Source organism: Mycobacterium sp. 050272 (genome assembly GCF_039023525.1).
GTDB lineage: Bacteria > Actinomycetota > Actinomycetes > Mycobacteriales > Mycobacteriaceae > Mycobacterium.
Genome location: NZ_JBCHKV010000002.1, coordinates 512,880 through 569,229 on the forward strand (window position 1 = coordinate 512,880; position 56,350 = coordinate 569,229).

Consider the following 56,350-nt stretch of genomic DNA (forward strand, 5'->3'; position numbering starts at 1 on the left):
GCCTGCCATCCGGGCGGTCGCCAGCGCATCGCCCTTGGGCAGGCCGCCGCTGGAGATCAGCGCGACGACGTGCGCGGTGGTGCGTAAAGCGCCCGCGGCAACGGCGGTGCGCTTGGTGACTCCCTTTTCGCTGACATCGACCATGTGTGCCGCGCCGCGCTCATCGAGGTGCGACAGTGCGTCCGAGCGGGATCGCTGCGCCTGCCAGGCCTGTTCAGGTCTGGAAGCCCCGGATGCCCCAGCCATCGGTGGCAGTACCTACCGGTTGATGACCGTAACCGGGTGGACGTAGGGCAGGTGGTCGGATTCCACCGGGAACACCAGGTCACCGAACGGCGACAGTGCACCCGTGCGATCGGTCACCAGCTCGCTTACCGCATGGTCGTCGGGGTCCGTCGTCGGCCAGCCGTTGTCGACGTACCTGGTTTTGCCCGCCTTGCCCTCAGCAATGTCAGCCACGCCGTACATTCTGACAGGTCCTGCCCGCGCGCGTGGCGCTAGTCGGCCTTGGAGAGTTCTTCCCCACAGCCGGCAGCAGGCCCTGGTGCATAGTCGTCGTCGCCGGACCACCCGCAAGCTGCTTTACGCTGGTCAGCAATGACCGACAACACCCCGGATATCCCGCTGGGGTCCTGGCTGGCCGACTTGCCCGACGAGCGGCTGATCCAACTACTGGAACTACGGCCGGACCTTGCCCAGCCGCCACCCGGCAACATCGCGGCCCTGGCCGCGCGCGCCGGGGCGCGGCAGTCGGTCAAGGCTGCCACCGACGAGCTCGACTTCCTTCGGCTGGCGGTACTCGACGCCCTGCTGGTGCTGCATGCGGACAGCACGCCGGTGCCGACGGCCAAGCTGTTGGCGCTCATCGACGACCGTGCTCCCGAGGCCGATGTGATCGACGCGCTGGACGACCTGCGGCGGCGTGCCCTGGTGTGGGGTGACGTCGCGACGCGGATGGCCGCCGACGCCGGCATGGCGTTGCCCTGGCATCCGGGGCAGGTGACGCTCGAGGACGCCTCACGCACCGGCGAACAGATTGCGGAGCTGATCAACGGACTCAACCAGGCGCAGCAGGAGGTGCTGGACAAGCTGCTCGAAGGCTCTCCGATGGGACGCACCCGCGACGCCGCGCCCGGCGCCCCGGCGGATCGGCCGGTGCCGCAGCTGCTGGCCATGGGGCTGCTGCGCCGCGTCGACGCCGAGACGGTCATCCTGCCCCGCCACGTCGCGCAGGTGCTGCGCGGCGAGCAACCCGGACCGATGCAGCTGACCGAACCCGACCCGGTGGTGTCCACGACGACATCCGATGATGTCGACGCCTCGGCCGCCGGCGCCGTCATCGACCTGCTGCGTGAGTTCGATGTGCTGCTGGAAAGCCTTGGCACCACACCGGTTTCCGAGCTGCGCAGCGGCGGTTTGGGAATACGCGAGGTCAAGCGACTGGCCAAGGCCACCGGCATCGACGAGCCGCGGCTCGGCCTGGTGCTCGAGGTGGCGGCCGCGGCCGGGCTGATCGCCAATGGCACGCCCGATCCGGAGCCCGAGAACGCCGACGGCTTGTACTGGGCGCCGACGGTGGCCGCCGACCGCTTCGCCGCGATGTCCGCCGCCGAGCGTTGGCACCTGCTGGCCAGCGCCTGGCTCGATCTTCCGGGCCGACCGGCGCTGATCGGCGGTCGCGGCCCGGACGGCAAACCCTATGCTGCCCTGTCGGATTCGCTGTACTCGACGGCGGCTCCACTGGACCGGCGGTTGCTGCTGGGCATGCTCGCCGACCTGCCCGCCGGCGCCGGCGTCGATGCGACCTCGGCGTCGGCTTCGCTGATCTGGCGGCGCCCACGCTGGACCCGGCGGCTGCAGCCCGGGCCGCTGGCCGATCTGCTGGCCGAGAGCCACGCGCTGGGCCTGGTGGGCCGCGGGGCGATCAGCACGCCCGGCCGCGCGCTGCTGGCCGAAACCATCGACTTCTCCGCCACGGTCGACGCCATGGCGCGGGCCCTGCCCAAACCGATCGACCACTTCCTGATGCAGGCCGACCTGACCGTCGTGGTGCCCGGGCCGCTGCAACGCGACCTCGCCGAGGAACTGGCTACCGTGGCCAACGTCGAATCGGCCGGGGCGGCGATGGTGTACCGCATCAGCGAACAGTCGATCCGCCATGCGCTCGACGTCGGCAAAACCCGCGACTGGATGCACGCATTTTTCGCCGAGCACTCTAAAACACCGGTGCCGCAAGGACTTACGTATCTCATCGATGACGTGGCGCGGCGCCACGGCCAGCTTCGCATCGGCGTGGCCGCCTCGTTCGTGCGCTGCGAAGACCCGGCGTTGCTGGCCCAGGCGGTCGCGGCGGGCGAGGACCTGCAACTGCGGGCGCTGGCCCCGACCGTTGCCGTCTCCCCCGCGCCGATCGCCGAGATGCTGGCCACCCTGCGGGCCGCCGGATTCGCGCCGGCCGCCGAAGATTCCACCGGCGCCATCGTCGACGTCCGTCCGCTGCGGGCTCGGGTGCCCACGCCGCAGCAGCGCCGGCCCTACCGCCCGGCACCGCGGCCCAACACCGAGACGCTGAACGCGGTGGTCTCGGTGCTGCGCAAGGTGACCACCGCGCCGTTCGGCAGCAACCGCGTCGACCCGGCGGCCGCGATTTCGCTACTGGCGGATGCGGCGAGGAATCAGGACACGCTGGTGATCGGCTACCTCGATGCCGCGGGTGTGGCCAGCCAGCGGATGGTGTCGCCGATCGCCGTTCGAGGCGGGCAGCTGGTGGCGTTCGATTCGGCGTTGGGAAGGTTGCGCGACTTCGCGATTCACCGCATCACGTCGGTGGTGTCGGCGGACAACGGATAATGGAGCTATGACCCGCGCCGACGACGAGCGCGGAGCACCCCCAACCGCGCAGCGGCGAGGGGACGCGCAGCGCGATGAGGAGGAGCGGCGCCATTGACTGACGGACCATTGATCGTGCAGTCCGACAAGACGGTGCTGCTGGAAGTGGACCACGAGCTGGCCGACGCGGCGCGTGCCGCCATCGCGCCGTTCGCCGAGCTCGAGCGCGCACCCGAACACGTGCACACCTATCGCATCACGCCCCTGGCGCTGTGGAACGCCCGCGCCGCCGGGCATGACGCCGAGCAGGTCGTCGACGCGCTGGTCAGTTTCTCGCGCTACGCGGTGCCGCAGCCGCTGCTGGTCGACATCGTCGACACCATGGCCCGCTACGGGCGGCTGCAACTGGTCAAGAACCCGGCGCATGGGCTGACCCTGGTGAGCCTGGACCGCGCGGTGCTCGAAGAGGTGCTGCGCAACAAGAAGATTGCGCCGATGCTGGGTGCCCGCATCGACGACGACACCGTCATCGTCCACGGCAGCGAACGCGGCCGGGTCAAGCAGATGCTGCTCAAGATCGGTTGGCCCGCAGAGGACCTGGCCGGGTACGTCGACGGCGAGGCACATCCGATCAGCCTGGACCTGCAGGGCTGGGAGCTACGCGATTACCAGCGGCTGGCCACGGACTCGTTCTGGGCCGGCGGCTCCGGGGTGGTGGTGCTACCGTGCGGCGCCGGCAAGACGCTGGTCGGCGCGGCCGCGATGGCCAAGGCCAGTGCGACGACGCTCATCCTGGTCACCAACATCGTCGCGGCCCGGCAATGGAAACGCGAACTCATCGCGCGCACCTCGCTGACCGAGGACGAGATCGGCGAATACTCGGGCGAGCGCAAGGAAATCCGGCCGGTCACCATCTCGACCTACCAAATGATCACCCGCCGCAGTAAAGGCGAATACACGCATCTGGAACTCTTCGACAGTCGCGACTGGGGGCTGATCGTCTACGACGAGGTCCACCTGTTGCCCGCGCCCGTGTTCCGGATGACCGCCGACCTGCAGTCCAAACGGCGCCTCGGCCTGACGGCAACGCTGATCCGCGAGGACGGCCGCGAGGGTGACGTGTTCTCCCTGATCGGCCCGAAGCGCTACGACGCCCCGTGGAAGGACATCGAGGCGCAGGGCTGGATCGCGCCGGCGGAGTGCGTCGAAGTCCGGGTCACGATGACCGACAGCGAGCGGATGAACTATGCCACCGCCGAACCCGAAGAGCGTTACAAGCTGTGCTCGACGGTGCACACCAAAATCGCTGTGGTCAAGTCGATTCTGGCGAAACACCCCAACGAGCAGACCCTGGTGATCGGCGCCTACCTCGACCAACTCGACGAGCTCGGTGCCGAGCTGAACGCCCCGGTGATCCAGGGCTCCACCAAGACCAAGGAACGCGAGGCGCTGTTCGATGCCTTCCGCACCGGCGAAATTTCGACGCTGGTGGTGTCCAAGGTGGCCAACTTCTCCATCGACCTACCGGAAGCCTCAGTGGCGGTGCAGGTTTCGGGAACGTTCGGCTCGCGACAGGAGGAGGCTCAACGGCTGGGCCGACTGCTGCGCCCCAAGGCCGACGGCGGTGGCGCCATTTTCTACTCCGTGGTCGCCCGCGACAGCCTGGACGCCGAATACGCCGCGCACCGACAACGCTTCCTGGCCGAGCAGGGCTACGGCTACATCATCCGCGACGCGGACGACCTTCTGGGACCGGCGATTTAACAGCGATTTCAGCGCCGAGCGTGAACTGACTGCGAGATTTTCGGCGATTTCTCGCAGTGGCTGCACGCTCGGCGACACGTGAGGCGAAGTTTGGACACTCCACGGTGCGGGCGGAGAGATCGAGGTGTGCGGCACCAATCTGTATCTTTATGCAACTATTGCATAGTGCCATAGTTGAGCCAACTCGTCCGCTACCGAGGTAGGCGCATGAAGATCGCCGTTGTCGGTGCCGGCATCGCCGGCCCAACGCTTGCGTACTGGCTGTCGCGTTACGGCCACGAACCAACCCTCATCGAGAAGGCTCCGCGACTGCGCACCGGTGGCTATGCCGTCGACTTCTGGGGCGGCGGATACGCGGTTGCCGAACGCATGGGGCTTACTGCCGAATTGCATGCCGCAGGCTATGCGGTGCGCGAAATGCGACTCGTGGACGAGAATTCGCGACGGGTGGGGGGATTTTCGGCCCAGCTGTTCCGGCAAGGCCTCGACGGCAGGTTCGTCACCGTTCCCCGTGGCGATCTGGCGACCATGATCTACCGCTCTATCGACGGTCGCGCCGAAACCCTTTTCGGTGAAAGCGTCTCGGCCATCGTGCAACATGACTCAGGCGTGCGGGTCACACTCGAGCGGGGCGGATCCCGGCAATTCGACCTGCTCATCGGCGCGGGTGGCGTCCATTCACCGGTGCGGCACTTGGTATTTGGACCGGAAGCCAGATTTGCGACCGATCTCGGCTACCGAGTCGCGGCATTCGAAGTCGAGGGCTATCAGCCGCGTGACGAACTCGTCTACCTCGCCTACACCATGGCCGGGCGCATGGTCGCACGATTCGCGATGCGTGGCGAGAAGACGATGTTTCTCTTCGTCTTCACGACCGATCGCATGAGCGGCCCGGACCCACAGGATGTGCCGGAGGTGAAGACAACCCTGCACCAGGTTTTCGGCAACGCGGGCTGGGAGTGCCCGGAGATCCTGCGCAAGCTCGACGAAGCCTCCGAGGTGTACTTCGACCGGGTCAGCCAAATCATCATGGACCGCTGGTCGCACGGACGGGTCGCGCTAATCGGTGACGCCGCGGCCGCCGTCTCCCTGCTAGCGGGTGAGGGAACCGGCCTGGCGATGGTGCAGGCCTACATCCTGGCGGGCGAACTCAATCGCGCGGGGGTCGATCACCAGGATGCGTTTCGCAGCTACGAAAGGCAGCTGCGCCCGATCGTCGAGGCCAGACAGCGGTCAGCGCGGGGATTCGCCACGACCTTCGCACCCAAGACGGCGTTGGGTGTGTGGACCCGCAATCTGGCGTCCAGACTGCTCAACATTCCGGGGCTGGCCAAGTGGGTCGTTCGGAGCGAATTCCGCGACAGCATCGCACTACCGGAATATGTTGGCTAGCCGGACCGGCGATTTAGCGGCGACTTCGCGCCGAGCGTGAACTAACTGCGAGATTTTCGGCGATTTCTCGCAGTGGCTGCACGCTCGGCGAAGACGATTAGAGCGACAGGATCGTCGCTGAGGCGGTTCCGGGTGCGCCGTACACCTGCGCCAGACCGACCCGGGGGTTGCCCGGCACCTGACGGTCGCCGGCCTCGCCACGCAGCTGACGCACCAGCTCATGCACCTGCCGCAGCCCCGACGCACCGATCGGCTCGCCGTTGGCGATCAGCCCGCCATCGGTGTTCACCGGCATCGAGCCGTGAATCTCGGTGGCGCCGTCGGCCAGCAGCTTCTCCTGCTCACCGTCGACGCACAGGCCCGTCTCGGCCATGTGGATGACCTCGTTGCCGGCGTCGGTGTCCTGGAGCTGGGCGACGTCGATGTCCTCGGGCCCGATGCCCGCGGCTTCGTAGGCCGCCTTGGACGCATACACCGTCGGCGAGACGTCCTCATCCAAGGGCGCGAACGTGGCGTGCACCTCATAAGCACCGAACGTGCGGGTGCGGATTTCGCAAGCGCGCACGTACACCGGCTTGTCGGTGTACTTGTGCGCGATGTCGGCACGACACATGATGACCGCTGCCGCACCCTCGTCGGGCGCGCAGAACATGTACTGGGTCAACGGGTAGTTGAGCACGTTCGAGTTGAGGATCTCTTCGACCGAGATCTCCTTGCGCCGGAAGGCATTCGGATTCAGTGCGCCATTGCGGAAGTTCTTGTTGGCCACCCGAGCCAGGGTTTCCTGCGAGATGTTGTGGTCGTGCAGGTACTTGTTGGCCTTCATGCCGAAGAACTTGGTGGTGACGAACTGCCCGTTCTGCGCGTACCACTGCGGCAGCGCCAGCTTCGCCGGGTCGTCGGTGAACGCCCCGCGCGGGTGCTTGTCCAAACCGATGGCGATGCCGATGTCGTACTTGCCCAGCCGAATGGTGTCGGCGGTCTGCTGGATGGCGCTGGCCGCGGTGGCACACGCGTTGAAGACATTGGTGAAGGTGATGCCGGTCAGCCCGACCAGGCGGGTCACCGCGTCGGGGTTGGACACCTCGTGGCTGCCGCCGAATCCGAACTGGATGTCCTTCCACCCCACACCCGCGTCGGTCAGCGCGGCCTGGATGGCATCGGCGCCCATCTGCATCGCGGTCTTCTCGAACCGGCCGAAGGGGTGCAAGCCCACGCCGATGATGGCGACGTCGTTAGTCATCTCGGATTCTCCTGCTCTAGACCGGCCGGAAGGCGAACGTGATGATCTCGTTGTCATCGGCGTCGGTGGTCAACGGCACCATCGCGAGCTCGACCTGCTGGCCGAACTGCAGTTTGGCCGGGTCGTTCTCGGTCAGCCGACCCTCGACCCGGATCACGTCCCCAAGCTGCACCAGACCGACGCCGAACGGCACGAAGTCCTTGCCGGTCGGACCGGCGTAGGGGGCCCCGGGCGGGAAACCCTGGGTCGTCCAGGCGACCACGGTTCCGGTCCGCGGCAACAGCACGTCGCTCATCGAGCCGCCACTGCAGCGCGGGCACCGCTCCTGCACCGGGAAGGTGGTGGCACTGCAATCCCCGCACCGACTGCCGATCAGCTGTGGGTTCTCGTCGGGCCAGGTCGAGATCTCGGGAGCGAGTGCCTTCTGCATCGAGGGGTCCTCCAGGAACGTGCGCGGGTGCACCAAAAGAACAATTCTGACTGAACCGTATAACAGCTTTCCGAAAAGTGGAAACCGCATTCTCATACCTTGCAGGGGTGAGTACGCCAAGGCGGTGGGCCTGGACATCAAGATCGCCGAGCTTGCCCAGAGTCACCTGCTGCGGCTGCCCGTCCCGCTCGACGACAAGGTGGTGGCCGCCGAACAACGCCTTGCCGATCTTTTCGCGGCCTCCGACCAGATTCCGGAGGCGCCCGATTTCGCCAAGTGGGTCGACCGTAGGTTCAACGGTGTGCTCGCGGCGAGCGGCACACAGTGACGATGCGAGGAGACGACGATGACGGTGATAGTGCTGCTGGAACTGAGGTTCAAGCCCGACGAGGTCGGTGCCGGGCGTGAGCTGATGGGGCGCACGCTGGAAACCACTCGGGCATTCGAGGGAAATCTCCGTACTGACGTCTGGGTCGATGAGGCCGACGAAGCCCACTGGATCATCTACGAAGAGTGGGAGTCGGTCGACGCCGACGAGGCCTACCGCGCGTTTCGCGCCGGCGAAGGCAAGGTGACCCAGCTGCCGCCGCTGCTGGCCGCACCTCCGGTCAAGACCAGGTACACCACCAGCGACGTCTGAGCGCGCTAGCTCAGGGCGGGGATGACTTCCCGCTCGAACAACTCGATGCCGGAGCGGTCGTAGGCGGCCTCGGGGAAGTAGACGATCGCGTATTCGCAGCCGAGATCGCGGACCTTGGCCAGCCGCTCGATCACCTGTTCCGTGGTGCCCATCGCCGAGTCGGGAAGGCTACTGGTCATCGAATCCGCCAGGGACTCAGGCACATAGTCGACCAGCCGGTCGCGCACCCGCTGCTGGCGGTCTTTGACCTCGGCCTCGGATGTGCCGACGATGGCGGTGAAGTTGGCCGAACGCACGATCGCGTCGAAGTCGGTGCCCACGTCGCGGCAATGCCCAGCGAGCACCTCCGACTTCTGGGCAAACGCCTCGGGCTCTGCCGTGAAGTTGGTGTACTGCGCGTACTGCGCCGCGATGCGCAGCGTCACCTTCTCGCCACCACCGGCGACCCATAGCGGAATACCGTTGTCCTGCAACGGCTTCGGCTCGACAATCGCGCCGTCGACCTGGTAGTGCTTGCCGTCGAAGCTGACTTTGCCCGCACGCCAGGCGTCGCGCATGATCTGCACACCCTCGTCGAGGCGGCCCAGTCGAACGCCGGCCGACGGGAACCCGTAACCGTAAGCGCGCCACTCGTGTTCGTACCAGCCGCCGCCGATACCCATCTGGATGCGACCGCCGGAGATGATATCGGCGGTGGCCGCCACCTTGGCGAGGTAGACCGGATTGCGGTAGCTCATCGCCGTGCACATTTGGCCGAGCTTGACCCGTGACGTCGTCGCGGCGTAGGCCGACATCAACGACCATGCCTCGTGCGTCGCTTCGGCGCTCGGCATCGGGACGGTGTGGAAGTGGTCGTAGACCCACACCGAGTCCCAGGCGCTGCCGTCGGCGTAGGAGGCCAAGTCCCGCATTACCGCCCAGTGTTTCGCCGGGTCGATGCCTACCAGATCCATCCGCCAGCCCTGCGGAATGAAGAAACCAAAGCGCATGGTTAGGGACTCTAGCTCTCGTCGGGGCGAGTCGGAATGGGTTGGGATGTCACATTCGCTCACAGCTGATCGATACCAGCGGCCCGGCCGGTGCCTGGCAGACAGCACTCGATGAACGCCTGGCAAACAAGGCGATACACGTGATGTACGACTCGATGACCCAAGGACGTTTGACGCAGTGGCGACCGCGAAAAGCCCCCGAAACCACGTTGTTTCGAGGGCTTTCGCGAAATACCCGAACGGAACTCAGCCCAGCGAATCCGGCGGCAGGAAGCGGTCGCCGTACTTGGCGGCCAGCTCACGGGCCCGGGCCACGAAAGCCTCCTTGCCCGTACCGCCCGCTCCGGAGTAGCCGACGATGAACTGCGCGCTACCACCGGTGTACGGCGGGAACCCGATACCCATGATCGATCCGATGTTGGCGTCGGCAGTCGACGTCAACACGTTCTCGTCAAGGCACTTCTGGGTTTCCAGCGCCTCGGCGAACAGCATCCGATCGACCATGTCCTGCAACGGAATCTCCGCGCTGCCCGACTTGAACGTCTCGCGCAGGCCCGGCCACAGGCGGGTGCGCTTGCCGTCGACGTACTCGTAGAAGCCCGCGCCCTTCAACCGCGACGGACGGCCGAGCTCGATCATCTTCTCGACGACGGCCTCGGCGGGGTGCGGCTCGTAGGTGCCGCCGGCGTCCTCGACACCCTTACGAGTGGCGGTGGCGATCTTGTGCATCAGCTCCAGGTTGAGCTCGTCGGACAGCTGCAGCGGCGGCGCCGGGTAGCCGGCCTGCGAACCGGCGTGCTCGATACTGGCGGGCTCTACGCCCTCGCCCAGCATCGCCAGCGCCTCGTTCACGAACGTGCCGATCACGCGGCTGGTGAAGAAGCCGCGACTGTCGTTGACGACGATCGGGGTCTTGCCGATCGCCAGCGTGTAGTCGAACACCCGAGCCAGCGCTTCGTCAGAAGTCTTCTCGCCCTTGATGATTTCGACCAGTGGCATCTTGTCGACCGGCGAGAAGAAGTGGATCCCGATGAAGTCCTCTTGCCGCTTCACGCCGGTCGCCAGACCGGTGATCGGCAGCGTCGAGGTGTTCGATCCCAGCAGTGCGTTGGGCTCGACGATGTCCTCGATCTCCTGAAACACCTTGTGCTTGAGGTCCTGGTTCTCGAACACGGCCTCGATCACGAAGTCGACACCCTTGAAGTCAGCGGGGTCAGCCGACGGCGTGATGCGGCCCAGCAGCGCCTTGCTCTTCTCCTCGGTGGTCTTGCCACGCTCAAGTGCTTTGGCCTCAAGCTTTTCCGAGTAATTCTTGCCCTTCTCGGCGGCCTCGATGCTGACGTCCTTGAGCACCACGTCGTAACCGGCCTTGGCCGAGACGTAGGCGATTCCGGCGCCCATCATGCCCGCGCCCAGCACACCGATCTTGTTGATCTTCACCGGCTCGATCCCGTCGGGACGCGATCCACCGGAGTTGATGTACTGCAGATCGAAGAAGAACGCCTGGATCATGTTCTTCGCGACCTGCCCCGTGACCAGCTGGGTGAAGTAGCGGCTCTCGATGCGACTGGCGGTGTCGAAGTCCACCTGCGCGCCCTCGACGGCCGCGTCCAGAATGGCTCGCGGCGCCGGCATCGGCGCGCCCTTGAGCTGCTTCTTGAGCAGCGCCGGGAAGGACGGCAGGATGCCAGCCAGCGCGGGGCTGGACGGGGTGCCGCCGGGCATCTTGTAACCCTTTTTGTCCCAAGGCTGTTCGTGCGAGTCGGGGTTGGCCTTGATCCACGCCTTGGCGGCGGGGACGAGCTCCTCGATCGAGCCGACCAGCTCGTCGACCAGTCCGATCTCCTTGGCCTTCGCCGGCTTGAAACGGGTGCCCTGCGACAGGATGTTCATGAATGCGTTCTGGATGCCGAACATCCGCACGGTGCGGGTCACCCCGCCGCCGCCCGGCAGCAGGCCCAGCGTTACCTCGGGTAGGCCCAGCTGACTTCCTTTGACATCAGCCGCAATTCGGTGATGACACGCCAGCGCGATCTCCAGTCCACCGCCGAGCGCGGCACCGTTGATGGCAGCTACCACCGGCTTGCCCAGGGTCTCCAGGGCGCGCAGGTCCCGCTTGACCGACTCGACGGTGTCGAAGGCCTCACCGGCGTTCTCGGGACCCAGGTTGATCATGGCCTTGAGGTCTCCACCGGCGAAGAAGGTCTTCTTCGCGCTGGTGATAACCACACCGGCGATCGAATCCTTTTCTGCCGTAAGACGTTCGACCGTGTTGTGCATGGACGTGCTGTAGTGCTCGTTCATCACGTTGGCCGACCCGGTGGGGTCGTCAAGCGTGAGCGTGACGATGCCGTCGGCGTCCTTGTCCCACTGAATCGTGTTCTCTGCCATGGCCTTAAACCCTCTCAATGATGGTCGCGACACCCATGCCGCCACCGATGCACAGCGTGATCAGGGCGCGACGCGCGTTGCGGCGCTCGAGCTCGTCGACCATGGTTCCGGTGATCATGGCGCCGGTGGCGCCCAGCGGGTGGCCCATCGCGATGGCACCACCGTTGACGTTGAGCTTCTCATCCGGGATGTTGAGGTCCTTCTGGAACTTCAGCACCACCGACGCGAACGCCTCGTTGAGCTCGAACAGGTCGATGTCGTCGATCGTCAGGCCGGCACGGTCGAGTACCTTGCGGGTGGCCGGCGTCGGGCCGGTGAGCATGATGACCGGGTCCGAGCCGCTGGTGGCCGTGGCCACGATGCGCGCCCGCGGGGTCAGGCCCTGGGACTTGCCCGCCGCCTCCGAACCGACCAGCACCAGCGCGGCACCGTCGACGATGCCGGAGCTGTTACCGCCGGTGTGCACGTGGTTGATCTTCTCGACGTAGTGGTACTTCGTCAGCGCCACGTCGTCGAAGCCGCCCATCTCGCCGATGCCGTCGAACGCGGTCTTCAGCTTGGCCAGGCCCTCCATCGTGGTGTCGGGGCGCATGTGCTCGTCGTGGTCGAGGATGACCAGACCATTCTGGTCGCGCACCGGCACGACCGACTTCGCGAAGTATCCGCCCGACCAGGCTTCGGCGGCCTTCTCCTGCGAGCGCAACGCATAAGCGTCGACATCCTCGCGGCTAAAGCCCTCGATGGTCGCGATCAGGTCGGCACCGATGCCCTGCGGCACGAAGCCGATCTGATAGTTGGTCTCGGGGTCGGTCGCCCAGGCGCCGCCGTCGGAGCCCATCGGGACGCGGCTCATCGACTCGACGCCCCCGGCCAGTACCAGGTCGTCCCAGCCCGAGCGCACCTTCTGGGCGGCAGTGTTAACGGCCTCGAGACCCGAGGCGCAGAACCGGTTCAGCTGCACACCACCGGTGGTCTCGGGCAGGCCGGCGGCCAGCACCGCGGTGCGGGCGATGTCGCCGCCCTGGTCTCCGACCGGAGACACCACGCCCAGGATCATGTCACTGATCAGGTTCTCGTCCAGGTCGGGATTGCGGCGGCGCAGCTCGTCGACCAGGCCCACCACCAGGTTCAGCGGCTTTACCTCGTTGAGCGATCCGTTGCGTTGCTTCCCGCGGGGCGTGCGGATGGCCTCATAGATGAAGGCTTCTTCGGACATGTCGACTTCCTGTTCGCAAAATGGGTTTCGGGTCCGTCTAGGTGCACCCTAACAGGGGCTCCCGGCCAACCTGTTGGTTGGGCAGGTCGCTGCTGCTCAGGACTCCGAGCGGTGATCGGCGCGCTCCCACCGTCGCCGGGGCCTCACGCTGGCGTGCCGACCGAACCGACGTTGCGCCGGCGTGAGGCTCACGCTGCGACCGCCTCCGCCTAAGCTCGACGACCATGACGGTGTCGCGATTGCGGCCCTACGCGACCACGGTGTTCGCCGAAATGTCGGCGTTGGCCGCGCGCATCGGCGCGGTGAACCTGGGTCAGGGCTTTCCCGACGAGGATGGACCCCCGGCGATGTTGAAAGCGGCGCAAGACGCGATCGCCGATGGTGCCAACCAGTACCCGCCGGGGATCGGCATCGCGCCGCTGCGCCAGGCCGTCGCGGCGCAGCGCAAGCGGAATTTCGGCATCGACTACGACCCGGACACCGAGGTGCTGGTGACGGTCGGGGCCACCGAGGCCATCGCGTCGGCGGTCATCGGCCTGGTCGAGCCCGGCTCGGAGGTACTGCTGATCGAGCCCTTCTACGACTCCTACTCGCCGGTGGTCGCCATCGCCGGCGCACACCGCGTCGCCGTACCGCTGGTTTCCGACGGCCATGGCTTCGCGCTGGACACCGGCGCGCTGCGGCGGGCGGTGACGCCAAAGACCCGGGCCCTCATCGTCAACTCGCCGCACAACCCCACCGGCGCCGTGCTGAGCGCGACCGAACTGGAGGCGATCGCCGAGATCGCGGTGGCCGCCGACCTTTTGGTGATCACCGATGAGGTGTACGAGCACCTGGTGTTCGACGGCCATCGTCACCTGCCGCTGGCCGGTTTCGACGGCATGGCGCAGCGCACCATCACCATCTCCAGCGCGGCCAAGATGTTCAACTGCACCGGCTGGAAGATCGGATGGGCTTGCGGTCCAGCACAACTCATCGCCGGGCTGCGCGCGGCCAAACAGTACCTGAGCTACGTCGGCGGGGCGCCGTTCCAGCCCGCGGTCGCGCTGGCGCTGGACACCGAGGACGCCTGGGTGGACGACCTGCGGCGCTCGCTGCAAGCCCGGCGCGACCGGCTGGCTGCCGGCCTGGCCGACATCGGTTTCGTGGTACACGAGAGTAACGGCAGTTATTTCCTGTGCGCCGACCCTCGGCCACTCGGATACGACGACAGCACGACGTTCTGCGCGGCACTACCGGAAAAGGTTGGCGTGGCGGCTATTCCGATGTCGGCGTTCTGCGACCCGACCGCGCCGCATGCCGATCTGTGGAATCACTTGGTGCGCTTCACCTTCTGCAAGCGCGACGACACCCTCGACGAGGCGATCAGGCGACTGTCCGCACTCAAGACTGCTTAGCATCCTCGTCGCCCATCACGCGCTTACGAAGGCCTTCCAGCGCGGCGTACAGGATTTTGTTGCCCGCCGAGCGTACCCAGAACCCGGGCAGTGGTGCCCTCAGCTCGATCGTGAGGCTGAATCGGACCCGGGTCTTGTCGTCACCCTCGCGCTCCAAGTTGTATTCGCCATGTTGAGCGTGTTGCTGCGAGGTCTTCTGCGCATCCCACACCATCCAGTCGGGACCCCAGTGATATTCGACCATTTCGGTGTCGGCGATGCCGCTCACCCTGATCGTCATTCGCACGTGGTGCGGCATCCCGTCGGGATATCGGTCGACGACTTCGACCCGCTTGTGCAACGGAGACCACGAGGGCACCGCGTCCATGTCGGCCAGCGCCTCCATGATCACGTCCGGGGGCGCCCCGATGACAATTTCCGACGATGCACGTATGGCCACTGTCTAACAAATTAGCAATCGAGACCGAATTACGGTGAGTTATCCGGACCGCCCCGCGCGACCAGATCGCGCAGCCCCTTGATCGACGCGTCGAGAACGTGTTCCATCGCGCGCCGAACGACGAATCCGGGCACGGGCCCGGCCGGTTCGACGGTGATGTCGAATCGCACCCGCGTCTTGTCGATGCCCTCGGGCTTGAGGTTGTATTCGACGTGCTGGCCGTGTTGTTGGGCCGTCCCCTTCACGTCGTACACCACCCAATCCGGGCCCCAGTGGTATTCCAGCACCTCTTTGTCGCGCAAGCCCATAATTCTGATGGTGGTTTTGACGTGGTGCGCCCGACCGTCCGGATAACGGTCGACGACTTCGATCTTTTTGTGAAGCGGCGACCAGGATTCCAGCACGCTGACATCCTCGAGCGCCCCCATGACCACGTCGAGCGGCGCATCAACTATGAATTCACGTGATGCCTTTACAGCCACTGAGTTCAACCTAGCAATACCGTTCGAGGCACGGAACGTATTCGGGTAAGTAATTTGCTACCAGTTGATTTCGTCGATCGGCGTGGTGGCGGCCGGCGGTGGCCCGACGGGCCCGGCCGGCGTTCGCGAGAAACGCGGAGCGGGTGCGGCCTGCTCGACGCCGTGGGCGGCGATCAGCGTCGACCGCGCGTTCAAATGTTCGCTGCCGGCGGCCTCGTTCCACGTCAACACCGGTGTGACACACGCGTCGGTGCCGGCGAATACCTGAGTCCACTCGTCTCGCGTCCGGCTGGCGAACCGCCTGGCGAACACGTCGTACATCTGCTGATACGAACCGCTTTCAAGCTGGCCCGGCACCTCGTCGGCCGACAGACCGAGCCCACTGAGCAACGCCGCGAAGAACTGCGGCTCGATCGCGCCGACGGCCATGTACTTGCCGTCGGAGGTTTCATAGCAACGGTAGAACGGCGAGCCGCCGTCCAGCAGAAACGATTCGCGCTTATCGCGCAGGCTGCCAATTGCCTTCATGGTCCACATCATTTGGGCAAGCACACTGACGCCGTCGACCATCGCGGCGTCGACGACCTGCCCGCGGCCGGACCGCTCACGTTCGTACAGCGCGACGGCGATACCGACGAGCACCAGCATCGACCCGCCGCCGAAATCGGCGACCAGGTTCAGCGGCGGCATCGGCGGCCGGTCGGCATAGCCCAGCGCCGACAGCGCACCGGTCTGCGACAGGTAGTTGATGTCGTGCCCCGCCGTCGACGCCAACGGCCCGTCCTGTCCCCAGCCGGTGATCCGCGCGTAGATCAGTCGCGGATTGCGCGCCGCGCACTCATCGGGTCCGATCCCGAGCCGCTCGCAGGTGCCGGGCCGAAAGCAGTCCAACAACACGTCGGCCTTGGCGGCGAGCTCGAGCAATGCGCCCGGATGAGTCTTGACGTCGAGGTCGACTATCCGTTTGCCCCGGTGCAACAGGTCGCGGTCCTCGGCCGGCATCGTCGGGACTGCCTGGTGGCGACCCGCCTCGCCCGGCTTCGCCGCGCTTGCGATCGCCACGCCGCCGGGGCGGCGCACCCGCACCACGTCGGCACCCAGGTCAGCGAGCATCATGCCCGCGTGAGGCCCGGGTCCGATACCGCCGAGTTCGATGACTTTGATCCCGGCCAGGGGTCCCGCGCCGGTCACGGCGACTACTTACCCTTCTTCACCTGCAGCACCCGCTTGCGCAAGCCCTCGGTCCCGGTATCGACGGTGCCTTTGATGGCGCGCTTCAACACGAAGCCCGGCAACGGCACCACGGGATCGACGCTGAGCTCGAACTTGACCAGGGTGCCGTCACCCTTCGGCGTCAGTTTGTAGGAGGCATCCTGGGAGCGCTGCTGACCGGAGCTGATCAGCGTCCAACTCACCTCGTTGTCGCCCCACGAGTACTCGATCACCTGCTCGTCGGTGATGCCCGCGGCTTTGACCTTCATCTTGACCTTGGTGGGGCGTCCGTCGGTGTCGCGCTCGAGGATTTCTACGCTCTGGTGGGGCGGCGACCATTCGGTCACCGAGTCGAGATCGGCGATGACGTCGAGGATCTCTTCGGGGCTGGCTTCGATGACAACTTCGCGGGTTTCGTTGATCGCCATGGCCGCACGATAGCGAAACCACGCCCGGCGGGGAGCGCTTTCGACCAGCGTAACGTCGACTTCGTGACTGCTACCACGCCCGACGCGGCGGCCGGGCCCGCGGATTCTGTCTACACCGTCGGCGACTACCTGTTGGACCGTCTCGCCGAGCTTGGCGTCTCGGAGATCTTCGGCGTCCCCGGAGACTACAACCTGGAATTCCTCGACCACATCGTCGCGCATCCACGAATTCGGTGGGTGGGCAACGCCAACGAGCTGAACGCCGGCTACGCCGCCGACGGTTATGGCCGGCTGCGCGGAATGGCAGCTGTGGTAACGACATTCGGGGTAGGTGAGCTTTCGGCGACCAATGCGATCGCCGGTAGCTACGCCGAGCATGTTCCGGTCGTGCACATCGTCGGTGGCCCCTCCAAGGATGCCCAGGGCACCAGGCGGGCATTGCACCATTCGCTCGGTGACGGCGACTTCGAGCACTTCTTCCGCATCAGCCGTGAAATCACCTGTGCTCAAGCCAATCTGATGCCGGCGACGGCATGCCGGGAAATCGACCGGGTGCTGTTGGAGGTGCGCGAGCAGAAGCGGCCTGGCTACATCCTGCTGTCCACCGACGTGGCGCGCTTCCCCACCGAACCACCCGACGCGCCGCTGCCCCGCTATGCCGGCGGCACCAGCCCGCGCGCCCTGTCGATGTTCGTCGAGGCCGCCACCGAGCTGATCGGCGACAACCGGCTGACCGTGCTGGCCGACCTGCTGGTGCATCGGCTACAAGCGGTCAAGGAACTCGAGGCGCTACTGAACGCCGACGTGGTGCCGTACGCCACGCTGATGTGGGGCAAGAGCTTGCTCGACGAAAGCGCACCCAACTACCTCGGCATCTACGCCGGTGCGGCCAGCGCGCCCGCCGTGCGTGCCGCGATCGAGGACGCACCCGCGTTGGTCACCGCCGGCGTGGTGTTCACCGACATGGTGAGCGGCTTTTTCAGCCAGCACATCGATGCAGCGCGGACCATCGACATCGGCCAATACCAAAGCAGTGTGGCCGGTGAGGTGTTCGCGCCGCTGGAGATGGGCGCCGCCCTCGACGCGCTGGCCGAAATCCTGACGCGGCGCGGAATCAGTTCACCACCCGTCGCGTCGGCAACGGACCAACAGACCGCAGCCGCCGCCGCGGCGCCCGGGCGAGATCAAGCCCTGACCCAGGAGATGGTGTGGGACCGGCTGTGTACCGCGCTCACACCGGGCAACGTGGTGCTCGCCGATCAGGGCACCTCCTTCTACGGGATGGCCGACCACCGGCTGCCCAAGGGGGTCACATTCATCGGCCAACCCCTTTGGGGCTCAATCGGTTACACGTTGCCCGCGGCGCTCGGCGCAGCGGTGGCGCACCCGGACCGAAGGTCGGTGTTGCTGATCGGGGACGGCGCCGCGCAACTGACCGTGCAGGAACTCGGCACGTTCTTTCGCGAGGGGCTGTCGCCCGTCATCGTCGTGGTCAACAACGACGGCTATACGGTCGAACGGGCGATCCACGGAGAGACGGCGCCCTACAACGACATCGCCAGCTGGAGTTGGACCGATATCCCCAACGCGCTCGGCGTGGCCAACCACCTCGCGTTCCGTGCGCAAACCTACGGCGAACTCGACGACGCGTTGACTGCGGCGGCGGGCCATCAGGATCGCATGGTGCTTGTCGAAGTGGTCTTGCCCCGCATGGAAATTCCACCGCTGCTGGTCGAACTCGTGCAGCCGATGTCGCCGGACGGCAGCAGGCGCCGCTGAAAGGCGGCGCTGATCTAGCCTCTCCGGCCCGCCTTCGACGATTTCAGAATGGCCGCAACGGTACGGCGGCAGCGGCCGCAGTCGGCGCCCGCACCGCACGCGTGTGCGACTGCGTTCGTCGTCGATGCCCCGGCCGCGACGCACTCGGACACAGTTTGACTGGTGACCCCGTTACAAAGACATACGAACACCGAGTGGTCCGCTCACTCAAGCCTCGATACGCATGATGTCGAGCATCTGGCCAACGAACAGCGGCGGATAGGCCCCCACCCCCGCCCCGGACAGCCACTGGGCGGCGGCGTCCGGGTGCTCGATCCACTCGCGCGCGCTCTGCTCGTCGGCGAACTCCTGTAGGATCAGCACCTCGTGGTCATCGTCGAAAGCCTGAAATACCCAGGTCTTTCGGATGCCGGCCGCAGCGAACCTGCCCAGCGCCGAGCCGACTTCGGCGGTCAGCATCGCCACATCGTCGACCGACGCAATGGCGGCGACCACGACGCCGGGCGCCGACGGATTCGACTGCGGCGTCGGGATAAACCTATCGATGATCTCACCGGCGAAAACGGCTGGAATGTCCTCGATACCGGCCTCATCGAACCAGTCGAAGAAGACGCGTGAGCGAAGCAGCTCCACGATCGGCTCGCGGCTGTGCACCCCGATCATGACCAGCACGCGACCGTAGTCGTGCGTTGAGGTGTAGACGAGTACGTGGTGTGCGCCGATTTCGGAGAGAGCCGCCTTATTGCGCTCTATGAAGGGCGACACCCGCGTCGGATCGGGGATCCGGTAGTCCGACGCGATCACCATCGAGTGGATATCGCCGTCGGTCAACGAAGTTGGTCCTTCATCACTTTGCCGGTTGCATTGAGTGGGAGCGAATCAACGAACTGTACCGCGCGTGGGACTTTGAAGCCCGCCATGCGGTCGCGACACCAACCGATCAATTGCTCGGCGTCCACCTCCCCGTTCGGGACAACGAACGCCTTACCCACCTGCCCGAGTCGCTCGTCGGGCACGCCGATGACGGCGGCCTGAGCGACCGCCGGGTGATTGAGCAGGAAGCCCTCGATCTCGGCCGGGTAGGCGTTGAAGCCACCGACGATGAACATGTCTTTCTTGCGGCCGACGATGCGCAGCCGACCGGCCGGATCGAGGTTGCCGAGATCGCCGGTGTGCAGCCAGCCGTCTTCGTCGATCGTCTGCGCGGTGGCCGCGGGATCGTCGAGGTAGCCCTGCATGACGCCGTAGCCGCGAACCAGTACCTCGCCGTCGTCGGCGATGCGCACCTCGACGTCGGCGCAGGGCACACCGGCGGTGGTGGCGACGTCCTCGAAGGAATCGCCCGGCAGCGACAGGGTGACATTGCCGGCCTCGGTCAGTCCGTAACCGGTCATCAGCGTTTCAAACGGCAGTTCGTCGTGGATGCGACGAACCAGCTCGACCGGGATGTCCGCGGCGCCCGTCACGCCGGCCCGCAACGTCGACAGTTTGGACTTGTCCTGCACCGTCAGCAGCGAGTGATACAACGTCGGCGGCCCGGGGAGCATCGTGATGTGTTCGCGCGCAATGAGATCCACCACGGTATCGACATCGAATACGGCGACTGGAAGCATCGTGGCGCCGCGCAGGAAGGACGTGACGAGTCCCGCCTTGAGACCGAACGTGTGGAAGTACGGATTGATCTGCAGGTAGCGGTCGCCCTCGCGCAGATCGGCCAGTGTCGCCCACTCCTCATACATGCGCAGCGTCTGACGATGGTTCATCATCGCGCCCTTCGGACGGCCGGTTGTGCCCGAGGTGAAGATGATGTCCGAGATGTCGCTGCCGCTCACCGCCCGCTCGAACGGCGAACCGCTGGAAAGGAAGTCGGACTTCACATCGATGACCGGCGTCCCCGCCGGTGCGGTGTAGTCCTGGCCCAGGAACCCCTTCTGCACCAGGACTGCTTTGACTTTACTGCGGGCGATGATGTCACCCGCCTCGTCGGCCTTGAATCGCGTGTTGACCGGTACCAGCACCCCGCCCGCGGTGAGCAACCCGAACGCGGCGATGATCCACTCGGCCGAGTTGGGCGCCCAGACGGCGACGCGGTCACCCTTGTCAACACCGAGCTCGGCGAATGCTCCTGCTGCACAACGGATTCGGCTGACGATTTCGGTGAAGGTGAAGCGCAGCGGACCGTCGACGACTGCTTCCGCATCGCCGAAGCGGTCCGCCGCACTCAAGACCATCTCGGGGATGGTCTGCCACTCAGGCCCGATTGGCCGACTCTCCCCCGCAAGCGGGCGGTGCCCCCACCTCATCGCGCTTCGCGCTCTGCATCGTCGCCGACCGGCTGCCAGACGTCACACCGTGACGAGCCGACCGAGGTTGCCGCCCATGATCTTCGCCTGATCCTCCGGCTTCAGGTGCGACAGCGCCTCGATGTAATAGGTCGGCTCCGCCAGGCCTTCCGGGTGCGGCCAGTCCGAACCGTAGAGGACCTGGTCCACACCGACGAGTTTGACCAGATCGTCGATGCCGTCCTCGAAGAACGGGCTGACGTGAATCCGGCTCTTGACCATCTCGACCGGGTCGCTCGGGAACGCCTCCGGGGCCTTGCGGAAGACCTCCGCCAGGCCGTCCAGCAGCGGGGTCATCCACTTCGAGCCGGCCTCGACGATCGCGACCTTCAGCTTGGGGTGGCGGTAGAGTGCGCCGTGAATCACCCACGAGCCCACCGAATCCTGGATCGGCCGCCACTCGTTGAGGATGCCCATCGCGTTGGTCTGGAATGGCAGCATCTCCTGGTCGGCGCCGTCCCACTCCGAGGTGTACCGGGAGTAGCCGCTGTCCGAAGAGTGCATGCCCACCAGCACGTCGTGCTCGACGACCCGCTCCCAGAACGGGTCGAACTCGGGTACCGCGAATGACCGCGGACCACGGAAGCCCGGGACCGGCGCCGGGCGAACCAGGATGGCGCGGGCGCCACGCTTGACCGCCCACTCCAGCTCCTCGATCGCCTTCTCGACGATCGGCAGAGTGATGACGGGGGTGGTGAAGATGCGGTTCTGGTAGTTGAAGCCCCAGACCTCGTCCAGCCACTCGTTGAGCGCGTGGACCAGAACGTGAATAGCGAGCGGGTCGTCGCGCAGCCGCTCCTCCAGCAGGCTGGCCAGGGTCGGGAACATCAGCGTCTTGTCCAGGCCCAGTTCGTTCATCGTCTCCAGACGTGGGCCGGGTTCGAAGAACGCCGGGATCGCGCGCATCGGCTCGCCGAACAGCTCACGCTTGCTCTTGCCCTCCGGGTTGCCGTACTTGAAGTACTCCTCCCAGGCGCCCGGCCGGGCGACGACCTCGAAGGTCGGGTTGGGAATGTAGTTGCTGATCTGGCCGCGGATGGCGATCTTGGTGCGACCGTTGATCTGCACGTACTGGACGTAGTCCTTGTACTCCTTGGGCAGGAACTTGGTCAGCGCCTCCGGCGGCTCGTAGAGATGGTTATCCGCGTCAAAGATCGGAAACGGAACGTCCACCTTGTGGGACAACTGGCCCATGAGATCCTCCTTCGCGATTTGTGAGAATACTATTCTCTAATGGGTCCGCACCGCAAACGTGCACCCCGGTGGTGATCGCCACTCGCGGCGTTAGCAGGTCACAATGATCTTGAAAGTCGCCGACGCTGCTTCGTTCGGCTTGTCGGCCTTGAAACCATTGGCGGTGCCGGTGATCGTGAACTTGTCCCCGGACATGCTCATGTCGGCACGGGGGCCGTCGCCCCGGGCATACATCCCGGTGAACCCGCCCAGATTTTGGATGCGCACCGACTCGGCAGACGGCGGTTGGGCTCCCTCGTCGATGATGATCTTGGCTCCGGCGAACTTGCCGCCGATGTCGATCGTCCGGGTCCATTGCACTTGACCGCACTGCACGACGTGAAAATTCGCGTCATCACCGTTGACGGTCACCGAGGCCGAGCTGGAGATTTGCGTCGCCGGTCGCGACGTGCACGCCCCGAGGCCAGCCACAGCGAGCACCGCGGCGGCCGCCACGACGATTCTGTCCTGCACGGACCACCTCTATCCTCGATGTACAAACCCCTTCGGCCTGCAGCGATGATGTTATTCTCGCCGCACGAGAATGCCAATATCGACGCCTCTTCCGAGGAGCAACTAACGCATGCTGGACTTGGAGCTCGACAACGGGCTTGCGGTGCTCACCATCGACCGCCCTCACGCACGCAACGCGATCGCGCTCGACACCATGGACCAGCTGGAGAAGGCGCTCGATGCCGCGGCCGGTGCTCGGACGCTGGTGATCAGGGGCGCCGGCGATAAGGCTTTCGTGTCCGGCGGTGATCTCAAGGAGCTCAGCGCGCTGCGCACCATTGCGGAAGCCACCGCGATGGCAAAGCGGATGCGCTCCATCTGCGACCAGCTGGCGAGCTTCCCGGCACCGGTGATCGCCGCACTCAACGGGCATGCCTTCGGTGGTGGCGCCGAAGTAGCCGTCGCCGCCGATATCCGGGTTGCCGCAAGCGATGTCAAGATCGCGTTCAATCAGGTGACACTGGAAATCATGCCGGCGTGGGGCGGTGCCGAGCGACTGGCCGCCCTCGTCGGAAAGAGCAGAGCCCTGCTTCTCGCGGGCAGCGGAAAGACGGTCGACGCCGCCGAGGCCGAGCGCATCGGGCTGGTGGACGCGGTGTTGCCGCGCGCCTCGTTCGAGGACGGCTGGCGTGCGATTGCCGCCTCCCTGGCCAACCAGCCGGCCACCGAGATAAAACGGGTAATCAGCGGTGTTTCGCCTGATGAGGCGATAGCATCTTTTGCACGTTTGTGGGTTGCCGACGCGCACTGGCAGGCCGCAGAGCGGGTAGTGAACCGAAACGCCAAGCCGCGACCGGCCGCCGGAGGAACGACATGAATACCAGCGTGAACAGACTACTGAGCATCGGATCGGCGATGACCATGGCAGTTTTGTTGGTGGTCGGTCTGTCCGCGAACGCGCCACGCGCCCATGCCGACCCGGCCGCCGGCCCGGTCATGCATCACGTCAAGTACGCCGTCACCGCCGAGAATCCGATCTACACCGACATCTATTACCTGGACCACCAGCCGGACAGATTCTCCGATTACAGTCACAACCCTTACTCGTTCACGCCGCACGTCGATGTCGACCTCGGCCCGGGCAAGCCGCCGTGGACCTACGACCTGGACATGACCAACCCCGACGCTTACGCGATGGTGGTGGCGAGCACGGGCACGGAGCCCGGCACGCCGGGGCTTCACTGTGTTCTGGCGGTGGATGGCGTTGTCGTCGTATCCAAGGACGGCCTCAAGGGCGTGCTCTGCTCGCTGCGCAATTGGTGAACCACCCAGGCCTCAGGTATTCCCGGAATCGGCTGCGGCTCGCCTTCGAGCCGACGCAGGTGACTTTCGACTAATTCGACGGTTTCGGCGTGACCGGCGGAAATGCCCACCGCGTTTTCGAGCACCAGGAATCTGGACAAGCTGGACATCAGCACGGCAACCACCACCGGCGGCATCTCATCCACGCCGTACTTCTGCAGCGCAGTGGTCAGCGCTTGCCGTTGCTCTTCGCGGAAACGTTCTGCGTAGTAGGCGATTTCGGCCCGCATCTCCTTGCGGTGATTGGCCAGCGCCATGAATTCCATCGAAATGCGGGTGAACGCGGGGTCGGTGCCGAATCGCCACACCGCCCACAGCGGCTGCGGTGACTGCATCAACTTTGCGTGCGCCTCGAGCGCTTCTTCACCGCGGCGCCGGAAGACCTCGAGGAATAACTCCTCCATGGTGCGGAAGTAATAGTGCACCAACTGCGGTTTCAGCCCGGCTTTGTTCGCGAGGCGCCGCGAGGTGACGGCGGCGTAGCCCTCTTCGATCATCAATTGCTCGGCCGCGTCGAGCAGCAGGCCGCGGTTCTTGGCGTCCGGCGCCCCGATCCTGCGGGCCTCCCTGGGGGCCGTGCTCATGCCGCTGCTCCGTCCTGTACACGCTCACCTGCCGACCAGGGGAATCGTAGCGCGGCGCGGCGTTGTGTCCTTGACCACGAGATTACTGCCGTGCTAAGCAGGTGCTCAGCAGAATCCGAAAGCGGGGGCGGTGCTGCATGCCGCCGAACCACCGGTAGACCCAGCCCAGAAAGACGCAATCTATGAGCAACTACGAGTCGATCGACTTTTTCACCGATCAGTCTCTGGTCCCGGATCCGCACCCCTACTTCGACTACCTGCGCAACGAAAACCCGGTGCTGCGGTTGCCGCACCATGGGGTCATCGCGGTCACCGGTTACGCGGAAGCCACCGAGATTTACAAAGACCCGGAGACGTTCTCCAACATCGTCGCCCTCGGCGGACCGTTCCCCCCGCTGCCCTTCACCCCCGAGGGTGGCGACATCAGGCCCCTGATCGACGAGCACCGCAGCTATTTTCCGATGTACGAGCACATGGTCACGATGGACCCACCTGACCACACCAAGGCTCGCTCGGTGCTGGCCAAGCTGTTGACGCCGAGCCGGCTGAAGCAGAACGAGGAGTTCATGTGGCGCCTCGCCGATCGTCAGCTCGACGAGTTCCTGCACAACGGCGAATGCGAATTCATCGCCGAATACTCAAAGCCGTTCGCCACGTTGGTGATCGCCGATCTGCTCGGCGTGCCGGAGGACGACCACAAAGAGTTCCGCGCCGTGCTCGGCGCCGACCGGCCCGAGGCGCGGGTGGGCGCCCTGGACCACGAGTCGGTGGGCATCAACCCGCTGGAGTGGCTCGACGAGAAGTTCTGCGACTACATCGAGGACCGGCGGCGCGAACCGCGCGGCGACGTGTTGACCTTCCTCGCGGAAGCGAAGTACCCGGACGGATCCACCCCGCCGGTAATCGAGGTGGTCCGTTCGGCCACCTTCCTTTTCGCCGCCGGCCAGGAGACCACCGCCAAGCTCCTCAGTGCCGCCCTGCAAGCCCTGGGCGACCGGCCCGACATCCAGCAACAGATTCGTGCAGACCGCAGTCTGATCCCCGCGTTCATCGAGGAATCGTTGCGCATGGAAAGCCCGGTCAAGAGCGACTCTCGACTTGCCGTGCGCGACAGCAACATCGGAGGCGTCGACATCCCGGCCGGCACCGTGGTGATGATCCTGCCGGGCGCGGCCAATCGCGATCCGCGCCGGTTCGAGAACCCGCACGAGTTCGACTTGCGCCGCAAGAACGTTCGCGAGCACATGGCGTTCGCCCGCGGTGTGCACTCCTGCCCGGGTGGGCCGCTCGCCCGCGTGGAGGGCAGGGTCTCGATCGAACGCATCCTGGACCGGATGCCGCACATCGAGATCGACGAAGCCCATCACGGGCCGGCCGCCGAACGCCGTTACAGCTACGAGCCGACGTACATCCTGCGGGGCTTGAGTGAACTGCACCTGTCGTTCACGACCGCAGACGCGGTCGCACCCGTGGCCTGACGCCCTTTTCGCGCGTACTACGCGAGCCGCATTCCGACGAAATAGCAGCCGAGCATCGCGACGGCCATCAGCACTATCCAGGCGTCGGTCAGTCGGCACAGCAGCACGGGTGCGCTTCGCACCTCCATGAACTCACGAAAGATGATGCGCACCTTGATGAGTGCGATCACGATGACGCTCGCTGTCACCACCGCGCTGGACTTCAGCGAACCGGCCTGCCCCGCTGCCGAGCGGTCTATCCACAGGTAGCCGAGCGTGAGCAACGCCAGGATCACCCACGCGATCAGTAACCGCTTGTTGAATTTCACGCTCACCTCACCACGTACAGCAGCGCGAAGATGAGCACCCATAGGAAATCGACCGTGTGCCAGTAGGTTGCGCAGGTCTCGATGAGTTCCTGGGACTCCTGCGGTCTTGTTGGAGCACTTCGGAGTTGGTAAACGATGATACCCAGGACGACGAAGCCGATCAGCAGATGGACGAAGTGAATCCCGGTGAGGAAGAAGTAGTAGGTGAAGAAGTCGTTGCTGTCCAACCCGTTTCCGCTATTGACCAGCCTGGCCCATTCACACACCTTGAAGAAGAGGAACACCGCGGCGAATGCGGCCGTGATGAAGACATCTCGCAGCGCCGCCCGGTACTCACCGGCGCGCGATGACTGCACACACCGCGCGACCGACCACGAACTCAGCAGCAAGACGAGGGTGTTGAACACTCCGATGCGCAGGTCCAGGTGCGCCTGTGCCTGTATGAAAAGCTCGGCGTTGCGGGCGCGGGAGAACAGGTAGAAGCCGAAATACCCTGTGAAAACCAAGGTCTCGAACAACACGAAGGCCCACATGTCGGGCTGACCGGGCACGAACCGGGCCCGTTGGTCCTGGTCGGTGAGGTCTGTCTCGAAATCGGTCACCGCACAACAGCCTTTTGGCGCGGGAAGTCCGGCAACTGCCGGGTGCCGAAGTCCTCGCGCCGGATCATCCGGTACAGCATGACGACGAAGGTGACCTGGTAGATGCCGAACACGACCATGTCGAGCCACCAGGCGATCTCGCCGTCCCAGGCCAACACACCCCGGCGGAATATCCAGCAGGGGGCGACGACAACCTCGGTCAGCGCGTTGCACAGGTTGAGATAGCCGAACCACTTGGGGAACACCCGATTACGGTCGAGCAGGATCGCGACCATCCAGATCAGTGAGCCGATCAGGAAGACTCCCATCGTTCCGTCGAACGACAAGAAGGCGAAGTCGTAGAGCCAACCGATCAATTCCGGGTTGCGCTCTGGTCGCAACGTCCCGACGAGCAGCGCGGTGTTGAGCAGGATCATGCCGGGAACCGCGCTGAGCGAGTAGATGATCAGATACGAGTAACCGAACGCGCGACTGACCGACATGCGCCGCATTGAATATGCAATCAGGGCATTGTTTGTCGCGATCGCGCCGCTGATCGCGAAGATGATGCCGAACCCAACGGGTATACCGAGATGGCGCTCGGAGAACCAGTGGACCTGCGTCGCGAGGTCCCAGGTGGGTTCGGGTGGCGGCTGAACCTGCGCGATGATGAAGAACACCGGGAAGAACAGGTTGTAGAAGACGACAAGCACCCACCACGCCAACCAGAGTTCACGCTTGGGGTTGTGTCGCAGGTGCCAGGCGATCCGGTGATGCCGCGGGCCGGAAGGGGGCGTGGCCGGTGAGGTCGGCGGTGTGATCACCGCACTCATGCGTTGACCAGTTCGTCTGGGCGCCCCCGGTTCTCGGCACGCTCGCGATAGATGGCCTGCCCCAACGCAACTCCCATCACGACGATCCAGGCCGCGATGGCAACGTTTTTCACCCAGAACGATAAGAAGCCGTCCCACGCCAGCGGACCGGACAGTGACACTCCGACAAAGGCGGCGGGCACCAGCGCGGCGGCAACCAGAAGGTTGAAGTGGGCTACCCAGCGGGGGAATACAGGTTTCGGCTGGGCGTCGAAATAGATTGCCACAGCCAGTATCACACTCTGGCCGATCAGGAACGGGACCAAGATGGTGAAGGTCATCCAGCCGAAATCGTTGAGCAGCTGAGTCAGCTCCGGGCTGCGCTCGGGACGAAATGCGGCCAGCAGCCAGCAGACGTTCGCGACCAGAAACAACGTCGGACCACCGGCCACGCAGCCCAGCATCGCGTAGGAGAAGATCGGCGTCCGATGTGCCATTCGGCGAATCTGCAACACGATCAAGGCCAGAATCGGGACGAGGCACACGCCGAACCAGTTGAACACGATCATGCTGTACCGGATCTGCGGGATGTGCGCCGGATCCCGGTAGAACGCGGCAACTTGTTCGGCCGGCATCGAGGGTGACATCGGCGGATTGAAGCCCGGAAACAGCAGGAAACCGGCGATCCACAGCAGCACCGTGACGGGCAATGTCCACAGCAGAATGACCTCACCGTCAGTCGGCCGCAGCGCCGCTCGCCGACCTGCCGCATCGCCCCCGCCGATGTCTGTCATCGCCTGACTCCCTTCGGCACGACATCGCCGTGCCACACTCGGCTGATACCGAAGCTAGCCGTTCGGCTAGCCTGTGGTCAATAGCCGGTCGTCTAGGCTCGTCCCGTGGGAACAGCAGGGCAGCCGGTCAGCGACGAAACGCTGAGAGTTGTTCAGTACAGCCCTGCCCGGACGCGGGTACTCGATGCGGCGCTCGACCTGTTCGCGCAGCACGGCGTCAGCGGTACGTCGCTGCAGATGATCGCCGATGCCGTCGGGATCACCAAAGCTGCTGTGTATCACCAATTTCGGACCAAGGATCAGATCGTGATCGCGGTGACCGAGCGCGAGCTCGGACGGCTGCTTCCCGCACTGGAGGCCGCCGAGGCGCACGGCAATGGACCGCAAGCGCGGGATGCGCTGCTGGAGAGCGTCGTTGAAATGGCGGTCCGCGACCGCCGACTGGTGCGCACGCTGCAGTTCGATCCCGTTGTGGTGCGGCTGTTGGCCGAACACAAGCCGTTTCAACGCTTTATGGACCGGTTGTATGCCGGACTGCTGAGCGATGCCGGCCTGGACGGTCGGATCGAGGCGGCCATGTTCTCCGGCGCGATCAGCACCGCGGTCATGCATCCGCTGCTGGCCGACATCGACGATGACACATTGCTCGAGCGGCTTACCGACATGATCAGGCGGCTGCTCGGGCTACATCGAGAAACCGCCGAGTAAGGCTACGTGTCGGCGCGGATCCAGCTCATAATGCCGTCGTGGGCAAAGCAGATCAGGAATAGGCCATCGGGCGCCTGTGCCACGTAGTTCTGGTAGTTCTGGCAGTTGGCGCCTTCCTCCTTGACTCCCGCCATCGGAGGTGACCGGAACCATCGCGGCTGATATCTCCTCGGCGAACCGCAGAACATCAGCCGGCCGGGCTGCGAGGCGAAGGAGACGTAACCATCCGCGACACCGAAGGCGTAATAGGTGGTGTTGTCACACGGCGCCCCGAGGACCTGATGCGGCATGATGCCCGGCGTGCAGTCGGGGTAGTCACAGACGGTGGGCCCGGCGAAGGACGGCGGCGCCGCCAGCACACCAGCGCCGAGCAACGCGGCAAATACGGCCACGATTAATCGCACCCAATTACTTTGCCACAGCTGAAAAGAAAATTCTCCTGGTTGGAGAAGATCGCCTGCGCGAAAACCGCCGACCATGCCGGCACCTCGAACGCTGCGGTGCGCCATTCCCTGACGCGCGTGCATTTCCGCATGTAAGAGCCATGACCGGAGCTGCCCGATGAAGGCCAAGCGCGCAGGCCGAAGTGATAAGCTGCCTCTCCGTGCACGATCCGGACGGCCCCGACGCCGACGATTGTGGTGACCCGGCGGATATGACCAATCCCGATGAACCACAGTCGCGCTCGGCGGTCGGCTCTGCGGTCCCGGCGGCCGCATCGGAAACGGACACCGAAGACGAAGTTGCCGAGGCTGAAGCGCGCGCCGAGGCAGCCAGGGCCCGCCTCACACGGCTGCGGCAGGCAGCAGAAAGCGATGCCCGGTCCCCAGATGCCAAGCGGCGCCGCGCAAAGTCGCCGCGCCGTCCGGCACGCAAAGCAATAGCAATGGGCGTCGGCATCCTGATCGCCTGCGCATCTGCCGGTGCGAGCGGTTACATGCTGTGGCAGCACCGCACCGTGGCGTACAATCGCCAGCTCGCCGCGGAGTTTGCCGGTGCCGCCCGGCAAGGCATCACGGCGCTGATGTCGATTGACCCCGATCATGCCAAGGCGGACGTCCAGCGGATGATCGATGCCACGACGGGCGACCTCAACGGTCAACTGTCGGCGATCTCGGTCCTGATGGTCAAAAAGGCCCAGGACTCAAAGATCGGCAGCAAGGTCACCATCGAAGCTGTCGCCGTCGAGTCGTTGAGCGACAATTCGGGAGTCGTACTCGTGGCGGCGAAAACCGATGCCACGGGGCCGGATAACGAAAAGCCGCCACCGGCCTTGTTTCGGCTGAGCGTCACCCTGAACCGTGACCACGGTCAGCTCAAGATGTCGAAAATTGACTACCTCTCATGACTGTCGAGCATGGTTCGTCGCCGAGCAGCACCGAAACAGCAACTGACGACACGGAGATTGCGCCCGCCGGCCAAACGGCTCCCAGGCGCCGGCTGGCAACGATCGGCCGTGGGTTGATGGCGAGGTGGCGTTGGATAATCGGGACAACGCTGGTCATTGCCACCGTGGGAGTGGCGGCCGGTGTGTACCTCGTTGTGCACCGGCCGGATCAGCGGGTCGACGATGCGGCGGCACACCGCGCAATCCAGGCGGCGTCAGATGGCGCGGTGGCAGTCTTGACATATTCCTATGACCATTTGGATCGGGATTTCTCCACGGCGAAATCACATCTCACCGGCGAGTTTTTGGCCTACTACAGCAAATTCACCGGCGATATCGTCGGGCCGACGGCCAAAGAGGGGCACCTGACGACATCGGCCAAGGTAGTTCGGGCCGCGATTTCGGAATTGCATCCCGATTCGGCGGTCGTGCTGATTTTCGTCGACCAGACCACGGCCAGCATGCAAAAGAAAGATCCCGCACAGAACAAAACCGCTGTCGTGGTCACGCTGACAAAGGTCAACGGTTCCTGGCTGATCGCGAAATTCGAGCCGGTCGGGTGAGTGCGATCCTAACCGTTACCTGGCCGGCCGAAACGGTGTAACGTCAACGCTCGAGAATTATGCGCTTCTAGGAGCACCTGATGCGTTCTGCTAACACACTCACCACCGCAACGCTGGTGGCCACCACCATATTTGGCGGCTTGGGCACTGCCGCCACGGCCCAGGCGACAACGAAGGAAGAAGTGGCCATCAATGGGACGTATCACGTTACGTCCATCGGCGATTGGGCCCAGCGAAACGATCAATACTTCGGCGAGCCGACGGTCTACCAAACATGGACGATCAGCTCGACTTGCGACACATTCCAGGAATGCCACGGGACGGTGCGCAGCGACCAGGGATGGACCGCACCCCTCTATCTCAATGATGGGCAGGTGTGGAAGGCGAGACGCGAAGTGCCGAATTGGGAGCGGTGCGAAGACGGTACCGCGTTCCCCGGACAGCAGACCTTCTCTTTCTTCCCGGTAAACGAGAACGGCGGATTTCAAATCGGATCGCGGACCTTGTCCGGCAAGGACAAGACGGTCGGGCCAAGCGGTGCCTGCGGGCAGAACCAGTGGCTCGATATCATGATGCCGTTACGCCTGGATCAAGTCTCCTGACCGGGCGCTCGTAGCCCCACCGCCACCCAGCCCGGTCCACCTCTGCCGGCCTCAGGTGGGAAGCATGTCCTTCCACGTCTTGGGCGCTTTCGCGGGCGCGAGATCCGACTGCTCGTACAACTTCCCGTCCGGACCGACGTAACGACCAGTGCGCGGGTCGTACTTTGCCACCACGATCGACGGCGCGGGCTTAGATCCCTTGCCTCCGAACGCACTTGGCGCGGCCTGGGGCTGCCCACCGTCGGCCTGATCCGGTGGCGCGGGGGCCGCGGGTGGTGCCGGTGGTGGCGGCGGCGTTGCCGGAAGCTCACCCGGTGCCGGAACATCGAGTGGCGCGAAGGTCGGGAGGTCCGCCGACATCGGCGAGATGGGTCTGAGCGCCGGCCCCGACGACGGCACCGGAGGTACAGCCGCTCCTACCGTGCCCGATGGTGGATTTTCTCCCCGCGGGCCCGCGGGTGTACCGCGCGGCACCGCTCCCGGCGGCAACGGCGTTCCCTGCACCGGGGCGAAGATCCTGCTGTCGCCGGTGATCCGGTCGTCGGGCGGCACACCCTGGGAGAGCAGATTCGGATCCAACGGATAGGGGCCGAGAGTGTGCTGGCGCATCGCCAGCGGCATGAAAGGCTTGTCGCTGTTGCAGATTTCGACGGTCGGCGCGCGCTTACCCGGGTGCCCCATGCAGGGATAGTTGCGCGCGCCGCGGACCGCCATCGGTGAATCCTGCGGAAGCTTGCAATACAACCCGTCCGGGGTGTCGATGTCGCTGAGGTCGTCCGGCGATCGCCAGGTGTTGGGCGGCATGAAACCGACCGTGCAAATCGGCGGGTCGTCGATCGTTAGGGCGAAGTCGCCCACGGCCTTACCGTCGGGATGGTTTTCGCCGGTAGCGGCCTGCTCGATAGCAACCGCCGACGGCAGCAACACCAGTAGCTGCTCGATCGAAGGGTGGTAGGTGACGCCGATCTGCCCGATGGTGGTCAGGTTGGCCAGCAGCACCGGCAGCGTCGGTTTGATTTGGTCGAGGAGCGCGGACGCTTCGTTAGCAGCGTCGGGACCGTTTCGCAGGATGGTGCGGAAGTGGGAATCGTTGTTCGCCAACACATCCGAGATTCCTGCGATGCTACGTGCCCATGTCCTGATCGAATCGGTGGTCTGTGCCTGCGTATCCAGCAGCGGCCCAGTGTCTTCGGTGAGGGCCTTGGTGCGATCGACGACGCTGTTGGAGTCACGGGACAGTGTCTCTGACGAATCGATCAGTGAGCCCAGGTCGTAACCGGAACCGTTGAAGCCCTGGAAGGTCTCGTCGAGCAACTGTCCGAGTTTGGTCTTCGGGATGCTGCCGACCAAGGCATTGAGCTGCTCGAGCATCGGCCCGACCGCCTGCGGAATCGTCGTGTCGCGCGCGGCGATAACCGAGCCGTCGTGCAGGTACGGCCCCGAATCAGTTTTGGGCCGTAGGTCCACATACTGCTCACCCACCGCGGAGACGCTGAGCACCTCCGCCGTCAGGTCCGCGGGGACCTTGGGTGAAGTGTTAAGCGACAGCGTCGCTTTCGCGCCGGTTGGCGTCAGGCCCACCGAGGTGACCTTGCCCATCTGGACCCCGCGGTAGGTCACGTTCGAAAACTGGTAGAGGCCGCCGGTAGCCGGCAGCTCCAGCGTCACCGTCATCCGGCCGATGCCCAGCAGGGTCGGTGCTTGGATGTAGAACAGGACCATCGCGATCACGCCGAGGGTCCCGACGATCGTGAAGATCCACAGCTGGAGCCGAACGAAGCGCGTCAGCATCTATCCGCCACCTCCCGTCGGTGCCGGGCCGGGCAGCGGCGGCGTTTGGCCAAGACTCGCATCGGGCGTTTGTGCCGGCGGCGGTCCGGGCAGGGGACCCCATCCCGGCGGCGGCGCGGGCAGCGGCAGCGCATTGGGATCGACCCACGGCGGCCGCACGGGGTCGTGCAACGGATCGAGGGTGTAATTCATGCGATAGGGGTCCCCGGGCTCCGGTGGCACCGGCATGTCCAGCTGGCCCCAGTGGGTCCCCAGCAGCAACCCCTTCTTGAGCCGTGGAATCGACAGGTCAAGGTCGACGTGCAGGTTGAAGTAGTCGCCGCGGACCGCGCGGTCGACGAAGTTCTGCGTGAACGGGAACACGAAACCCGCCGCGATCGCCATGCCGAACTCGGGTCCGACGTCGGCGAGCGCTTTGATGGCCGGTTCCAGGTTTTTGAGGTTCTTGACCAGATCGTCTTGTGCGTCGTTGACCAACCGGGAGGCCGTGTTGCTGAACACCCGCAAGTGATCTAATGCCTCAGTCAGCCGCGGGCGCTCCTTGATCAACACATCAAGGGCGGGCGGAATCTTGTGCAGCGCCTCGGTCAACACGTCCCGCTGCGCGGCGAAGGTGCCCGACAGCCGGTTCAGTGCCTGAATCGACTCAACAATGTTGTCGCGCTGCTCATCCAGCGTCCCCACAAAGGTGTCCAGCCGTGTCAGCAGATCACGTGCCGCACCCTCGTGCCCGGACAGCGCGGCCGAGAAGTTGTGAATAACCTCCCCGATCTGCCCCAGCCCGCCGCCGTTGACCACCGCGCCCAGCGACGACAACGTCTGCTCGGTCGACGGATACGCCGTCGACCGGCTCAACGGAATCGTCGCGCCCGGCTGCAGCCGACCCGTTCCCTGCTGGCCCAGCGGCGTATTGAGCTCCACATGCATCGAACCCAGCAGACTGGTCTGCCCCACGGTGGCCACCACATTGGCCGGGACCACCACATCGCGCTTGACCGAGATCTCGACGTCGGCATGCCAACCCTGCACCCGCATCTCACCGACACTGCCCACGACCACGTCGTCGACCATCACCGGCGAATTCGACTCCATCGTGCCAACATTCGGCAACTCGACGTGATAAACGTTGGCCCCCGGCCCACGCCCGACCGCACCGGGCAACGGCAACGAATTCAGGCCATGGAAGGCACATCCCGACACCGACAACGCCACACAACAACCGACGACAAGCACCCGTCGCACCGCAATCCGCGCGATCATTGTTGTGGCCCTTCGGCTGGCAGCAGCATGTCCGACAGATTCGACGCCGGTGGTGGCGGCGGCGGCATTGGTGTCGACGGTGGCGGCGGCAGGGGCATCGCCGCACCCGGTATCCGCTCCGGTGGCACCGCTCCCGGCGGCCCCACCGGATCACCCGGCAGGCCGGTGTAGGCCGACACCGCGGGCGGGATCTCGGGCTGTCCGGGTTTCGGGCCCTCGCCGCCGGGCGCCAGGCGCGGTTCGGTGTAGAGAATCTTGGACGGGTCCATGGACTTCTGCAGAATGAAGTTGATGGGCAGTGGCGAATTGTTGAAGTTGAGCAGTCGCAATCCCGGACCGAGGAACAGGGCGCACAGCTTGCCCGATTCGACCGCGGTGACGTTCTCGATGGCACCAATCTGGTCGCAGCCCGGGGCCGACAGCAGAACCTGACCGCCCCACGTGGGATTCGCGAAGTTCATCAATCCGAATCCGCCAACAATGGTTCCGGTGTCGGCGTTGTAGTCGTTGAAGAAGTTGCCGAGCGAATTCGGCGCGCCGTGCAAAATGTTCTCCAGGGCCATGTGGTGATCAACCAAGTTCTGTGTGACGTCGGCCAGCCTGGCGATCTGCTCGCTGGTCTGGTTGCGAGTCCCGGCGATGAATCGCTGGACCTCGCCGACCGCGGTCGACAGATCTGTCAGCGCCGCATCCAGATCGGACTTGCTGTCGTTGACCACGCTGGTCAGCGTGGCCAGGCGATCGTTGAACTGCACGATCTGAATGTTGCTGTCCCGCAGCGCCCCGACGAAGGTCTGCAGGTTCTTGATGATGTCGACGATGTTGCCGCTGCCGTTGGCGAGGATCCGGGCGACCCCTGACAACTGACCGAGCGTCTGCCGCAGCTTGTCGCCGTTACCGTCGAGAGCGTTGGCGGCACTGTCGATGAACCGGCCCACCGACGTGCCCGATACCCCACTCTTGGGTCCCAAATCCGTTGCCAGCCGCATCAACTGGGTTTTGACCTCGTCCCACTCGACCGGGACAGCGGTCCGGTCGACCGGTATCACCGCACCATCGGACATGACCGGCCCGCGATCGCGGTAGGCCGGTGTGAGCTGGACGTAGCGGGAGGCCACCAGGTTTGGGGCGACGATGACCGCCTTCGCATCGGCCGGAATGGACACGCCGCGATCGACCTTCAAGGTCATCTTGGCCTGAGTGCCCTGCGGCGTAATGGATTCGATGTTACCGACTTTGACACCGGATACCCGCACCTCGTCGTGGGGGTAGATCGCGGTGGCGGTGGTGAAATAGGCGGTAATCGTCTTCTGCCCGAAGAACATACTGCGGACGAGCACGGCAGCGCCGGCAACGATCAGCACGACCAGGGCGACCGCCGCGATGGTCGCCAGCCTTCTGCGCGGAATGGTCATTGCGATCCACCGACCCGCCCGCCCAAGGTGCAGCCGGGGCACATCGGAATTGCGTTGTACGGGAAGGGAACCAGCGACCGAGGCACCGGCGAAGGGAAGCCGGGACCCTTTGAAGTATCGAAGGTGCGGAAGCCCCAGAGATAGTCGAAGAACGGTTGGAAGATTTGCGGCGCAAGGAAGTTCGGTACGAAGGCCGAGTATGCGTACATGCTGGAGATGCCCTCACCGACCGTGATCTGGAATTTGGCCAGCCCCGGCAGCGCTTTTCCGATGTTGTCGCGGTTTTTCTCCAGTACCCCGAGCACCCTGTTCAGCCTCTCGAGCGTCGGTGCCAAGGTGGCTTCGTTGTCGTGCACCAACGCCGTCAGCTGCTTGGCGACCACCGACGTGTTGGCCAGCAAGTCCACGATCTCCTGTCGGCGCGCCACCAGCACTTGCAGCAACGAGTCGGAGTTGAGGATGAGCTTGTTGACCTGCTGGCTACGTTCGGAAAGAACGTTGGTGACATCGGCGGCACTCTTGAACAGCTCGCTCAAGTTCTTGTTGCGACTGTTCAGGGTGCGCGATAGCCGGGTGAGTGCGTCGAAGGCCGGCCCCATCTGGGGTGCGAGCTGGTCGAGTGTCGCCGACAGCGTGTCCAGCGACTGATTGAGCGCGGTGGTGTTGGTTCCCGCGGTGTCCGAAGTCAAGTCACTCACCGCTTCGGTCAACGAATACGGCGAGGACGTGCGCGAGACGGGAATGACGGTCAGCGGGTGCATCGTGCCGCTGCCGGCGGACTCCAATGTCAGCATCCGCTCGCCCAGCAGCGAGCCGGTGCGGATATGCGCGGTGGTCTCCGACCCGAGCAGGACGTCGCCCTTCGTCGTGAACGTCACCAGAGCATCGCCGTGCTGCAGCGACACATCCGACACCGTGCCGACTTTCATCCCCGACACGATGACGGGGTTGCCCACCGCAATCCCGCCGGCTTCCGAAAATAGCGCCTGGTAGCGGACCATCGTCGCCCATGAAATGAACCGGTCGGGCGACAGGCCCACCAGGATCACCAGCACCGCTAACACGACGCCGATGAATCCGGCCTTTACCCGGCCACCTCCGCGATACTTAAGCATTAGGGTTCCGTGCACCTTCCCGCTTCAGATCTAAAGACGTTGGCGTGCACCGTTTTGCCCTGAAGATCCGTCCCGCGCAGTTCTAACTGGCACAGGTAGTACGGGATCGTGGCGCCGGCCACGCCGAGTCGGACCAGCTTGCGGTAGTTGTTCGGCGCCTTCTGGATCGCGGCGTCGAGGCGGTCCTTGTCGCCATCGAGTATCGGAGCCAGCCGATTCAACTCCGCGATGGTGCCCGACAGCGGCGGCCGCGCGCTGGACAGCAGACTGGCCAGTGAGGCGGTTCCCCTGTCCAGGGCGTCAACGGCGGTCCCGATGGTGTTGCGGTCATCCGAGAGCCCACTGATCAGCTGTTCGAGGCGATCGACCGCGCCGGAGAACTGTTTTCCGTCCTTGGAGACCGTACCGACCACGATGTTGAGGTTGTCGATCAGCTGCTGCACAGTTTGATCGTTGTCCGCCAAGGCGTTTGAGAACGATGTCGTCTTGGCGAACAGCGACTCGAGGGTCCCGCCTTGGCCCTGGAAGACCTGCAACAGTGCCGAGGTCAGCGCGTTGACGTCGCGCGCATTCAGGCCTTGGGTAACGGGTTTCAGTCCGCCCAGCAGCAGATCGAGGTCAAGCGCCGGCTGGGTGCGGTTGACGGGAATCTGGCCGCCGGCGGCCAGCAGCTTGGGCGAGCCGGGACCGTCGATGAGCTCGAGGTAGCGATCGCCCACCAGGTTGAGGTAGCGGACCGCCGCCCTGGTGCCCTCGGTGAGGACGATGTTGCGGTCGGCGTCGAACTTCACCACAACTTTCTTATCCGGTTGCAGCGAAACGCTATTGACCGTGCCTACCCGGATCCCGGCAACCCGCACCGACTGCCCCGGCTTGAGACGCGAGACGTCGGTGAACACCGCTGAATACCCGTTCGTCGAACCGGTCCGGTACTGACCGAAGATGAAGAACAGGAAAGCGGTCAGGATTGACATCACGACCGCGAAGATCCCGAACCGGATCAGCGTGGGGCGCATTCTCATCCGGGTTGTCCGATCTGAGCCGGGTTGCGGGGTGGACCGGCGATCGGCCCGTACAACAGCTGTTTGAGCAGGTCGGAGTTGAGCAGCGTCTGCTGGTTTCCGTACCCGACGGGGTTGGCACCGGTATCGGCGATCAACTGCGGCGGGTTCGTATTGAACGGCAGCTTCGGCAGACCCACGCACTGCGGGCCGCCCGTCGCGGCAACCTTGGGCAGGTTCGTCGGATACCGATAACGTTCGGCGCCCAACGTAAGGCTGGCCGAGATGTTGATGCTCGGCTCCGACAACGGTGCACCATGTCCAATCTGGATGAGCCCGCCGAAGGAGCACGTGAGTGCCGGGCCGTACTCGTTGAGCAGATCTGTGGTCGGTACCAGCAGGTGCATCACATCCGTCAGCGGCTGCCGGTTGGCCGACAACACGTCGTTTCCGATGTCGGCCAAGCCGATCGCGCTGATCAGCAACGCATCCAGGTTGTGCTGCTCCTCGACAATCGTCTTGCTGATCCGGTTCGTGTTGGACACGGTCCGCACCAGGTCCGGTGCGGCGTCGGCATACGCGTTGGACACCGCCGGTAAGACCGCGAAGTCGTGACGGAATGCGGGAAGGCTCGGCTCCAGCCTTGCCAGAAATGAATCCAAGTCGCTCAGGGCCTGGCCGAGCTTTGCGCCGCGGCCACTGAACGCTTGGGCCAGTGCGCCCAGTGATTCGTTGAGCTTCGGCGGGTCGATCTGGGACAGCACCGACACCAATTGCTGGAACACCGTGTTGATTTCGACCATGACGTGCTGGCCCTGCAGCGTCTGGCCGCTGTGTAGCCGCTGCGTGGAGGGTTGAGCAGGTTCCACCAACAGGACAGACTTGGCGCCGAACACGGTTGACGACGCGATGTCGACCAGCACATTGCTGGGAATGAAGTGCAACTGCGACGGATCCATCGCCAAGTGAATAGCTGCCTGGCCGTTGGGCAGCGATTCGATCGAGGCGACCTTGCCCACCTGCACGCCGCGCATCTTGACCTTGGCGTCCGGGTTCATAACCAGGCCGGCGCGCTGCGAAATCACGGTCACCGGTACGGATTCCGTGAAGGAGCCCCGGAACAGACCCACTGCGAAGGCAAAAATGACGGCGACGACGACCACGGTGGCCAGGCCCGCGAGCGGGCGCGCGTAGGACTGGGCACCGAAGTGACGCCCAGGAGACGCCGCGACAGGAGACGCGCTACTGGCCGCTTCAGACCGGTCTATGGGGCCGGGTCCGAATGTGTCTGTCAACGTCTACCTCCTAACCGGACAGGTTGAAATTGCCATTCGCACCGTAAATAGACAGTGAGACCAACAGCGTTACGGATACCACGACGATGAGCGAGGTGCGTACCGCGTTACCGGTCGCGTTGCCGACACCGGCCGGGCCCCCGGAAGCGAAATAGCCGTAGTAGGTGTGGATCAGCAGGATGGTGAGCGCCATCAAGATGGCCTGCAGGAACGACCACAACAGGTCGATCGGGTTCAGGAACGTGTTGAAGTAGTGCTGGTACAGACCCTGCGACTGTCCGAGCAAGAACGTCGTGGTGAACTGGCTGGCTACGAACGACAGGATCACGGCGACGCTGTACAGCGGCGTGATCGCCATCATTCCCGCCATGATCCGGGTGCTCACCAGATAGGCGATCGGCCGAATGGCCATGGCTTCCAACGCATCGATTTCTTCGTTGATCCGCATGGCACCCAGCTGCGCGGTCACCCCGGCACCGAAGGTGGCCGCGAGACCGATGCCGGCGACCACCGGTGCCGCGATGCGCACATTGATAAATGCGGACAGAAAGCCGGTCAGTGCCTCGATGCCGATATTGCCGAGCGACGTGTACCCCTGAATGGCCAGCGTGCCGCCCGCCGCCAGCGTCAGGAAGCCAACGATCACGACGGTCCCGCCGATCATCGCCAAAGTGCCCGCGCCCATGCTGATCTCGGCAATCAGTCGGATGACTTCGCGCCGGTAGTGGGTGGCCGCGAACGGCACCCCGGCGAGCGCCTTCCCGTAAAACAGGGTGTGGTCGCCGACCCGGCTCAGCGAGGCGACCGGCTTCTCGAATTGGCGGGCCAATCGCGGATATGCAGCCCTCAGTGCCATCGGCGGGCCCCTACTTCGCCGTCATCTTGATGCCGATCGCGGTGACAACCACGTTGACGACGAACAGGGACATGAAGGCATAGACCACCGTTTCGTTCACCGCGTTGCCAACGGCCTTCGCGCCACCGCCGGTGATCGACAGACCCCGATAGCAGGCGACCAGGCCGGCGATGAGGCCGAAAAGGGCTGCCTTGACGCATGAGATGACCACCTCGGGCACGCCGGTGAGCAACGTGATACCCGCGGCGAAAGCGCCGGGATTGACGTCTTGGACGAATACCGAAAACACATAGCCGCCAAGGACGCCGATGATGACAACGAGGCTGTTGAGCAGAAACGCCACCAGCCCCGACGCCAGCATGCGCGGGGTGACCAAGCGCTGAATCGGGTTGATGCCCAGCACTTCCATCGCGTCGATTTCTTCGCGGATTGTTCGCGACCCCAGGTCCGCACACATTGCCGTGGCACCCGCGCCCGCCACGATCAACACCGTGACCAACGGACCGAGCTGAGTGACAGCGCCGAACGCCGCACCCGCACCGGAGAGATCCGCCGCTCCCAGTTCACGCAACAGGATGTTGAGCGTGAAGCTGACGAGGACGGTAAACGGGATCGCGACCAGCAAGGTCGGTGCCAGCGACACCCGCGCGACAAACCACGACTGCTCCAAGAACTCCCGCCACTGGAAGGGCCGGCGGAACGCGAACTTCACCGCGTCGGCCGACATCGCGAACAACGCGCCGACCGCCTGCATGGGACCCGATAAGTCCCACTTGAGTTTCAGCGCAGGCAATCCCGTTGACCAGTGGTCAGCGCCCTTGGTCGCCATCCGCGTCAGTCCCTTCCCACGCTACGAGACCGACAGTCTTGTTGTTGCGCAACGACTGAGGTAGGTTCGGTTGAACGGCAACGTCGAAATGCCCACCGGGGGGCGACATCCCGACCTCGAGCGCCGGCGAGACAGGCGTAACCTGCACTCACGCCAGTCCTCCGATCCGTCGCATGAGAAAGCGTCCGGTCATTGTGACTCATGCCACGCCCGCGCGGAGCAAAAAACGCATAACCGTTATCGAACGCGCAAACATTTCAGTCAGCCCCACTCTCAGGTAACCGCCCCGGCGGTTTTGAGTTCGATGATGCGGTCCCAGTCGAGTCCCAATTCCTGCAGTATGTCGTCGGTTTGCTCGGCGAATCCGGGTGCGGGCCCGGTGTGCGGTGCGGTGAGATCGAACTGCACCGGGTTGGCGACCAGTTCGAGTTCGCCTGCCCGGACAACATATTCGTTAGCCCGGATCTGGGTGTCATCGACTGCCTGCAGCGTGTCTTGCACCGGCGCCCATGGCCCGGCCAACGTGGCAAAGCGTTCGCTCCACTCGGCAAGCGTGCGGGTTGCGATCACCTTGGTCAAGATCTCCACTGCTTCTGCCGTATTCGCGGTGATCTGCTCGATGGTGGCAAACCGTGGATCATCGGCCAGCTCAGGCAGGTCAACATGGCGGCACACATCGGCCCAGAATTTCGTTGGCTGCATCATCACGAAAGAGATGTAGCGGCCATCCGATGTCGTGTACAGGCCCACCAACGGGTTGTTGGGTGCGCCGTGCACACCAGGCGGCGGCGCTTCCAGTCGTTGGTTCAGGTGCTTGGTCAACGCGACGGTGTGACCCATCGACCACAGCCCGCTGCCCAGCAGCGACACGTCGACGACGGACGGTTCGCCGGTGCGCTCGCGCTTGAGCAATGCGGCCGCAATGCCTCCGGCGAGGTTCGTCCCGGAGATCGTGTCGCCGTAGGCAGGTCCTGGCGGCCCGATCATGCCCGGCATCCCCGTCGGGGTGATGGTGGCTGCCGTTCCGGCCCGGCACCAGAAGGCGGTCATGTCGTAGCCGCCCTTGGTCGCCTCTTCACCGCGTGGTCCGAGCGCGCTGCCGCGCGCGTAGATGATCAACGGGTTCACGGCGCGGATGTCGTCGACGTCGATGCCGAACTTCTGCCGGGCACCGGGCAGGAAGCTGGTCAAGAACACGTCCGAGCGGCGGGCCAATTCGTAGAGGACTTCTTTGCCTTCGGGAACCGACATGTCGAGTCCGATGCTGCGCTTGCCTCGGTTGGCGTGCTCGATGTTTGGATTCGGATCGCCCTCGACGCGCAGCATGCCGGTCTGCCGAAGTCCGCGCTGCGGATCACCCGTCACCGCGTGCTCGACTTTGACTACGTCTGCGCCCCATTCGGCCAGCACCGCGCCCGCCGACGGGACGAACCCGTACATCGCGACTTCGAGAACCCGAAGGCCTTCCAACGGCCTCATTGATTGTCTCCCAGCACCGGAACGGCGAAGGTCCTGCGCTGCACGAACTCTTCGGGCCCGGCCGGATTGATCGAGGGGAATGGCTGGTCGCCCACGACGTCCGACACTGTGACCTGCACTGCCATTCGGCTCCTCTTGTGGTGGCCATCACGAAAATTTCATTCTCTTCCCGGGCGAATCTTACATTCGACTCTCGAGAATTCAAGAAAGTCATAGGAATGGAACAAGGTCACTGACCAGCACCGCAAGGCGGCAAGGGGAAGCGCGTGGCCGGCCTCAGCCCAGGCAGCGGCGTGTTTCGCCCGCGTGTTGCACGTCACTTCCGTGCGAGAGTAAGGTTCTCATAATTGCGAAGGAGATTCTTTGTGACTGAGATGGCCGCATTGAGCCTGCGGGCCGGGCTGTGAAGACCGCGGTGGTCACCGGTGGCGGATCCGGGATCGGGCTGGCGGTGGCCCATCGGCTGCGCGCCGACGGCCTGGACGTCGCAACCATCGATCTGAAGCCGTCGGACGCCGAGCTGTCGTTCACCGCCGACGTGACCGACCGAGCCCAGGTGGATGCCGCGCTGGCGGCGATCCGCGCGCAATTGGGCCCGGTCGCGGTGCTGGTTAACGCCGCGGGGCTGGATGGCTTCAAGCGCTTCAGCAACATCACGTTCGAAGACTGGCAACGCGTGGTCAACGTGAATCTGCACGGGGTCTTCCACATGACCCAAGCGGTGCTGCCCGACATGGTCGAGGCGGGGTGGGGACGGATCGTCAACATCTCGTCGTCGAGTACACATTCCGGCGCTCCTTATATGTCGCACTATGTCGCGGCCAAGTCGGCGGTCAACGGCCTTACCAAGTCGCTGGCTCTCGAATACGGCCCCAGCGGAATCACGGTCAACGCGGTGCCGCCCGGCTTCATCGACACCCCGATGCTGCGCAGCGCCGAGCAGCGCGGCTACCTCGGCGACATCGACGAAACCATCGCCCGGACCCCGGTGCGCCGGATCGGCAAGCCAGAAGACATCGCGGCCGCCTGCGCGTTCCTGATATCCGAAGAAGCCGGCTACATCACCGGTCAGATATTGGGCGTCAACGGTGGTCGAAACACCTGAACCACGTCGTGGTCCGGACTACCGTAACGCCAGCCCCATCGCATCCCCCAGGAGGAGACATCGTGAAGGTCTGGGTTGATTCGCAGCGCTGCCAGGGTCACACCCTGTGCGCGATGATTGCGCCGGATTCATTCGTGCTCAGCGACATTGACGGCAGTTCGTCGGCGGTCAACGAGGTGGTGCCGGCCGACCAGGAGGACCTGGTGCGCGAGGCGGCGCACTCGTGCCCGGAGCAGGCGATCACGATCACGGACGAAACCTAAAGGGAGACAACATCTTGAACGTCGACGATGTCGTGAGCGACGGCGAACAGAACAAGCCGACGTACCACTTTGACCGAAACGCCCCGGAGTACCGGTCACAGTTCAAACGGATCACCGAGGAGATGCACGCCAAGTGCCCGATGGCGTGGACCGAGACCTACGGAGGGCACTGGGTCGCGGCCGGCAGCCACGAAGTCTTCGAACTCGCCCGTTGCCCAGCGGTCTCCAATGACCACGACATCCATAACGAACGCCGCGGCTACAAGGGCATCTCCATCCCGACGGCGAGCCGCGTCGCCGCGGTGCGCGGGGGCATTCTCGAGATGGACGAGCCCGACCACCGCACGTACCGCAACGTATTGAACCCCTACCTGTCGCCGGCCGCGGTCAAGCGCTGGGAACCCTTCATCCACGACATCACTCGCGCCTGCCTCGACGAGAAAATCGAAACGGGCAGAATCGATTTCGTCGACGACCTGGCGAACGTCGTGCCTGCCGTGCTGACGTTGGCGATGCTGGGCATTCCGCTGAAGAAGTGGAACCTGTACAGCGAGCCGGTGCACGCGGCCGTCTACACCCCGGAACACTCCCCCGACATCGAGAGGGTCACCGCGATGCACCGGGAGATGGGCCTCGACATGGTCAACAACATGCTCGAGATCCGCGAGAATCCGCGGCCCGGCATCGTCAACGGGCTGTTGCAGTTGCGGATCGACGGTGAGCCCGCCCCTGATCTCGAGATCCTCGGCAATCTCGGTCTGGTCATCGGCGGGGGCTTCGACACCACGACGGCGCTGACCGCCCACACACTGGAATGGCTTTCGGAGAACCCCGCCGAGCGCGAGCTGCTGTCCAAGAACCGGGACGCCCTCCTGGACTCCGCGACCGAAGAATTTCTGCGCTACTTCACCCCGGCGGCCGGTGACGGCAGAACCTTCGCCGATGACGTCGAACTTGACGGCAATCATTTCAAAGAGGGTGAACGGCTTTGGATTTCGTGGGCAATGGCAAATCGCGACCCCGCACTGTTCGCCGACCCGGACAAGATCGTCCTTGACCGTAAAGGTAACCGGCACTTCAGTTTTGGCCTCGGTTTGCACCGGTGCAAAGGGTCCAACGTGGCGCGTACGGTATTCAAGTCCATGCTGACGGCTGTTCTCGACCGGATGCCCGACTATCGATGCGATCCCGAAGGCACCGTCCACTACGAGACCATCGGCGTGATCCAGGGCATGCGGAAGCTGCCGGCGACCTTTACCCCAGGTGCCAAGATCGGCGCGGGCCTGGACGAAACGCTGGACAAGCTGCAGCGCATCTGCGACGAGCAGCAACTCGCCCTGCCGGTCACCGAGCGTACGGACATCGCCGTCATCGACTAGTAGATCTGGGCGCACCCGCCGTTGACTGCCGCGAATTTTGCGAGTAGGCCTTTTCAGCGTGACCGCGCCCTATATTTGAGGCCAGCGCGCGTACAGAGACGGGAGACGCACCGGTGAAGACTTTCGCAGTGAGCCTTGCGCTCGCCACGGCCGCACTGACCGTCATGCCGAGCGCCCATGCGGACATGAGTATCGGTAATTACCGGGTGGATACGCCGCGGGAAACCGGACACCTCTGGGTCTGGGCCCTCGCGACGTGCACTCCTAAAGCGCCGGGATGCCTGACCATTGAAGGGGTTCCACAACCCAACGGGCAAGCGGCACCCTGGAAGTCAGACGCTCACCTATCCAACGGCCGCTACACCATGACCGTCGATGTGCCCGACGGTGTTCGCTGCGTGGTCCAGTTCTTCCCCTCGCATGACGTCTATTCGTGGGACGCGGTCACGCTTTCGGGTGAGGTCGTCTCGACATTCAACACGGGCTGCGGCGGCGCACCCGGGGGCAGCAACACCTATCCGTTCACGCTCGTGCGATGGTAGCCGCGTGAGACGTTCATCAACCGGGAGCAAGCACTTTGGCTGAGGCGAAGAAACCGCCGCACGACGCCACCTCGAAAGCCGACACCATGGCGTTGATCGCGGAAGCCGAGGCCGAAGCCGCCGAAGCCGAAGCACTGGCCGCCGCGGCGCGTGCCCGCGCCCGGGCCGCCCGGCTCCGCCGCGAATTGCGGGACGCCGAGGCCGAGACCGCCGAAACCACCGAAGAAGCCGCGGACACCGACGAGGACGCGGCCGTCGCTGACGAGGCGAAGATCGATGACGACGTCACCGACACCGACGAATCTGACACCGACGTAACCGGCGCCGACGAAGCGCGGACCGACGAGGAAGAAGAAGCCGACTCCGCCGACGTAACCGACGCGGCGGAGAGCGAGGAAGAAGAAGCCGACGAAACGCCCGAAGACGCGGAATCCGAATTCGAGTCCGCCGACTCCCGGCGACGCCTGCGGTGGCTATCGCTGTCGGTGATGTGGAAAGCGGCCGTCATTCTGCTCATCTGCCTTTTCGTCGGGGCGAGCGGATACATGGTGTGGCAGCATCATGAAACCACCGAGCGCAACCAGCGCATCGCGAACTTCGTTGCCGGGGCCAGACAAGGTGTCGTCAACATGACTTCCCTGGACTTCAATCGGGCCAAGGAAGACGTCCAGCGGGTGATCGACAGCTCGACCGGTCAGTTCCGGGACGACTTCCAGCAGCGCTCAAAAGATTTCACGACGGTCGTTGAGCAGTCCAAAGTGGTCACTCAAGGAACCGTGAACGCGGCGGCCGTGCAATCTATCGACGGGAATTCCGCGTTGGTTCTCGTCGCCGCGACATCGCGGATCACCAACGCCGCCGGCGCCAAAGACGAACCACGAAGGTGGCGCCTGCGGGTGACCGTTACCGAAGACGGCGGGCAATACAAGATGTCCAAACTGGAGTTCATCCCATGAGCAAGGACGAGGACAGCGTCGACGCTGCCGACTCTTCGGACCAACCGAAACAGGGTGGACGTAGCCAGCCGCGCACCGGTCGCAGGGTGAAAGTCGTTCCTGTCGTCCTGATTTTGCTCCTGCTGCTATCCGGCGGCGCGGCGACGTGGCTGTACTTCAAGCAGTACCGGCCCGACAAACAAACCGACGCCAGCGTCGCGAACGCGGTGGTGAGTTCGGCGTCCGACGGAACGGTCGCGTTGCTGTCCTACTCACCCGACACACTCGACAAAGACTTCGCCACGGCCAAGTCTCACCTGTCCGGGGACTTCCTCTCGTATTACAACCAGTTCACCGAACAGATCGTGGCTCCGGCAGCCAAACAGAAGTCGCTGAAAACCAACGCTCGGGTGTTGGGGGCCGCGGTTCAGGAGTTGCACCCGGATTCGGCCGTCGTGCTGGTGTTGGTCGATCAGAGCACCACGAGCAAGGACAATCCCGACCCGGCGATGTCTTCCAGCAGTGTGCTGGTGAGTTTGACCCGGGTCAACGGCAACTGGCTGATCACCAAGTTCGACCCGGTCTAGCATCGACCGAGCCGCAACGGCTTTCGCCGAGAGTGAAACTAACTTCACGCTCGGCCCGTTTAGCGCGGCAGGCCGAGCACGCGCTGGGCAATGATGTTGCGCTGAATCTCGGAGGTACCGCCGGCGATGGTGCCGGAAAAGCTTCGCGCATAGCGCTCGAACCAGCTGGCGAAATAGTGGTCGAGGTTCATGTGTGCATACGGCCCGGTCAACGCCGGGTGCACGAGCCCGTCGGACCCCGCGGACGTCAACGCTAGCTCCATCCCACGCAACTCGGCCTCGGACCCGAGCAGCTTGAGTACCGAGATCGCTGCCACGTCGTCTTCGCCGCGCGCCGCGCGGGCCAACGCCACCGAACCCAACAAGCGCAGTGCCTGCTTGTCCATGATCGTGGACGCGTACTGGTCGCGCTCGACCTCGGTGCTCGGTCGGAAGTCGTCGATCATGTTGTCGAGCCGATCCGCGAAGCCCAGCCACATCATCGTGCGCTCGTGCCCGAGCGACCCGTTGGCCACCTTCCACCCCTGGTCGACCTCGCCGACCAGATTCTCCGCGGGCACCCGCACGTCGGTGAAGAACACCTCGTTGAAATCCAGATCGTCGATGCCGCAGATCGACGGAAACGGCCGCCGCACCAGACCCGGAGTGTCGGTCGGGATGATCAGCACGCTGATTCCCTTGTGCTTCGGCACATCTGGGTTGGTACGGACGAACGTCAGCAGAACGTCGGCATCGTGGGCACCCGAGGTCCACACCTTCTGCCCGTTGACCACGAAGTGGTCGCCGTCAAGGACCGCGCGCGTACGCAACGACGCCAGGTCGGAGCCCGCGCTGGGCTCGCTCATTCCGAGGGAAGCCGTGATCTCTGCCCGCAGGATCGGCACCGCCCAGCGCCGCTTCTGTTCGTCACTGCCGAACGACAACAGTGAGGCGCCAACGATATTCACGCCTTGTGGGTTGAAGCTGTGGTAGATCCGGCGCCGGCTGAGTTCCTCCAGGTGAACGAACTGCTGAATGACGCTCGCATTGCGCCCGCCGAATTCCGGTGGCTGACTCGGCAGCAGCCAGCCGTTGTCGAACAGCAGCCGCTGCCAGTCCCGTGCCCACTGCGGCATATGCGAGACCGACCGTGGCCGCTCGAGCGTTTCGCTTGCGGCAGGCAGGTTTTCGTCGAGGAAGGCCGAGAACTGCGCCCTGAAATCCTCGACCTCGGAATCAAAAGTCAGCTGCACGGTATTCCTCCGCGATCCGCGCCCGATGCTGGGCGGCGCCGCCGAGCATCAGTTCGCCCGCTTTGGCCCGCTTCAGCGCGAATTGCAGGTCGTTCTCCCAGGTGAAACCCATTGCGCCGTGCAGCTGCAACCCATGCCGGAATACCAACGATTGACACTCCCCCGCCGAGGCCTTGGCCATCGCGGCCGCCAGCCGGCGGCGCGGATCGTCGGTCGCGATCGTCAGCGCGGCGAAGTAGGCAAGTGCGCGAGCACGTTCCACCGCGACGTGCATGTCGGCAGCCTTGTGCTGCACGGCCTGGAAGGAGCCGATCGCAGCGCCGAATTGCTGACGGCTTTTGACGTGCTCGAGCACCAGGTCGAGGATGCGTTGACAAGCACCGACCATCGTGATGGCCATGCCGGTCAGCGCCAGATGGTGAGCGCGTTCCGTGTCGGCGGTCAGCCGCTCACTGTCGGGCACCCGGACCGCGGCGAATGACAGGTCGGCGACGTGCAGCACCGGGTCGAACACCGAGGCGCGCCGGGCCGAGACCTGACTGGCCGCGACGAGAAAGACCCCCGCGTCGGTCACGACCGCGAGCCGGTCCGCGCGATCGCCGTCCAGGACGTGGCGCGCGGTGCCGTCCAGCACCCAGCCCTCGGCGTCGCGGTGCGCCACGACCCCGCCATGCACCGCGGTGCCTGACTGGTGGGGGTCGAACCGGTCCGCGACGAGCGGCGCGAACTGACTCATCGTCGCCAGAAACGGCGTGGGATCGGTTGCGCGGCCTAGCTCTTCGAGCACGATGGCCAGCTCCACGGCGCTGTCCGATTCGTTCAGCTCGGTCCAGCCCTGGTCGACATACGACTTCCACAGGGGGCTCGGGTCTATGCCGTCCTCGGCCACGCTGCGCACCAGCGAGGGCGGGCACTGCTTTGCGACGGCATCACGCACCGTGTCCTGCCACAGTCGCTGATCAGCATCGAACTCCAACAGCATCGGGGCTGCCTCCTGTCGTCACCGCCGTTGCGAGAATAACATTCTCTCTTCTGGAAGTAATAATCTCGATTTCGGCGTATGGCGTAACAGACGCAGGCCCGGCGGTCGCCGTCCAAACGCTGGCGTGGGTGGCCGCCCCATTCACTGATACGCCCGGCACTGTTCGGCCAGCGCGGTGGCCAGCCAGCGCGGGCGAGAGAACATCACGTCGTGGCAGGCGTCGACGCACAGCATCGTATCGACACCGCCGAGGGATTCGATCGCGCCGAGCTGCTGGCGCTGCGACAGCGCTCGATCGGCCAGCGTCATGATCCACGTCCGCGGCACCTCGCCGGGCAGGTCGCTGCGGTCGGCCGGTTCGAAGATGACGTTCGGCGATTCCAGGCACAATCGCGACAAGGTCAGCTCGCGCTGCTCGCGTGTCATTCCATTACAGAACGCGAAAAGCGCTAGCCCCCTTGGCATTGGGACCGATCGACGAATCCGGCCCGCCGATCGCGCCAACGGGGCCAGCGGCCCGCGCAGCGCGTCCACCACCGACGATCCCTGCGGTGGCACAAAGGCGGCCAACAGGATCATCTCCCGTACGCGCGCAGCCCCGAGCCTGGCCACGATGCCCGGCACCGTCAGCCCGCCCATCGAATGCCCCACGATCACAACCTCGTTGAAGCCGGCGTCATCGATATCGGCGACCGCGGAGCTCACCCAGTCGGTGATCGTGACGGCCGTCAGATCTGCCGGCCTGCCGCCGCGACCGGGTAGATCAACGGCCAGCACCGGCAATTCCGGTGTCCTCCTAGCTAATTCGGCAACGGTGAGATCCCAACAATCGGCGGCATGGGCGCCCCCATGCACCAGAACCAGCCCGGGCCAGGCCATTACGAGTTCAGTCGCGACGCAGGGCTTCGGCCTGCGTCGGGCGTCCACGCCGGGTTGTGGTGACCAAGGAAATATACATTAACGTGTAGATAACCGTCGGGACGACGAACCGAGCCAACGGCTACGACGCCCTCGATATGTTCACCGCCACCAAGACCGTCGTCGTGCACCTATCAAGGAGAAGATCATTGGATCGCGAAACATACCAGCGGGGACTTGAGGTTCGGTCCGCGGTGCTGGGCGAGGCGTACGTCAACAAAGCAGTGGCCGACGCCGACGAATTCTCCAAGCCGCTGCAAGATCTCGTCACCCAATACTGCTGGGGTGAGGTCTGGGGCCGAGACGGGTTGCCCCGCAAGACGCGCAGCATGCTCAACCTGGCAATGATCCCAATTCTCAACCGGCCGAACGAATTACGAACCCACATCAAGGGCGCGGTGACCAACGGGGTCACACGCGAAGAGATTTGCGAGATCTTCCTACAAGTGGGCATCTATGCGGGCGTTCCGGCCGCGGTGGACAGCTTCCGCATCGCGCGCGAAGTGTTCGCCGAACTAGACGAGGACTAGTCGTGACCGAAGTCGGCTTTATCGGTTTGGGCAACATGGGTTTTCCCATGGCACACCGACTCATCGGCGACGGCCACGACGTCATCGCCTTCGACACGAGCAGCGCGACACTCGATCGCATCGTCTCACTCGGCGCCCGTGCCGCCTCGTCGCCCAAGGATGTCGCCGACCGTGTCGAAACGGTACTGGCCAGCCTCCCGTCGCCGGCGGTGTCACTGGAGGTCGCCAGTGGGGACGCGGGTGTGATCGCGGGCTCGGCGGTCAAGCGCTACGTCGACCTGTCGACGGTGGGCAGCCGTACCTCGGTGCAGATCCATGACCTGCTGGCACAACTGGGCATCGCCGCTCTCGACAGCCCGGTGAGTGGTGGTGTCGGGGGCGCCGAGAAAGGGACACTCGCCCTGATGGTTTCCGGCCCGCGCAGCGAATTCGACGTCGTCCGGCCCATCCTCGAGGCGATCGGCCGCCCGTTCTACATCGGAGCGAAGCCGGGGTCGGCGCAGACAATGAAGCTCGCCAACAACATCCTGGCGGCCAACGTGTTGGTCGCGACATCGGAGGTCGTGGTGATGGGCGTCAAGGCCGGTCTCGACCCGGCCGTGATGATCGAAGTTCTCAATGCGGGCTCGGGCGCGACGAGCGCCAGCCGGGACAAGTTTCCGCGCGCGGTATTGCCGCGCACCTTCGACTACGGCTTTGCCACCGGCCTGATGGTCAAGGACGTACGGCTCTATCTCGACGAGGCGAAGGCATTGGGCGTGCCCGTCGACGTCGCCGAGACCATCTGCCGGCTCTGGGAGGCGGCCGCACTCGACCAGGGCGCCGACTCGGATTTCACGGCTGTCATCAAGCCGTTCGAGAACGCCGCCGGTGTCACCGTCGGTTGCGCCGACGATGGCCGGCCGGCGTGACACTGTTGGCCGACTCTGTAACGGCCGCGTAGCAGGCGCGGCGGCGGCGAGGCAATCTTGCCCGACTCCAAAGCCACGTTCCCATCAGCGCCGAGAATGGTATTATCCGCATTGAAGAACCACGATTGCTCTGATAGTGGAAATACCAGCTACTACCAGGGCATATCGTTAACCGAGACGCTTACCGGAAATGCATTGATCGACAGCCTATGAGAATGTTAGATTATCTATCTTATGGTCAGGTTTGGCTCACTTCGGCTACCGGAACTGAAGGGTGGCTGGCGTGATCGAACACGCTGACGGAACCAGCACACCGCTCATCGACGCGAGCGTGCACATCTTCTTCCCGTCCAATAAGGCGCTGCGCAAGACCCTGCGGGAGCCGTTCAAAAGCCGCGGGTTCCCCGACTACGAGATGGACTGGTATGGGGCCCCGGGCGGCGAGTACGCACCCGGGGCCGAGGGCCCGGACGGTCAGTACCCCGGTTCGGATCCAGAATTCGTTGGCAACGAGCTGTTTTCGAAGCGCGGCGTCGACGTCGCGGTCCTACACCCGATGGCGCGCGGCATCATGCCGGACCGCCACCTGGGCAGCGCACTGCACGCCGCGCACAACGAGATGATGGTGACCAACTGGTTGGAGAACAGCCAGTACGGCGAGCGGTTCCGCGGCACCATCCGGGTCAACCCCGACGACATCGCCGGCGCGCTGCGCGAGATCGAGAAGTGGCGCGGGCACCCGCGCGTGGTCCAGATCGGCGTTCCCCTGCAATCCCGCGAGGTCTACGGCAAGCCACAGTTCTGGCCCCTGTGGGAGGCCGCGGTCGACGCCGGCCTGCCCGTTGCCGCACACATCGAGGTCGGCTCGGGCATCGCCTTTCCGCCGACGCCATCCGGGAACACCCGCACCTATGAGCAGTACGTCAGCTTCATGGCGCTGAACTACCTGTATCACCTGATGAACATGATCGCCGAGGGCGTGTTCGAGCGGTTCGACGGCCTCAAGTTCGTGTGGGGCGACGGCGCCGCGGACTTCATCACGCCGTTCATCTGGCGGATGGACACGTTCGGCCGGCCGCACCTGGAGCAAACCCCGTGGGCGCCGCGGATCCCCAGCGATTACCTGCCCGGCCACGTCTATTTCGTGCAGGGCAGCCTCGACGGACCCGGTGACACCGAGTTCGCCGGTCAATGGTTCAGCTTCACCGGCAAGGACGACATGGTGATGTTCGGCTCGAGTTACCCGCACTGGCAATGCGGCGATGTCAGAAAGCTGCCCAGCGCGCTGTCCGCCGAACAGCGCGACAAGCTGTGCTGGCGAAACGCCGCGCAGCTCTACGGCATAGACATCCCCGCCGGCGTAGGCGCACAGTAGAAGCAACGCGGCAGACTGAGGAGACCCAGATGACGTTGACCCATTCGCAGGAGCGGGTTCCCGCTACCGAGCGCATAGCCGTGCGATGCGTCGATTCGGATGTCCACCCGGCGCCCAAGCGCGGCGAGCTGGTGCCGTACATCCCCGAGCCCTGGCGCAGCAAGTACTTCCTCACCCGTAGCGTGGGTGAGCAGATTTACTACGACGCCCCCGACTACGCGCACTCCTACGCGATGCGCGTGGACGCCTTCCCTCCCAACGGTGAATTCCCTTGCAGCGACCCGGACATGGCGTTCCGCCAGCTGATCATGGAGGCCGGCTCCGACATCGCGATCCTGGAACCCGCCGCCTACCCGGCGCGGCTGCCCGAAGCGCAGCACGCGATGTCGGCCGCACTGAACGACTGGCAGGCCAATCATTGGCTGGACAGCCACAACAACTGGCACGAGCGGTGGCGCGGTTCGATTTGCTGCGCCATCGAGGAGCCCGACGAGTCCGCGCGCGAGATCGAGAAGTGGGCCGAACACCCGTTCATGGCGCAGATCCTGATCAAGGCCGAGCCGCGGCCGTCCTGGGGCCACCCGAAGTACGACCCGATCTGGGCAGCCGCCACCAAGCACGACATCACCGTGAGCTGCCACCTGTCGCGCAGCCAGTTCGACGAGTTACCGATCCCGCCGGTCGGATTCCCCAGCTACAACCACGATTTCATGGTGACCTACTCGCTGCTGGCCGCTAACCAGGTGATGAGCCTGATCTTCGACGGAGTATTCGACCGGTTCCCGACGCTGCGGATCGTCTTCGTCGAGCACGCGTTCACCTGGATCCTGCCGCTGATGTGGCGGATGGATGCGATCTACGAGGCGCGCAAGTCCTGGGTGGACATCAAGCGCAAGCCGTCGGAGTACGTCAAGGACCACATCAAGTTCACCACCCAGCCGCTGGACTACCCGGAAGACAAGACCGAGCTGACCCGCGCGCTGGAATGGATGGAGTGCGAGAAGATCCTGCTGTTCTCGTCGGACTATCCGCACTGGACGTTCGATGACCCGCGCTGGTTGGTCAAGCATCTGCCCAAGCACGCCCGCGACGCGATCATGTACAAGAACGGCATCGCGACCTATCACCTGCCGGAGACCGTTCCGGTGCTCGAGGGTCAGGTCCGGGTGCTCTGAATTGTCAGAAGAAACGAAACGGCCCGAGCCACGCCTCGCCCAGGGCCGCGAGCACGTCGTCGCCACCGTAGACGAGATTCCGCCGGGCAAGCACAAGCTGGTACCGATCGGGCGTCACGGTGTCGGTGTCTACAACGTCAACGGCACCTTCTACGCGATCGCGAATTACTGCCCGCACGAAGGCGGTCCGCTGTGTTCGGGGCGTGCCCGGGGACGCACGATCGTCGACGAATCCGTGCCCGGCGACGCCGTGATGGTGCGCGACCTGGAGTTCATCTACTGCCCTTGGCACCAATGGGGTTTCGAGCTGGCGACCGGCACCACCGCGGTTAAGCCGGAGTGGAGTATTCGCACCTACCCGGTGCGGGTCGTCGGCAACGACGTTCTGGTTCAGGCCTAACTACAGGAGAATCGCGTGCCATCAATTGAGATCAACGGGGGAAATGTCGTCTACGAAATCCTCGGTGACTCAGGCGATCTCATTGCTCTGACCCCCGGCGGGCGGTTCAGTAAGGAAATCGAAGGTCTGCGTCCACTCGCGGATGCACTGGCCGCGGGCGGTTACCGGGTGCTGCTGTGGGATCGGCCCAACTGTGGGGCGTCCGATGTGCAGTTCTACGGCCAAAGCGAGTCGCACATGCGCGCCGAGACCCTGCACAAACTGGTGACCGGCCTGGGCTTCGAACGCTGCATTCTTGCCGGAGGATCCGGTGGGGCAAGGGATTCCATGCTGACCACGATGCTCTACCCGGAGATGGTCACCAAGCTCGTGGTGTGGAACATCGTCGGTGGCATCTACGGCTCGTTCGTGCTGGGCTCCTTCTACATCATCCCCAGCATCCTCGCGGTGCGCGGCACCGGCATGGATGGCGTGATCAACGTGACCGAGTGGAAAGAGCGCATCGCGCAGAACCCGGCCAACAAGCAACGGTTCCTCGACTTCGACTCCGACGACTTCCTCAAGCTGATGCTGCGCTGGCTCAACGCATTCGTTTCCAAGCCGGGGCAGACGATTCCCGGTGTCGAGGACGAAATGTTCGACCGGATAAAGGTTCCCACGTTGATCATCCGTGGCGGCGAGAACGACATGGATCACCCCAAGCGGACGTCGCTGGAAGTCAGCTGCCTGATCAAGGGATCAAAGCTCATCGACCCGCCGTGGCCCGAGGACGCCTGGGAGCGTGCCTCCGAGGACCGCGCGTCGGGCCGGGTGAAGCACTTCAACATGTTCGACACCTGGGTGCAGGCAGCACCCCCGATCCTCGAATTCCTGGCCTCGTGATGGCGTCACACGGTGCGAATGTGTACCTCGCAGTTGAGCGACGCTTCCAGCGCCGTGTGGACCCGGCTTTCCGGAATCCGTTCCAGATCCGCCTCGCGCACCGTGACGTAGACGATGTCGAATCCCTCGTCGCCGGGCGTGCGCACGATGTCACCGCTGAGCCCGAACCCGGACAGTACGCCGTAGGCGTCGTCATCGGTTCCGCGGCTGACAAAGGTGACCACACCTGGGACGGGCTTATTGCTGAACACTTTG

At 64.5% G+C, this 56,350-nt stretch carries 62 protein-coding genes (2 of these 62 only partly in view); 26 read left to right on the plus strand and 36 right to left on the minus strand.

Features of this window, described 5'->3' with window-relative positions; all coding sequences use genetic code 11:
- Both moaC and AAHS21_RS07190 read right to left on the minus strand, forming a co-directional pair.
- Positions 1-246, minus strand: partial view of a cyclic pyranopterin monophosphate synthase MoaC gene (gene moaC / locus AAHS21_RS07185; RefSeq protein WP_342926980.1) — the 5' portion only. The gene continues 282 nt to the left of window position 1, outside the view; 246 of the gene's 528 nt are visible here — the first part of the coding sequence; the start codon lies at positions 244-246; its stop codon lies off the left edge, out of view.
- Positions 247-258: 12 nt separating this feature from the next.
- Positions 259-459 carry a hypothetical protein gene (locus AAHS21_RS07190; RefSeq protein ID WP_096291359.1) on the minus strand — a complete coding sequence of 67 codons (201 nt, stop codon included), beginning with the start codon at positions 457-459 and terminating at the stop codon, positions 259-261.
- 138 nt (positions 460-597) lie between these two features.
- Between AAHS21_RS07190 and AAHS21_RS07195 the strand changes: the two genes are divergently transcribed.
- From AAHS21_RS07195 to AAHS21_RS07205, 3 genes are all read left to right on the plus strand, one after another.
- Entirely contained in the window at positions 598-2,850 is a 2,253-nt protein-coding gene (locus AAHS21_RS07195; protein WP_342926981.1) for a helicase-associated domain-containing protein, read from the plus strand.
- Between the two features lie 93 nt (positions 2,851-2,943).
- On the plus strand, positions 2,944-4,593 hold the full coding sequence (locus AAHS21_RS07200; RefSeq protein WP_342926982.1) for a DNA repair helicase XPB: 1,650 nt from the start codon (positions 2,944-2,946) through the stop codon (positions 4,591-4,593).
- Positions 4,594-4,800: 207 nt separating this feature from the next.
- Positions 4,801-5,985, plus strand: a complete 1,185-nt coding sequence (locus AAHS21_RS07205; RefSeq protein ID WP_342926983.1) for an FAD-binding domain — start codon at positions 4,801-4,803, stop codon at positions 5,983-5,985.
- Between the two features lie 97 nt (positions 5,986-6,082).
- Here AAHS21_RS07205 and AAHS21_RS07210 read toward each other — a convergent pair whose 3' ends face one another.
- The gene (locus tag AAHS21_RS07210; RefSeq protein WP_342926984.1) at positions 6,083-7,228 is read right to left on the minus strand and encodes a thiolase family protein; all 1,146 of its coding nucleotides are present in this window, start codon (positions 7,226-7,228) and stop codon (positions 6,083-6,085) included.
- Between the two features lie 16 nt (positions 7,229-7,244).
- Complete coding sequence (locus AAHS21_RS07215) at positions 7,245-7,658, minus strand: OB-fold domain-containing protein (RefSeq protein WP_342926985.1); 414 nt, start codon at positions 7,656-7,658, stop codon at positions 7,245-7,247.
- Between the two features lie 124 nt (positions 7,659-7,782).
- Between AAHS21_RS07215 and AAHS21_RS07220 the strand changes: the two genes are divergently transcribed.
- Both AAHS21_RS07220 and AAHS21_RS07225 read left to right on the plus strand, forming a co-directional pair.
- Complete coding sequence (locus AAHS21_RS07220; protein ID WP_342926986.1) at positions 7,783-7,986, plus strand: hypothetical protein; 204 nt, start codon at positions 7,783-7,785, stop codon at positions 7,984-7,986.
- Between the two features lie 18 nt (positions 7,987-8,004).
- Complete coding sequence (locus tag AAHS21_RS07225; protein WP_342926987.1) at positions 8,005-8,298, plus strand: putative quinol monooxygenase; 294 nt, start codon at positions 8,005-8,007, stop codon at positions 8,296-8,298.
- Positions 8,299-8,303: 5 nt separating this feature from the next.
- On the opposite strand, the gene AAHS21_RS07230 is transcribed toward AAHS21_RS07225, so the two are convergent.
- The 3 genes from AAHS21_RS07230 to AAHS21_RS07240 all read right to left on the minus strand — a co-directional run bounded on the left by AAHS21_RS07230 (position 8,304) and on the right by AAHS21_RS07240 (position 12,894).
- The gene (locus AAHS21_RS07230) at positions 8,304-9,287 is read right to left on the minus strand and encodes an LLM class F420-dependent oxidoreductase (protein ID WP_342926988.1); all 984 of its coding nucleotides are present in this window, start codon (positions 9,285-9,287) and stop codon (positions 8,304-8,306) included.
- Between the two features lie 246 nt (positions 9,288-9,533).
- Positions 9,534-11,678: a 3-hydroxyacyl-CoA dehydrogenase NAD-binding domain-containing protein gene (locus AAHS21_RS07235; RefSeq protein ID WP_342926989.1), complete on the minus strand. Its 2,145-nt coding sequence runs from the start codon at positions 11,676-11,678 to the stop codon at positions 9,534-9,536.
- Positions 11,679-11,682: 4 nt separating this feature from the next.
- Positions 11,683-12,894: an acetyl-CoA C-acetyltransferase gene (locus tag AAHS21_RS07240; protein WP_342926990.1), complete on the minus strand. Its 1,212-nt coding sequence runs from the start codon at positions 12,892-12,894 to the stop codon at positions 11,683-11,685.
- A gap of 224 nt (positions 12,895-13,118) precedes the next feature.
- Between AAHS21_RS07240 and AAHS21_RS07245 the strand changes: the two genes are divergently transcribed.
- Positions 13,119-14,291 carry a pyridoxal phosphate-dependent aminotransferase gene (locus AAHS21_RS07245; protein ID WP_342926991.1) on the plus strand — a complete coding sequence of 391 codons (1,173 nt, stop codon included), beginning with the start codon at positions 13,119-13,121 and terminating at the stop codon, positions 14,289-14,291.
- Here AAHS21_RS07245 and AAHS21_RS07250 read toward each other — a convergent pair.
- The 4 genes from AAHS21_RS07250 to AAHS21_RS07265 are packed head-to-tail and all read right to left on the minus strand — an operon-like array spanning position 14,278 to position 16,852.
- The gene (locus tag AAHS21_RS07250; RefSeq protein WP_096290024.1) at positions 14,278-14,730 is read right to left on the minus strand and encodes an SRPBCC family protein; all 453 of its coding nucleotides are present in this window, start codon (positions 14,728-14,730) and stop codon (positions 14,278-14,280) included. The two genes, AAHS21_RS07245 and AAHS21_RS07250, sit on opposite strands and share 14 nt — an antisense overlap.
- Before the next feature lie 29 nt (positions 14,731-14,759).
- Complete coding sequence (locus AAHS21_RS07255; RefSeq protein ID WP_342926992.1) at positions 14,760-15,212, minus strand: SRPBCC family protein; 453 nt, start codon at positions 15,210-15,212, stop codon at positions 14,760-14,762.
- A gap of 57 nt (positions 15,213-15,269) precedes the next feature.
- Entirely contained in the window at positions 15,270-16,403 is a 1,134-nt protein-coding gene (locus tag AAHS21_RS07260) for a CaiB/BaiF CoA-transferase family protein (protein WP_342926993.1), read from the minus strand.
- A 5-nt stretch (positions 16,404-16,408) separates the two neighbouring features.
- Complete coding sequence (locus AAHS21_RS07265) at positions 16,409-16,852, minus strand: SRPBCC family protein (RefSeq protein ID WP_342926994.1); 444 nt, start codon at positions 16,850-16,852, stop codon at positions 16,409-16,411.
- A 63-nt stretch (positions 16,853-16,915) separates the two neighbouring features.
- Between AAHS21_RS07265 and AAHS21_RS07270 the strand changes: the two genes are divergently transcribed.
- Positions 16,916-18,631, plus strand: coding sequence for an alpha-keto acid decarboxylase family protein (locus AAHS21_RS07270; RefSeq protein ID WP_342926995.1), 1,716 nt, complete (start codon positions 16,916-16,918; stop codon positions 18,629-18,631).
- Between the two features lie 14 nt (positions 18,632-18,645).
- Here the strand turns inward: AAHS21_RS07270 and AAHS21_RS07275 are convergent, their stop codons facing one another.
- From AAHS21_RS07275 to AAHS21_RS07295, 5 genes are all read right to left on the minus strand, one after another.
- Positions 18,646-18,822 (minus strand): (2Fe-2S)-binding protein, encoded by a 177-nt coding sequence (locus tag AAHS21_RS07275; RefSeq protein WP_342926996.1) that lies wholly within the window; start codon positions 18,820-18,822, stop codon positions 18,646-18,648.
- A 16-nt stretch (positions 18,823-18,838) separates the two neighbouring features.
- The gene (locus AAHS21_RS07280) at positions 18,839-19,462 is read right to left on the minus strand and encodes a fatty-acid--CoA ligase (protein ID WP_342926997.1); all 624 of its coding nucleotides are present in this window, start codon (positions 19,460-19,462) and stop codon (positions 18,839-18,841) included.
- Positions 19,459-20,862 carry a FadD3 family acyl-CoA ligase gene (locus AAHS21_RS07285; RefSeq protein WP_342926998.1) on the minus strand — a complete coding sequence of 468 codons (1,404 nt, stop codon included), beginning with the start codon at positions 20,860-20,862 and terminating at the stop codon, positions 19,459-19,461. The genes AAHS21_RS07280 and AAHS21_RS07285 overlap by 4 nt, the downstream gene beginning before the upstream one ends.
- A gap of 114 nt (positions 20,863-20,976) precedes the next feature.
- Positions 20,977-22,167 (minus strand): amidohydrolase family protein, encoded by a 1,191-nt coding sequence (locus AAHS21_RS07290; protein WP_096290031.1) that lies wholly within the window; start codon positions 22,165-22,167, stop codon positions 20,977-20,979.
- 90 nt (positions 22,168-22,257) lie between these two features.
- A complete protein-coding gene (locus AAHS21_RS07295) occupies positions 22,258-22,680 on the minus strand; it encodes a lipoprotein LpqH (protein ID WP_342926999.1) in 423 nt (140 codons plus the stop codon).
- Positions 22,681-22,789: 109 nt separating this feature from the next.
- Here AAHS21_RS07295 and AAHS21_RS07300 point away from each other — a divergent pair, with 109 nt between their 5' ends.
- Both AAHS21_RS07300 and AAHS21_RS07305 read left to right on the plus strand, forming a co-directional pair.
- Complete coding sequence (locus AAHS21_RS07300; protein WP_342927000.1) at positions 22,790-23,536, plus strand: enoyl-CoA hydratase/isomerase family protein; 747 nt, start codon at positions 22,790-22,792, stop codon at positions 23,534-23,536.
- Positions 23,537-23,604: 68 nt separating this feature from the next.
- A complete protein-coding gene (locus tag AAHS21_RS07305) occupies positions 23,605-23,982 on the plus strand; it encodes a hypothetical protein (protein ID WP_342927112.1) in 378 nt (125 codons plus the stop codon).
- On the opposite strand, the gene AAHS21_RS07310 is transcribed toward AAHS21_RS07305, so the two are convergent.
- Positions 23,898-24,605, minus strand: coding sequence for a helix-turn-helix domain-containing protein (locus AAHS21_RS07310; RefSeq protein WP_342927001.1), 708 nt, complete (start codon positions 24,603-24,605; stop codon positions 23,898-23,900). The two genes, AAHS21_RS07305 and AAHS21_RS07310, sit on opposite strands and share 85 nt — an antisense overlap.
- A gap of 182 nt (positions 24,606-24,787) precedes the next feature.
- On the opposite strand from AAHS21_RS07310, the gene AAHS21_RS07315 reads away from it, so the two are divergent.
- Positions 24,788-26,083, plus strand: a complete 1,296-nt coding sequence (locus tag AAHS21_RS07315) for a cytochrome P450 (protein ID WP_342927002.1) — start codon at positions 24,788-24,790, stop codon at positions 26,081-26,083.
- 17 nt (positions 26,084-26,100) lie between these two features.
- Here AAHS21_RS07315 and AAHS21_RS07320 read toward each other — a convergent pair whose 3' ends face one another.
- The 4 genes from AAHS21_RS07320 to AAHS21_RS07335 form a co-directional block, all read right to left on the minus strand.
- The gene (locus AAHS21_RS07320) at positions 26,101-26,397 is read right to left on the minus strand and encodes a cytochrome C oxidase subunit IV family protein (protein ID WP_342927003.1); all 297 of its coding nucleotides are present in this window, start codon (positions 26,395-26,397) and stop codon (positions 26,101-26,103) included.
- Positions 26,394-26,924 (minus strand): cytochrome c oxidase subunit 3, encoded by a 531-nt coding sequence (locus tag AAHS21_RS07325; protein WP_342927113.1) that lies wholly within the window; start codon positions 26,922-26,924, stop codon positions 26,394-26,396. The genes AAHS21_RS07320 and AAHS21_RS07325 overlap by 4 nt, the downstream gene beginning before the upstream one ends.
- Before the next feature lie 65 nt (positions 26,925-26,989).
- Complete coding sequence (locus AAHS21_RS07330; protein WP_342927004.1) at positions 26,990-27,805, minus strand: hypothetical protein; 816 nt, start codon at positions 27,803-27,805, stop codon at positions 26,990-26,992.
- Positions 27,802-28,578 carry a hypothetical protein gene (locus tag AAHS21_RS07335; protein ID WP_342927005.1) on the minus strand — a complete coding sequence of 259 codons (777 nt, stop codon included), beginning with the start codon at positions 28,576-28,578 and terminating at the stop codon, positions 27,802-27,804. Before AAHS21_RS07335 ends, AAHS21_RS07330 begins: the two co-directional genes overlap by 4 nt.
- A 105-nt stretch (positions 28,579-28,683) precedes the next feature.
- Here AAHS21_RS07335 and AAHS21_RS07340 point away from each other — a divergent pair, with 105 nt between their 5' ends.
- A complete protein-coding gene (locus AAHS21_RS07340) occupies positions 28,684-29,286 on the plus strand; it encodes a TetR/AcrR family transcriptional regulator (RefSeq protein WP_342927006.1) in 603 nt (200 codons plus the stop codon).
- Positions 29,287-29,288: 2 nt separating this feature from the next.
- Here AAHS21_RS07340 and AAHS21_RS07345 read toward each other — a convergent pair whose 3' ends face one another.
- Complete coding sequence (locus AAHS21_RS07345) at positions 29,289-29,678, minus strand: hypothetical protein (RefSeq protein ID WP_342927007.1); 390 nt, start codon at positions 29,676-29,678, stop codon at positions 29,289-29,291.
- A gap of 212 nt (positions 29,679-29,890) precedes the next feature.
- On the opposite strand from AAHS21_RS07345, the gene AAHS21_RS07350 reads away from it, so the two are divergent.
- The 3 genes from AAHS21_RS07350 (at position 29,891) to AAHS21_RS07360 (ending at position 31,838) form a co-directional block, all read left to right on the plus strand.
- Positions 29,891-30,634: a hypothetical protein gene (locus tag AAHS21_RS07350; protein ID WP_342927008.1), complete on the plus strand. Its 744-nt coding sequence runs from the start codon at positions 29,891-29,893 to the stop codon at positions 30,632-30,634.
- A complete protein-coding gene (locus AAHS21_RS07355; protein ID WP_342927009.1) occupies positions 30,631-31,236 on the plus strand; it encodes a hypothetical protein in 606 nt (201 codons plus the stop codon). Before AAHS21_RS07350 ends, AAHS21_RS07355 begins: the two co-directional genes overlap by 4 nt.
- An 80-nt stretch (positions 31,237-31,316) precedes the next feature.
- Positions 31,317-31,838 carry a hypothetical protein gene (locus tag AAHS21_RS07360; protein WP_342927010.1) on the plus strand — a complete coding sequence of 174 codons (522 nt, stop codon included), beginning with the start codon at positions 31,317-31,319 and terminating at the stop codon, positions 31,836-31,838.
- A 51-nt stretch (positions 31,839-31,889) separates the two neighbouring features.
- Here AAHS21_RS07360 and AAHS21_RS07365 read toward each other — a convergent pair whose 3' ends face one another.
- The 10 genes from AAHS21_RS07365 to AAHS21_RS07410 form a co-directional block, all read right to left on the minus strand.
- Positions 31,890-33,629 carry an MCE family protein gene (locus AAHS21_RS07365; protein ID WP_342927011.1) on the minus strand — a complete coding sequence of 580 codons (1,740 nt, stop codon included), beginning with the start codon at positions 33,627-33,629 and terminating at the stop codon, positions 31,890-31,892.
- Complete coding sequence (locus tag AAHS21_RS07370; RefSeq protein WP_342927012.1) at positions 33,630-34,889, minus strand: MCE family protein; 1,260 nt, start codon at positions 34,887-34,889, stop codon at positions 33,630-33,632.
- Entirely contained in the window at positions 34,886-36,304 is a 1,419-nt protein-coding gene (locus tag AAHS21_RS07375) for an MCE family protein (RefSeq protein WP_342927013.1), read from the minus strand. The genes AAHS21_RS07370 and AAHS21_RS07375 overlap by 4 nt, the downstream gene beginning before the upstream one ends.
- On the minus strand, positions 36,301-37,419 hold the full coding sequence (locus AAHS21_RS07380) for an MCE family protein (protein ID WP_342927014.1): 1,119 nt from the start codon (positions 37,417-37,419) through the stop codon (positions 36,301-36,303). The genes AAHS21_RS07375 and AAHS21_RS07380 overlap by 4 nt, the downstream gene beginning before the upstream one ends.
- A complete protein-coding gene (locus tag AAHS21_RS07385; RefSeq protein ID WP_342927015.1) occupies positions 37,419-38,441 on the minus strand; it encodes an MCE family protein in 1,023 nt (340 codons plus the stop codon). Before AAHS21_RS07385 ends, AAHS21_RS07380 begins: the two co-directional genes overlap by 1 nt.
- Positions 38,438-39,592, minus strand: a complete 1,155-nt coding sequence (locus AAHS21_RS07390; protein WP_342927114.1) for an MCE family protein — start codon at positions 39,590-39,592, stop codon at positions 38,438-38,440. The genes AAHS21_RS07385 and AAHS21_RS07390 overlap by 4 nt, the downstream gene beginning before the upstream one ends.
- A gap of 133 nt (positions 39,593-39,725) precedes the next feature.
- Complete coding sequence (locus AAHS21_RS07395; RefSeq protein WP_342927016.1) at positions 39,726-40,571, minus strand: ABC transporter permease; 846 nt, start codon at positions 40,569-40,571, stop codon at positions 39,726-39,728.
- 10 nt (positions 40,572-40,581) lie between these two features.
- Positions 40,582-41,400 (minus strand): ABC transporter permease, encoded by an 819-nt coding sequence (locus tag AAHS21_RS07400; RefSeq protein ID WP_342927017.1) that lies wholly within the window; start codon positions 41,398-41,400, stop codon positions 40,582-40,584.
- Positions 41,401-41,673: 273 nt separating this feature from the next.
- Entirely contained in the window at positions 41,674-42,879 is a 1,206-nt protein-coding gene (locus AAHS21_RS07405; protein ID WP_342927018.1) for a CoA transferase, read from the minus strand.
- A complete protein-coding gene (locus AAHS21_RS07410) occupies positions 42,876-43,004 on the minus strand; it encodes a hypothetical protein (protein WP_342927019.1) in 129 nt (42 codons plus the stop codon). The genes AAHS21_RS07405 and AAHS21_RS07410 overlap by 4 nt, the downstream gene beginning before the upstream one ends.
- A gap of 278 nt (positions 43,005-43,282) precedes the next feature.
- Here AAHS21_RS07410 and AAHS21_RS07415 point away from each other — a divergent pair, with 278 nt between their 5' ends.
- From AAHS21_RS07415 to AAHS21_RS07440, 6 genes are all read left to right on the plus strand, one after another.
- Entirely contained in the window at positions 43,283-43,984 is a 702-nt protein-coding gene (locus tag AAHS21_RS07415) for an SDR family NAD(P)-dependent oxidoreductase (protein ID WP_342927020.1), read from the plus strand.
- 62 nt (positions 43,985-44,046) lie between these two features.
- Positions 44,047-44,247: a ferredoxin gene (locus tag AAHS21_RS07420; RefSeq protein ID WP_342927021.1), complete on the plus strand. Its 201-nt coding sequence runs from the start codon at positions 44,047-44,049 to the stop codon at positions 44,245-44,247.
- Positions 44,248-44,261: 14 nt separating this feature from the next.
- Positions 44,262-45,626 (plus strand): cytochrome P450, encoded by a 1,365-nt coding sequence (locus AAHS21_RS07425; RefSeq protein ID WP_342927022.1) that lies wholly within the window; start codon positions 44,262-44,264, stop codon positions 45,624-45,626.
- 128 nt (positions 45,627-45,754) lie between these two features.
- Positions 45,755-46,168 carry a hypothetical protein gene (locus tag AAHS21_RS07430; RefSeq protein ID WP_342927023.1) on the plus strand — a complete coding sequence of 138 codons (414 nt, stop codon included), beginning with the start codon at positions 45,755-45,757 and terminating at the stop codon, positions 46,166-46,168.
- A gap of 35 nt (positions 46,169-46,203) precedes the next feature.
- Positions 46,204-47,124: a hypothetical protein gene (locus AAHS21_RS07435; RefSeq protein WP_342927024.1), complete on the plus strand. Its 921-nt coding sequence runs from the start codon at positions 46,204-46,206 to the stop codon at positions 47,122-47,124.
- The gene (locus AAHS21_RS07440; protein WP_342927025.1) at positions 47,121-47,690 is read left to right on the plus strand and encodes a hypothetical protein; all 570 of its coding nucleotides are present in this window, start codon (positions 47,121-47,123) and stop codon (positions 47,688-47,690) included. Before AAHS21_RS07435 ends, AAHS21_RS07440 begins: the two co-directional genes overlap by 4 nt.
- A gap of 59 nt (positions 47,691-47,749) precedes the next feature.
- Here AAHS21_RS07440 and AAHS21_RS07445 read toward each other — a convergent pair whose 3' ends face one another.
- From AAHS21_RS07445 to AAHS21_RS07455, 3 genes are all read right to left on the minus strand, one after another.
- Positions 47,750-48,922 carry an acyl-CoA dehydrogenase family protein gene (locus AAHS21_RS07445; RefSeq protein ID WP_342927026.1) on the minus strand — a complete coding sequence of 391 codons (1,173 nt, stop codon included), beginning with the start codon at positions 48,920-48,922 and terminating at the stop codon, positions 47,750-47,752.
- Positions 48,906-49,904 carry an acyl-CoA dehydrogenase family protein gene (locus AAHS21_RS07450; protein WP_342927027.1) on the minus strand — a complete coding sequence of 333 codons (999 nt, stop codon included), beginning with the start codon at positions 49,902-49,904 and terminating at the stop codon, positions 48,906-48,908. Before AAHS21_RS07450 ends, AAHS21_RS07445 begins: the two co-directional genes overlap by 17 nt.
- Before the next feature lie 141 nt (positions 49,905-50,045).
- Positions 50,046-50,783: an alpha/beta hydrolase gene (locus AAHS21_RS07455; RefSeq protein WP_342927028.1), complete on the minus strand. Its 738-nt coding sequence runs from the start codon at positions 50,781-50,783 to the stop codon at positions 50,046-50,048.
- 188 nt (positions 50,784-50,971) lie between these two features.
- On the opposite strand from AAHS21_RS07455, the gene AAHS21_RS07460 reads away from it, so the two are divergent.
- The 6 genes from AAHS21_RS07460 (at position 50,972) to AAHS21_RS07485 (ending at position 56,095) form a co-directional block, all read left to right on the plus strand.
- The gene (locus AAHS21_RS07460; RefSeq protein WP_342927029.1) at positions 50,972-51,352 is read left to right on the plus strand and encodes a carboxymuconolactone decarboxylase family protein; all 381 of its coding nucleotides are present in this window, start codon (positions 50,972-50,974) and stop codon (positions 51,350-51,352) included.
- Between the two features lie 2 nt (positions 51,353-51,354).
- Positions 51,355-52,263: an NAD(P)-dependent oxidoreductase gene (locus AAHS21_RS07465; RefSeq protein WP_342927030.1), complete on the plus strand. Its 909-nt coding sequence runs from the start codon at positions 51,355-51,357 to the stop codon at positions 52,261-52,263.
- A 283-nt stretch (positions 52,264-52,546) separates the two neighbouring features.
- A complete protein-coding gene (locus AAHS21_RS07470; RefSeq protein ID WP_342927031.1) occupies positions 52,547-53,638 on the plus strand; it encodes an amidohydrolase family protein in 1,092 nt (363 codons plus the stop codon).
- A gap of 29 nt (positions 53,639-53,667) precedes the next feature.
- A complete protein-coding gene (locus AAHS21_RS07475) occupies positions 53,668-54,813 on the plus strand; it encodes an amidohydrolase family protein (RefSeq protein ID WP_342927032.1) in 1,146 nt (381 codons plus the stop codon).
- A 1-nt stretch (position 54,814) separates the two neighbouring features.
- The gene (locus tag AAHS21_RS07480) at positions 54,815-55,213 is read left to right on the plus strand and encodes a Rieske 2Fe-2S domain-containing protein (protein ID WP_090606541.1); all 399 of its coding nucleotides are present in this window, start codon (positions 54,815-54,817) and stop codon (positions 55,211-55,213) included.
- A gap of 15 nt (positions 55,214-55,228) precedes the next feature.
- Positions 55,229-56,095 carry an alpha/beta hydrolase gene (locus AAHS21_RS07485; RefSeq protein ID WP_342927033.1) on the plus strand — a complete coding sequence of 289 codons (867 nt, stop codon included), beginning with the start codon at positions 55,229-55,231 and terminating at the stop codon, positions 56,093-56,095.
- Positions 56,096-56,100: 5 nt separating this feature from the next.
- Here AAHS21_RS07485 and AAHS21_RS07490 read toward each other — a convergent pair whose 3' ends face one another.
- Positions 56,101-56,350: the 3' portion of a hypothetical protein gene (locus AAHS21_RS07490; RefSeq protein ID WP_342927034.1), read on the minus strand. It continues 224 nt past the right edge of the window; 250 of the gene's 474 nt are visible here — the last part of the coding sequence; its start codon lies off the right edge, out of view; its stop codon occupies positions 56,101-56,103.

Coding starts and splice junctions, on each gene's coding strand:
- AAHS21_RS07365 (WP_342927011.1), bottom strand. CDS start 33,629: ATGCTGACGCGCTTCGTTCGGCTCCAGCTGTGGATCTTCACGATCGTC.
- AAHS21_RS07245 (WP_342926991.1), top strand. CDS start 13,119: ATGACGGTGTCGCGATTGCGGCCCTACGCGACCACGGTGTTCGCCGAA.
- AAHS21_RS07230 (WP_342926988.1), bottom strand. CDS start 9,287: ATGCGCTTTGGTTTCTTCATTCCGCAGGGCTGGCGGATGGATCTGGTA.
- AAHS21_RS07215 (WP_342926985.1), bottom strand. CDS start 7,658: ATGCAGAAGGCACTCGCTCCCGAGATCTCGACCTGGCCCGACGAGAAC.
- AAHS21_RS07375 (WP_342927013.1), bottom strand. CDS start 36,304: ATGACCATTCCGCGCAGAAGGCTGGCGACCATCGCGGCGGTCGCCCTG.
- AAHS21_RS07225 (WP_342926987.1), top strand. CDS start 8,005: ATGACGGTGATAGTGCTGCTGGAACTGAGGTTCAAGCCCGACGAGGTC.
- AAHS21_RS07450 (WP_342927027.1), bottom strand. CDS start 49,904: ATGCTGTTGGAGTTCGATGCTGATCAGCGACTGTGGCAGGACACGGTG.
- AAHS21_RS07475 (WP_342927032.1), top strand. CDS start 53,668: ATGACGTTGACCCATTCGCAGGAGCGGGTTCCCGCTACCGAGCGCATA.
- AAHS21_RS07355 (WP_342927009.1), top strand. CDS start 30,631: ATGACTGTCGAGCATGGTTCGTCGCCGAGCAGCACCGAAACAGCAACT.
- AAHS21_RS07315 (WP_342927002.1), top strand. CDS start 24,788: ATGAGCAACTACGAGTCGATCGACTTTTTCACCGATCAGTCTCTGGTC.
- AAHS21_RS07370 (WP_342927012.1), bottom strand. CDS start 34,889: ATGATCGCGCGGATTGCGGTGCGACGGGTGCTTGTCGTCGGTTGTTGT.
- AAHS21_RS07325 (WP_342927113.1), bottom strand. CDS start 26,924: ATGTGGGCCTTCGTGTTGTTCGAGACCTTGGTTTTCACAGGGTATTTC.
- AAHS21_RS07400 (WP_342927017.1), bottom strand. CDS start 41,400: ATGGCGACCAAGGGCGCTGACCACTGGTCAACGGGATTGCCTGCGCTG.
- AAHS21_RS07360 (WP_342927010.1), top strand. CDS start 31,317: ATGCGTTCTGCTAACACACTCACCACCGCAACGCTGGTGGCCACCACC.
- AAHS21_RS07205 (WP_342926983.1), top strand. CDS start 4,801: ATGAAGATCGCCGTTGTCGGTGCCGGCATCGCCGGCCCAACGCTTGCG.
- AAHS21_RS07410 (WP_342927019.1), bottom strand. CDS start 43,004: ATGGCAGTGCAGGTCACAGTGTCGGACGTCGTGGGCGACCAGCCATTC.
- AAHS21_RS07195 (WP_342926981.1), top strand. CDS start 598: ATGACCGACAACACCCCGGATATCCCGCTGGGGTCCTGGCTGGCCGAC.
- AAHS21_RS07380 (WP_342927014.1), bottom strand. CDS start 37,419: ATGCTTAAGTATCGCGGAGGTGGCCGGGTAAAGGCCGGATTCATCGGC.
- AAHS21_RS07405 (WP_342927018.1), bottom strand. CDS start 42,879: ATGAGGCCGTTGGAAGGCCTTCGGGTTCTCGAAGTCGCGATGTACGGG.
- AAHS21_RS07235 (WP_342926989.1), bottom strand. CDS start 11,678: ATGGCAGAGAACACGATTCAGTGGGACAAGGACGCCGACGGCATCGTC.
- AAHS21_RS07265 (WP_342926994.1), bottom strand. CDS start 16,852: ATGGCGATCAACGAAACCCGCGAAGTTGTCATCGAAGCCAGCCCCGAA.
- AAHS21_RS07290 (WP_096290031.1), bottom strand. CDS start 22,167: ATGGGCCAGTTGTCCCACAAGGTGGACGTTCCGTTTCCGATCTTTGAC.
- AAHS21_RS07440 (WP_342927025.1), top strand. CDS start 47,121: ATGAGCAAGGACGAGGACAGCGTCGACGCTGCCGACTCTTCGGACCAA.
- AAHS21_RS07210 (WP_342926984.1), bottom strand. CDS start 7,228: ATGACTAACGACGTCGCCATCATCGGCGTGGGCTTGCACCCCTTCGGC.
- AAHS21_RS07285 (WP_342926998.1), bottom strand. CDS start 20,862: ATGGTCTTGAGTGCGGCGGACCGCTTCGGCGATGCGGAAGCAGTCGTC.
- AAHS21_RS07300 (WP_342927000.1), top strand. CDS start 22,790: ATGCTGGACTTGGAGCTCGACAACGGGCTTGCGGTGCTCACCATCGAC.
- AAHS21_RS07330 (WP_342927004.1), bottom strand. CDS start 27,805: ATGAGTGCGGTGATCACACCGCCGACCTCACCGGCCACGCCCCCTTCC.
- AAHS21_RS07455 (WP_342927028.1), bottom strand. CDS start 50,783: ATGGCCTGGCCCGGGCTGGTTCTGGTGCATGGGGGCGCCCATGCCGCC.
- AAHS21_RS07310 (WP_342927001.1), bottom strand. CDS start 24,605: ATGAGCACGGCCCCCAGGGAGGCCCGCAGGATCGGGGCGCCGGACGCC.
- AAHS21_RS07335 (WP_342927005.1), bottom strand. CDS start 28,578: ATGACAGACATCGGCGGGGGCGATGCGGCAGGTCGGCGAGCGGCGCTG.
- AAHS21_RS07240 (WP_342926990.1), bottom strand. CDS start 12,894: ATGTCCGAAGAAGCCTTCATCTATGAGGCCATCCGCACGCCCCGCGGG.
- AAHS21_RS07395 (WP_342927016.1), bottom strand. CDS start 40,571: ATGGCACTGAGGGCTGCATATCCGCGATTGGCCCGCCAATTCGAGAAG.
- AAHS21_RS07385 (WP_342927015.1), bottom strand. CDS start 38,441: ATGAGAATGCGCCCCACGCTGATCCGGTTCGGGATCTTCGCGGTCGTG.